This is a genomic window from Bradyrhizobium sp. SZCCHNR1002 (assembly GCF_032381435.1).
GTDB lineage: Bacteria > Pseudomonadota > Alphaproteobacteria > Rhizobiales > Xanthobacteraceae > Bradyrhizobium > Bradyrhizobium aeschynomenes.
In genome coordinates this window covers 171,694-228,643 of the sequence record NZ_JAUHIS010000007.1, presented here as the reverse complement: position 1 = coordinate 228,643, position 56,950 = coordinate 171,694, and the positions used below count along the sequence as shown (strand labels likewise).

Annotated in this window: 53 protein-coding genes (2 of these 53 running past the window's edge); 24 read left to right on the top strand and 29 right to left on the bottom strand. The window is 65.3% G+C overall.

What is annotated here, in order from left to right; genetic code table 11:
* The 4 genes from pimC to QX108_RS28455 form a co-directional block, all read right to left on the bottom strand.
* Nucleotides 1-700: the 5' portion of a pimeloyl-CoA dehydrogenase large subunit gene (gene pimC / locus QX108_RS28470; RefSeq protein ID WP_315783845.1), read on the bottom strand. The gene continues 491 nt to the left of window position 1, outside the view; 700 of the gene's 1,191 nt are visible here — the first part of the coding sequence; it begins with the start codon at nt 698-700; the stop codon falls past the left edge of the window.
* Between the two features lie 230 nt (nt 701-930).
* Nucleotides 931-2,118, bottom strand: a complete 1,188-nt coding sequence (locus tag QX108_RS28465; RefSeq protein ID WP_315722135.1) for an acetyl-CoA C-acyltransferase — start codon at nt 2,116-2,118, stop codon at nt 931-933.
* Nucleotides 2,119-2,137: 19 nt separating this feature from the next.
* Nucleotides 2,138-3,802 carry a dicarboxylate--CoA ligase PimA gene (gene pimA, locus QX108_RS28460; protein WP_315783843.1) on the bottom strand — a complete coding sequence of 555 codons (1,665 nt, stop codon included), beginning with the start codon at nt 3,800-3,802 and terminating at the stop codon, nt 2,138-2,140.
* Nucleotides 3,803-3,950: 148 nt separating this feature from the next.
* On the bottom strand, nt 3,951-6,044 hold the full coding sequence (locus tag QX108_RS28455; RefSeq protein WP_315783841.1) for a 3-hydroxyacyl-CoA dehydrogenase NAD-binding domain-containing protein: 2,094 nt from the start codon (nt 6,042-6,044) through the stop codon (nt 3,951-3,953).
* 212 nt (nt 6,045-6,256) lie between these two features.
* On the opposite strand from QX108_RS28455, the gene QX108_RS28450 reads away from it, so the two are divergent.
* The 9 genes from QX108_RS28450 to QX108_RS28410 all read left to right on the top strand — a co-directional run bounded on the left by QX108_RS28450 (nt 6,257) and on the right by QX108_RS28410 (nt 16,219).
* Nucleotides 6,257-7,153: an IclR family transcriptional regulator gene (locus QX108_RS28450; protein ID WP_172183469.1), complete on the top strand. Its 897-nt coding sequence runs from the start codon at nt 6,257-6,259 to the stop codon at nt 7,151-7,153.
* Between the two features lie 66 nt (nt 7,154-7,219).
* Nucleotides 7,220-8,017 carry an ABC transporter ATP-binding protein gene (locus QX108_RS28445; protein ID WP_315722138.1) on the top strand — a complete coding sequence of 266 codons (798 nt, stop codon included), beginning with the start codon at nt 7,220-7,222 and terminating at the stop codon, nt 8,015-8,017.
* Complete coding sequence (locus QX108_RS28440; RefSeq protein ID WP_315783838.1) at nt 8,014-8,727, top strand: ABC transporter ATP-binding protein; 714 nt, start codon at nt 8,014-8,016, stop codon at nt 8,725-8,727. Before QX108_RS28445 ends, QX108_RS28440 begins: the two co-directional genes overlap by 4 nt.
* Nucleotides 8,728-8,740: 13 nt before the next feature.
* Nucleotides 8,741-9,619, top strand: a complete 879-nt coding sequence (locus QX108_RS28435; protein WP_172111499.1) for a branched-chain amino acid ABC transporter permease — start codon at nt 8,741-8,743, stop codon at nt 9,617-9,619.
* Between the two features lie 2 nt (nt 9,620-9,621).
* Nucleotides 9,622-10,638 (top strand): branched-chain amino acid ABC transporter permease, encoded by a 1,017-nt coding sequence (locus QX108_RS28430; RefSeq protein ID WP_315722140.1) that lies wholly within the window; start codon nt 9,622-9,624, stop codon nt 10,636-10,638.
* Between the two features lie 10 nt (nt 10,639-10,648).
* Nucleotides 10,649-11,872, top strand: a complete 1,224-nt coding sequence (locus QX108_RS28425; protein WP_315783835.1) for an ABC transporter substrate-binding protein — start codon at nt 10,649-10,651, stop codon at nt 11,870-11,872.
* 339 nt (nt 11,873-12,211) lie between these two features.
* Entirely contained in the window at nt 12,212-13,435 is a 1,224-nt protein-coding gene (locus tag QX108_RS28420) for an ABC transporter substrate-binding protein (protein ID WP_172111502.1), read from the top strand.
* A 251-nt stretch (nt 13,436-13,686) separates the two neighbouring features.
* Nucleotides 13,687-14,910, top strand: a complete 1,224-nt coding sequence (locus QX108_RS28415; RefSeq protein ID WP_315722142.1) for an ABC transporter substrate-binding protein — start codon at nt 13,687-13,689, stop codon at nt 14,908-14,910.
* Nucleotides 14,911-14,938: 28 nt separating this feature from the next.
* Nucleotides 14,939-16,219: a glycerate kinase gene (locus QX108_RS28410; RefSeq protein WP_315722143.1), complete on the top strand. Its 1,281-nt coding sequence runs from the start codon at nt 14,939-14,941 to the stop codon at nt 16,217-16,219.
* 13 nt (nt 16,220-16,232) lie between these two features.
* Here the strand turns inward: QX108_RS28410 and QX108_RS28405 are convergent, their stop codons facing one another.
* The gene (locus QX108_RS28405; protein ID WP_315722144.1) at nt 16,233-16,739 is read right to left on the bottom strand and encodes a MarR family winged helix-turn-helix transcriptional regulator; all 507 of its coding nucleotides are present in this window, start codon (nt 16,737-16,739) and stop codon (nt 16,233-16,235) included.
* Nucleotides 16,740-16,935: 196 nt separating this feature from the next.
* Here QX108_RS28405 and QX108_RS28400 point away from each other — a divergent pair, with 196 nt between their 5' ends.
* The 3 genes from QX108_RS28400 to QX108_RS28390 are packed head-to-tail and all read left to right on the top strand — an operon-like array spanning nt 16,936 to nt 20,471.
* Nucleotides 16,936-17,976 (top strand): branched-chain amino acid ABC transporter permease, encoded by a 1,041-nt coding sequence (locus QX108_RS28400; RefSeq protein WP_315722145.1) that lies wholly within the window; start codon nt 16,936-16,938, stop codon nt 17,974-17,976.
* A gap of 3 nt (nt 17,977-17,979) precedes the next feature.
* Nucleotides 17,980-19,749 (top strand): branched-chain amino acid ABC transporter ATP-binding protein/permease, encoded by a 1,770-nt coding sequence (locus QX108_RS28395; protein WP_315783832.1) that lies wholly within the window; start codon nt 17,980-17,982, stop codon nt 19,747-19,749.
* The gene (locus QX108_RS28390; protein WP_315783830.1) at nt 19,746-20,471 is read left to right on the top strand and encodes an ABC transporter ATP-binding protein; all 726 of its coding nucleotides are present in this window, start codon (nt 19,746-19,748) and stop codon (nt 20,469-20,471) included. The genes QX108_RS28395 and QX108_RS28390 overlap by 4 nt, the downstream gene beginning before the upstream one ends.
* 29 nt (nt 20,472-20,500) lie before the next feature.
* On the opposite strand, the gene QX108_RS28385 is transcribed toward QX108_RS28390, so the two are convergent.
* The 6 genes from QX108_RS28385 to QX108_RS28360 all read right to left on the bottom strand — a co-directional run bounded on the left by QX108_RS28385 (nt 20,501) and on the right by QX108_RS28360 (nt 27,125).
* A complete protein-coding gene (locus QX108_RS28385) occupies nt 20,501-21,307 on the bottom strand; it encodes a shikimate dehydrogenase (protein ID WP_315783828.1) in 807 nt (268 codons plus the stop codon).
* Between the two features lie 98 nt (nt 21,308-21,405).
* On the bottom strand, nt 21,406-22,551 hold the full coding sequence (locus QX108_RS28380; RefSeq protein ID WP_315783826.1) for an ABC transporter substrate-binding protein: 1,146 nt from the start codon (nt 22,549-22,551) through the stop codon (nt 21,406-21,408).
* Between the two features lie 212 nt (nt 22,552-22,763).
* Nucleotides 22,764-23,183, bottom strand: a complete 420-nt coding sequence (locus QX108_RS28375) for a thioesterase family protein (protein ID WP_315783824.1) — start codon at nt 23,181-23,183, stop codon at nt 22,764-22,766.
* A 445-nt stretch (nt 23,184-23,628) separates the two neighbouring features.
* Nucleotides 23,629-24,393: an SDR family NAD(P)-dependent oxidoreductase gene (locus QX108_RS28370; protein ID WP_172183461.1), complete on the bottom strand. Its 765-nt coding sequence runs from the start codon at nt 24,391-24,393 to the stop codon at nt 23,629-23,631.
* Nucleotides 24,394-24,418: 25 nt separating this feature from the next.
* Nucleotides 24,419-26,320 carry a feruloyl-CoA synthase gene (locus QX108_RS28365; protein WP_315783822.1) on the bottom strand — a complete coding sequence of 634 codons (1,902 nt, stop codon included), beginning with the start codon at nt 26,318-26,320 and terminating at the stop codon, nt 24,419-24,421.
* A 1-nt stretch (nt 26,321) separates the two neighbouring features.
* Complete coding sequence (locus QX108_RS28360) at nt 26,322-27,125, bottom strand: crotonase/enoyl-CoA hydratase family protein (RefSeq protein WP_315722152.1); 804 nt, start codon at nt 27,123-27,125, stop codon at nt 26,322-26,324.
* A 1,015-nt stretch (nt 27,126-28,140) separates the two neighbouring features.
* Here QX108_RS28360 and QX108_RS28355 point away from each other — a divergent pair.
* Nucleotides 28,141-28,479, top strand: a complete 339-nt coding sequence (locus QX108_RS28355) for a hypothetical protein (RefSeq protein WP_315783820.1) — start codon at nt 28,141-28,143, stop codon at nt 28,477-28,479.
* A gap of 156 nt (nt 28,480-28,635) precedes the next feature.
* Here the strand turns inward: QX108_RS28355 and QX108_RS28350 are convergent, their stop codons facing one another.
* From QX108_RS28350 to QX108_RS28335, 4 genes are all read right to left on the bottom strand, one after another.
* Nucleotides 28,636-29,115, bottom strand: a complete 480-nt coding sequence (locus QX108_RS28350) for a DUF3237 domain-containing protein (RefSeq protein ID WP_315783818.1) — start codon at nt 29,113-29,115, stop codon at nt 28,636-28,638.
* On the bottom strand, nt 29,115-30,431 hold the full coding sequence (locus tag QX108_RS28345) for a TRAP transporter large permease (RefSeq protein ID WP_172111516.1): 1,317 nt from the start codon (nt 30,429-30,431) through the stop codon (nt 29,115-29,117). The genes QX108_RS28350 and QX108_RS28345 overlap by 1 nt, the downstream gene beginning before the upstream one ends.
* Nucleotides 30,432-30,437: 6 nt before the next feature.
* On the bottom strand, nt 30,438-30,947 hold the full coding sequence (locus QX108_RS28340; protein WP_315722155.1) for a TRAP transporter small permease: 510 nt from the start codon (nt 30,945-30,947) through the stop codon (nt 30,438-30,440).
* 262 nt (nt 30,948-31,209) lie between these two features.
* Nucleotides 31,210-32,226 carry a TRAP transporter substrate-binding protein gene (locus QX108_RS28335; RefSeq protein ID WP_172111518.1) on the bottom strand — a complete coding sequence of 339 codons (1,017 nt, stop codon included), beginning with the start codon at nt 32,224-32,226 and terminating at the stop codon, nt 31,210-31,212.
* 417 nt (nt 32,227-32,643) lie between these two features.
* Here QX108_RS28335 and QX108_RS28330 point away from each other — a divergent pair, with 417 nt between their 5' ends.
* A complete protein-coding gene (locus tag QX108_RS28330) occupies nt 32,644-33,069 on the top strand; it encodes a PaaI family thioesterase (RefSeq protein WP_315783815.1) in 426 nt (141 codons plus the stop codon).
* A gap of 5 nt (nt 33,070-33,074) precedes the next feature.
* Here QX108_RS28330 and QX108_RS28325 read toward each other — a convergent pair whose 3' ends face one another.
* A complete protein-coding gene (locus QX108_RS28325; RefSeq protein WP_315783813.1) occupies nt 33,075-33,959 on the bottom strand; it encodes a LysR family transcriptional regulator in 885 nt (294 codons plus the stop codon).
* Nucleotides 33,960-34,078: 119 nt separating this feature from the next.
* Here QX108_RS28325 and QX108_RS28320 point away from each other — a divergent pair, with 119 nt between their 5' ends.
* Entirely contained in the window at nt 34,079-34,708 is a 630-nt protein-coding gene (locus tag QX108_RS28320; protein WP_315783811.1) for a pyridoxamine 5'-phosphate oxidase family protein, read from the top strand.
* Between the two features lie 89 nt (nt 34,709-34,797).
* Here the strand turns inward: QX108_RS28320 and QX108_RS28315 are convergent, their stop codons facing one another.
* On the bottom strand, nt 34,798-35,526 hold the full coding sequence (locus QX108_RS28315; RefSeq protein ID WP_315722159.1) for a glutathione S-transferase family protein: 729 nt from the start codon (nt 35,524-35,526) through the stop codon (nt 34,798-34,800).
* Between the two features lie 218 nt (nt 35,527-35,744).
* Here QX108_RS28315 and QX108_RS28310 point away from each other — a divergent pair, with 218 nt between their 5' ends.
* Complete coding sequence (locus QX108_RS28310; protein WP_172111523.1) at nt 35,745-36,443, top strand: helix-turn-helix transcriptional regulator; 699 nt, start codon at nt 35,745-35,747, stop codon at nt 36,441-36,443.
* Nucleotides 36,444-36,447: 4 nt separating this feature from the next.
* Complete coding sequence (locus tag QX108_RS28305; RefSeq protein WP_315783807.1) at nt 36,448-36,756, top strand: YkgJ family cysteine cluster protein; 309 nt, start codon at nt 36,448-36,450, stop codon at nt 36,754-36,756.
* A gap of 13 nt (nt 36,757-36,769) precedes the next feature.
* Here the strand turns inward: QX108_RS28305 and QX108_RS28300 are convergent, their stop codons facing one another.
* From QX108_RS28300 to QX108_RS28285, 4 genes are all read right to left on the bottom strand, one after another.
* A complete protein-coding gene (locus tag QX108_RS28300; RefSeq protein ID WP_172111525.1) occupies nt 36,770-37,162 on the bottom strand; it encodes a hypothetical protein in 393 nt (130 codons plus the stop codon).
* 95 nt (nt 37,163-37,257) lie between these two features.
* Complete coding sequence (locus tag QX108_RS28295; RefSeq protein WP_172111753.1) at nt 37,258-37,608, bottom strand: DUF3307 domain-containing protein; 351 nt, start codon at nt 37,606-37,608, stop codon at nt 37,258-37,260.
* 293 nt (nt 37,609-37,901) lie between these two features.
* A complete protein-coding gene (locus QX108_RS28290) occupies nt 37,902-38,786 on the bottom strand; it encodes a DUF6537 domain-containing protein (protein ID WP_315783804.1) in 885 nt (294 codons plus the stop codon).
* Between the two features lie 19 nt (nt 38,787-38,805).
* Complete coding sequence (locus QX108_RS28285; RefSeq protein ID WP_315722162.1) at nt 38,806-39,474, bottom strand: cyclic nucleotide-binding domain-containing protein; 669 nt, start codon at nt 39,472-39,474, stop codon at nt 38,806-38,808.
* Nucleotides 39,475-40,101: 627 nt separating this feature from the next.
* Between QX108_RS28285 and QX108_RS28280 the strand changes: the two genes are divergently transcribed.
* From QX108_RS28280 to QX108_RS28265, 4 genes are all read left to right on the top strand, one after another.
* Nucleotides 40,102-40,233, top strand: coding sequence for a hypothetical protein (locus QX108_RS28280; RefSeq protein WP_315722163.1), 132 nt, complete (start codon nt 40,102-40,104; stop codon nt 40,231-40,233).
* 62 nt (nt 40,234-40,295) lie between these two features.
* Nucleotides 40,296-41,093: an enoyl-CoA hydratase/isomerase family protein gene (locus QX108_RS28275; protein ID WP_315783802.1), complete on the top strand. Its 798-nt coding sequence runs from the start codon at nt 40,296-40,298 to the stop codon at nt 41,091-41,093.
* A gap of 157 nt (nt 41,094-41,250) precedes the next feature.
* Nucleotides 41,251-41,985, top strand: a complete 735-nt coding sequence (locus tag QX108_RS28270) for a LuxR family transcriptional regulator (protein ID WP_315722165.1) — start codon at nt 41,251-41,253, stop codon at nt 41,983-41,985.
* An 82-nt stretch (nt 41,986-42,067) separates the two neighbouring features.
* On the top strand, nt 42,068-42,751 hold the full coding sequence (locus tag QX108_RS28265; RefSeq protein WP_315722166.1) for an acyl-homoserine-lactone synthase: 684 nt from the start codon (nt 42,068-42,070) through the stop codon (nt 42,749-42,751).
* A gap of 648 nt (nt 42,752-43,399) precedes the next feature.
* On the opposite strand, the gene QX108_RS28260 is transcribed toward QX108_RS28265, so the two are convergent.
* The 8 genes from QX108_RS28260 to QX108_RS28225 form a co-directional block, all read right to left on the bottom strand.
* Nucleotides 43,400-44,047: a nitroreductase gene (locus QX108_RS28260; protein ID WP_315784155.1), complete on the bottom strand. Its 648-nt coding sequence runs from the start codon at nt 44,045-44,047 to the stop codon at nt 43,400-43,402.
* Nucleotides 44,048-44,235: 188 nt separating this feature from the next.
* On the bottom strand, nt 44,236-45,483 hold the full coding sequence (locus tag QX108_RS28255) for an acyl-CoA dehydrogenase (RefSeq protein ID WP_315722167.1): 1,248 nt from the start codon (nt 45,481-45,483) through the stop codon (nt 44,236-44,238).
* 119 nt (nt 45,484-45,602) lie between these two features.
* Nucleotides 45,603-46,847 (bottom strand): acyl-CoA dehydrogenase, encoded by a 1,245-nt coding sequence (locus QX108_RS28250; protein ID WP_315783799.1) that lies wholly within the window; start codon nt 46,845-46,847, stop codon nt 45,603-45,605.
* Between the two features lie 154 nt (nt 46,848-47,001).
* Nucleotides 47,002-48,129 (bottom strand): acyl-CoA dehydrogenase family protein, encoded by a 1,128-nt coding sequence (locus QX108_RS28245; RefSeq protein WP_315783797.1) that lies wholly within the window; start codon nt 48,127-48,129, stop codon nt 47,002-47,004.
* 136 nt (nt 48,130-48,265) lie between these two features.
* On the bottom strand, nt 48,266-50,134 hold the full coding sequence (locus tag QX108_RS28240; RefSeq protein WP_315783795.1) for an AMP-binding protein: 1,869 nt from the start codon (nt 50,132-50,134) through the stop codon (nt 48,266-48,268).
* Between the two features lie 41 nt (nt 50,135-50,175).
* A complete protein-coding gene (locus QX108_RS28235) occupies nt 50,176-50,982 on the bottom strand; it encodes an enoyl-CoA hydratase/isomerase family protein (protein ID WP_315783793.1) in 807 nt (268 codons plus the stop codon).
* A 151-nt stretch (nt 50,983-51,133) separates the two neighbouring features.
* Entirely contained in the window at nt 51,134-51,892 is a 759-nt protein-coding gene (locus tag QX108_RS28230; RefSeq protein ID WP_315783791.1) for an SDR family NAD(P)-dependent oxidoreductase, read from the bottom strand.
* A gap of 90 nt (nt 51,893-51,982) precedes the next feature.
* The gene (locus tag QX108_RS28225; RefSeq protein ID WP_315722173.1) at nt 51,983-52,642 is read right to left on the bottom strand and encodes a TetR family transcriptional regulator; all 660 of its coding nucleotides are present in this window, start codon (nt 52,640-52,642) and stop codon (nt 51,983-51,985) included.
* Between the two features lie 138 nt (nt 52,643-52,780).
* Between QX108_RS28225 and QX108_RS28220 the strand changes: the two genes are divergently transcribed.
* The 3 genes from QX108_RS28220 to QX108_RS28210 form a co-directional block, all read left to right on the top strand.
* A complete protein-coding gene (locus tag QX108_RS28220; RefSeq protein WP_315783789.1) occupies nt 52,781-53,953 on the top strand; it encodes an acetyl-CoA C-acetyltransferase in 1,173 nt (390 codons plus the stop codon).
* A gap of 173 nt (nt 53,954-54,126) precedes the next feature.
* Nucleotides 54,127-55,662, top strand: coding sequence for an acyl-CoA synthetase (locus QX108_RS28215; RefSeq protein ID WP_315783787.1), 1,536 nt, complete (start codon nt 54,127-54,129; stop codon nt 55,660-55,662).
* 243 nt (nt 55,663-55,905) lie between these two features.
* A protein-coding gene (locus QX108_RS28210; RefSeq protein WP_315784153.1) for an alpha/beta fold hydrolase crosses the window boundary here: on the top strand, nt 55,906-56,950 show its 5' portion. It continues 26 nt past the right edge of the window; the window shows 1,045 of its 1,071 coding nt (coding positions 1-1,045); its start codon is at nt 55,906-55,908; its stop codon lies beyond the right edge, outside the window.

Here is a 56,950-nt window from a genome sequence, read left to right as displayed (position 1 = left end):
AGCCCTTGTTCTCCTCGCCGATCAGGTTCTCGATGGGCACCTCGACGTCGTCGAAGAACACCTCGTTGACCTCGTGGCCGCCGTCGATGGTCTGGATCGGCCGCACCGTGACGCCCTTCGACTTCATGCTGAAGACGATGAAGGAGATGCCCATCTGCTTCTTGGCGGAGGGATCGGTGCGGCACAGGCAGAAGATCATGTCGGCGTGCTGGGCCAAGGTGGTCCAGGTCTTCTGGCCGTTGATGATCCACTTGTCGCCGCGGCGCTCGGCCTTGGTCTTCAGCGAGGCGAGGTCGGAGCCCGAACCCGGCTCGGAGAAGCCCTGGCACCACCAATCGTCGACATTGGCGATGCGCGGCAGGTACTTCTTCTTCTGCTCCTCATTGCCGAAGGTGTAGATGACCGGGCCGACCATGCTGACGCCGAAGGCGAGCGGCTGCGGCGCCGGATAGGCCTGCAGCTCCTCGTTGAAGATGTAGTGCTGCACCGAGGTCCAGCCGGTGCCGCCATATTCCGTCGGCCAATGCGAGACGCCCCAGCCCTTCTTGTTGAGTATGCGCCACCAGGTCACCATCTCGTCCTTCGACAGATGCCGGCCCTCGATCATCTTCCGGCGCGTCTCCGCGGGCACGTTGTCCCTGAAGAACTGCCGGACCTCCTCGCGGAACGCCTGCTCTTCCTTCGTGAATGCAAGATCCATTGGATCCTCCCGTTAGTATCTCGATCGTTCGTTTCGTCGTCGTCCCGGCGAACGCCGGGACCCATAACCACCGGCTGTCGTTGGGAGCACAGGCATCTGCCACCGTGCCTCAAGCGACATCACGCGGTATGGGTCCCGGATCTGCGCCCGCAAGCGCGTTGCGCTTGCGGGCTTGTCCGGGACGACACCTGTTTGAAATGCCGCGCGAGGTTCGCGCGGCATTTCAAGTATTACTGCAACACCTCGAACAGGCCGGCGGCGCCCATGCCGCCGCCGACGCACATGGTGACGACGGCGTACTTGGCCTTGCGGCGGCGGCCTTCGATCAGCGCGTGGCCGGTGAGGCGCGCGCCCGACATGCCGTAGGGATGGCCGACCGAGATCGCGCCGCCATTGACGTTGATCTTGTCGGGGTCGATGCCCAGCTTGTCGCGGCAGTACAGCACCTGCACCGCAAACGCTTCGTTGAGCTCCCACAGGCCGATGTCGTCGACCGTGAGGCCATGGCGCTTGAGCAGACGCGGCACGGCAAAGACCGGGCCGATGCCCATCTCGTCCGGCTCGCAGCCATGCGCGACGAAGCCGCGGAAGATGCCGAGCGGCTGCAGGCCGCGCTTGGCGGCGGTGGCGTCGCTCATGATCACGCAGGCCGAGGCGCCGTCTGACAACTGGCTGGCATTGCCGGCGGTGATCGAGAAGCCGTCGCCGCGCACGGCCTTGAGGCCGGCAAGACCTTCGGCCGTCGTCTCGGGACGCGGACCCTCGTCCTGCGACAGGGTGATGTCCTTGAACGAGATGTTGCCGGTCGCCTTGTCGGTGACGGCCATCTTGGTCGAGATCGGCGCCAGCTCATCGTTGAACTTGCCGCCCTGCTGCGCGGCAGCGGTCCGGCGCTGGCTTTCCAGCGCATATTCGTCCTGGCGCTCGCGCGAGATGCCGTAGCGCTTGGCGACGATTTCGGCGGTGTCGATCATCGGCATGTAGACGTCGCCCTTGATCTCGAGCAGCGCCGGGTCCGTCGCCTGGAACGCGTTCATCTTGTCGTTCTGGACCAGCGAGATCGACTCGCCGCCGCCGCCGACCGCGATCTCGACGCCGTCAAAGATCACCGAACGCGCCGCGAGCGCGATCGCCTGCAGGCCCGAGGCGCACTGGCGGTCGATGGTGGTGCCGCCGACCGACACCGGCAGGCCGGCGCGAAGGAGCGCCTTGCGCGCGATGTTGCCGCCGGTCGAGCCCTGCTGCAGGGCCGCGCCCATCACGACGTCCTCGACCTCGGCCGGATCAACCTTGGCGCGCTTGACGGCCTCGCCGATGGCGTGGCCGAGCAGCGTGGCGCCGCCGGTGGCGTTGAGCGCGCCGCGATAGGCCTTGCCGATCGGCGTACGGGCGGTGGAAACGATGACGGCATCGGTCATGGGCGACCTCCTGTTGTTGTTAGTGGTGTTGGCTGTGAGATGTGGATGATTGCTGCTGGCGCAATTCGTGGCGCGACAATTTACCGACCGGCGTGCGCGGCAGTTCGTCGACGAACTCGACCGCCGCCGGAAGTTCGTGCTTGCCGAGCTTGCCGGTGAGGAAGGTGCGGAGCTCCTCGACCGGGAACGGCGCGAAACCGTCGCGCAGCTTGATGAAGGCTTTCGCGGCCTCGCCACGATAGGCGTCGGGAATACCGATCACGATCACCTCCTGCACCGCCGGATGGGTGTAGATCGCCTGCTCGATCATCTGCGGATAGACGTTGAAGCCGCCGGAGATGATCATGTCCTTCTTGCGATCGACCAGGAAGTAGAAGCCGTCGGCATCGACATAGCCGATGTCGCCGGTGAGGAAGTGATCGCCGACGAAGGATTGCGCCGATTCCTCGGGCCGGTTCCAATAGCCCCTGGTGACGTTCGGTCCCTTGACGCGGATCTCGCCGACCTCGTTGATGCCGAGCACCCTCGAGGGATCTTCCAGCGACACCACGTCCATCTCGATGCCGGGCAGCGCGATACCGATCGAGCCCGGCTTCTCCGGTCCCTCCTTGGGATGGCTGGTGCCGGGCGAGCAGGTCTCGGTCATGCCCCAGCCGCTCTTCAGCTTCATGCCGACGCGGCGCTCCAGGATGCGTGCGACCTCGACGGGCAGCGGCGCGCCGCCCGAGCCGACGCTGGTGAGCGACGACAGATCGCGCTTGTCGAGATCGGGCAGGTTGGCGATCGCGATCCACATCGTCGGCACGCCCGGGAAATAGGTCGCGCGCTTGACCTCGATGTCGCGCATCACGGCCTCGAGATCGAAGCGCTGATGCAGCGAGACCAGGCTGCCGATGCGCAGCGCGGTCAGCAGCACGACGGTCAGTGCGTAGATGTGGAACAGCGGCAGCACGCAGATGACGCGGTCGCCGCCGTCATGCTGGGTCCGCGTGGCGCGGCTCCAGATCTCGATGATCGAGACGGCGGAGGTGAGATTGCCGTGCGTCAGCATCGCGCCCTTGGGGAGGCCGGTGGTGCCGCCGGTGTATTGCAGGAGCGCGATGTCGTCGGGCGAAATTGCAGGCCACGCTGCGGGGGGCACGGCGCCTTCGACGAAGGCGCGATGCGTGATCACCGCCGGATGATCCGGCAGCGCCGTCTGTGGCGTGCCGGCCTTGCCCCAATGATCATCCTCGCAGACGATCAGACGGTCGAGCAGCCCCTTCGCCAAAAACTTCAGCGCCATCGGCAGCAGCGCCGACAGGTTCGACGTCACCAGGATGCGCGCGCCGGAGTCGCTGAGCTTGTGCGACAGCGCGATCTCGCCGTCGAGCGGCGACAGATGCACGACACGGGCGCCGGCCTTGAGCGCGCCGAAGAAATTGATCGGATGGTCCGGCGAGTTGCCGAGGAACAGCGCGATCGAGGACCCCTTGCCGAAACCGGCGCGCAGGAACGCGGCGGCGGCCTGGTCAACGTGGCCGGCGAGCTGATTGAAGCTGATCGGACGATCACGGAATTCCAGCGCATGGCGATCGCCGAAGTCGCTCACGGACTTCGCCAGCAGATCCGGCAAGGTGCCGCGCGCGATCGGCGCGTCCCAGCGGACGCCTTCGGGATAGAACTGTTCGCCGGGATGGGTCATGCGCCGACCTGCTTACCTCAAATGATGCTGTCATTCCGGGATGCGCCGCAAGGCGCAGGCCCGGAATCCATACTCCCGGTCGTGGTTATGGATTCCGGGCTCGCGCTCCGCGCGCCCCGGAATGACCATGTGGAGAGAGCAGGCCGCTTCAAGCGGCCTTCCCTTGCGCCAGCGAAGCGAAGGTCTTGCCTTCATCCGCGAGCTGCTTCAGCAGCGGGGCCGGCTCCAGCGACGGGTCGTTGGTCTCCTTCGCGTAGAACGCCAGCCGCTCGGCGATGTGCTTCAGGCCGACGCTGTCGGCCCAGTACATCGGGCCACCGCGATAGATCGGCCAGCCATAGCCATACAGCCAGACCACGTCGATGTCGGACGGCCGCGCTGCGATGCCCTCGGCGAGGATCTTCGCGCCCTCGTTGATCATCGGATACATCATGCGCTCGAGAATCTCCTCGTCGCTGACGGCGCGGCGCTTGAGGCCGAGCTTGGCGAGCGTCTCGTCGATCAGCTTCTCGACATCCGGATCCGGCAACGGCGCGCGCGAGCCGGCCTCGTATTTGTAGTAGCCCTTGCCGGTCTTCTGGCCGAAGCGGCCGGCCTCGCACAGCGCATCCGCGATCTCGCTCTTGATGCCGCGGTCCTTGCGCGAGCGCCAGCCGATGTCGAGGCCGGCGAGGTCGCCCATCGCGAACGGGCCCATCGGCATGCCGAACTTGGTGACGACGGCGTCGACCTGCTGCGGCAGCGCGCCTTCGAACAGCAGCTTCTCGGCCTGCTTGCCGCGCTGCGCCAGCATGCGGTTGCCGACGAAGCCGTCGCAGACGCCGACCACGGCCGGCACCTTGGCGATCTTGCGCGCGATCGACACCGCCGTGACGAGCGCGTCCGGCGCGGTCTTGTCGGCGCGCACGATCTCGCACAGCTTCATGACGTTGGCCGGCGAGAAGAAGTGCATGCCGAGCACGTCCTGCGGACGGCTGGTCTCGGCGGCGATGGAGTCGATGTTCAGATAAGAGGTGTTGGAGGCCAGCACCGCGCCCGGCTTGGCGTACTGATCGAGCTTGCCGAACACTTCCTTCTTCACCGCCATGGTCTCGAACACGGCCTCGATCACGAGGTCGGCGTCCTTGACGTTCTCCAGGCCGACCTTGCCGTCGATCAGGGCCATGCGCTTGGCCGGCGCATCCGCCGGGATGCCGCCGCGCGCAGCAGTGGCCTCCCAGTTCTTCTGCATGATGCCCATGCCGCGCTTGAGCTGCTCCTCGGCGGTCTCGATCAGCGTGACCGGGATGCCGGCATTGGCGAACGACATCGCGATGCCGCCGCCCATGGTGCCGGCGCCGATGATGGCGACACGCTCAACCTTGCGGCCCTTGGTGCCCTCGGGCACGCCGGCAATCTTCGCCGCCTCGCGCTCGGCGAAGAACGCATAGCGCTGCGCCTTCGACTGGTCGCTGGCGACGAGCTTGAGGAATCCTTCGCGCTCGCGCTTGAGGCCTTCGTCGAACGGCAGATCGACCGCGTAGCCGACCGCATCAGCCGCCGCGAACGGCGCCTCGAGTCCGCGCGACTTCTTGGTGATCGCGGCCACAGCATTGGTGAAGATCGAGCGATCGGCCTTGGCGGCGGCGATCTTCGAATCGTCATCCCGCAGCTTGCGCAGCGGACGGTTCTCCGCCACCACCTTGCGCGCAAAATCGACACCGCCGGACGCCGGCCCCTCGACGATCTCCTCGATCAGTCCCGACTTGAGCGCCTCCGCAGCGCCGATCGGGTCGCCGCCGACGATCATCTTGACCGCGAGCTCCGGACCGACCGCACGCGGCAGGCGCTGCGTGCCGCCGGCGCCCGGCAGCAGGCCGAGCTTGACCTCGGGCAGGCCGAGCTTCGAGTCCTTGGTGGCGACACGGTAATGACAGGCCAGCGCCACTTCGAGGCCACCACCGAGCGCGGTACCATGGATCGCCGCGATCACCGGCTTGGGGCTGTTCTCGATCGTGCTCAGCACGTCGTTGAGCGCCGGCGGCTTCGGCGGCTTGCCGAACTCGGTGATATCGGCACCGGCGATGAAGGTCCGCCCGCCGCAGGTCAGCACGATCGCCTTGATTGCGGGGTCGTCGATCGCCGCCTTGACGTTGTCCAGGATGCCGCCACGGACTGCGGCACTCAGCGCATTGACCGGCGGACTGTCGATGGTGACGATGCCGATAATGTCTTGGCGATCAAGCTTTGCCACTTCGCTCACGCTAGGCTCCTTGGGATGTCGTTTCTTTGCGGCCGGTTAACGCCCCGGCCCATTCTTCGCTCTTCATTTGCGCAGAGTATCAGCCTTGCTTGCGTCTACCCGCTGCCGAACGTCAATTCCGCAGTGCGAAATCTAATTCCACATCTTGACAGCCAGGGTTATTTTGAAGCACGAGCGTTGTCAACGAGGCTCATCAATCAACAGCCGATGACATGAAACGCCCAGGGAAGAAAGCTGCGACCGATCGCAACTTCGTCGTTGCGTTGTCGCGCGGCCTCGAAGTGCTCAGGGCTTTCAGGCCCAATGACGGCCTGCTGGGCAACCAGGAGATCGCCGCGCGCACCAACCTGCCCAAGCCGACCGTGTCGCGCCTGACATACACACTGACCAAGCTCGGCTACCTCACCCCCGTTCCCCGCTTCGAGAAATATCAGCTCGCACCGTCCGCGCTGCTGCTCGGCTATGCCGCGCTCGCCAATCTCGGCGTGCGCCAGCTGTCGGAGCCGTTCCGCGAGCAGCTGATGCGCGAAACCGGCGGCGCGGTGGCGATCGGCGGCCGCGACCGGCTCAGCATGATCTATATCGGCCAGAGCCGGCACGGCGTGGTCAATGTCGAGCTCGATGTCGGCTCGCGCATTCCGATTGCGACCACCGCGATGGGCCGGGCATACCTCTGGGCGCTGCCCGAGGAGGAACGCACGGTCCTGATGCGCGAGATGCGCGAGCATTACGGCAACCGCTGGCCCAGGATTCGCGACGGCATCGAGCGCGCCGGTGAAACCGTCGCCAGGCACGGCTTCACGATCTCGGCCGGCGAGTGGCAGGACGACGTCCACGCTGTCGGCGTTGCGCTCAGGCTCAACGATGGAACAGGTCCCTACGCGATCAATTGCGGCGCGCCTGCATTCCGCTTCACGGAAGAGCGTCTGCTGACCGACATTGGACCTCGTCTCGTCGCGATGGTAAGGAAAATCGAAGCAGCGCTTGGCGGACTCGCGCCGCAAACTAATCAGACGAATACTCAGACGAGCCAATCGTCTCACAAAGAACCCAATAAAAAGCCGAAGCCAGGAGGAAAAGTTGCCCGTGTTGCCGAGGGTATCAGATAGCCTGCATCATCGCGGTCGGCTGGCGCCGCGTCCGTCCCTGAATGATTTCGGGAGGGGCGAGACGAGATGACGCAGGCACAACTCGCCCAGACTGACGCCCCGCTGCTCGCGGTTCGCGACGTCAGCGTCGTGTTCGGCGGCATCGTCGCGCTGAACGGCGTGTCCTTCGACATGCAGAAGGGCCAGATCCTCGGCCTCATCGGCCCGAACGGCGCCGGCAAGACCACGCTGTTCAACTGCCTCAGCCGGCTCTATCAGCCGAGCTCGGGCGACATCCTGATGGAAGGCCACAGCATCCTGAAGCGGCCGCCGCACCGCATCGCCGAGATCGGCATCGGCCGCACGTTCCAGAACGTCGCGCTGTTTCCCAATCTGTCGGTGCTCGACAACGTTCGCGTCGGCACGCATGCGCGCACCTCCAGCGACATCATCTCGGATTCGCTGCGGCTGGCCTGGATCCGGCGCAGCGAGACCTCGGTGAACACCAAGGTTCACGAGATCCTCGCCTATCTCAATCTCGAGGAGGTCGCGCACAAGACCGTGTCCGGCCTGCCGTTCGGCACGCAGAAGCGCGTCGAGCTGGCGCGCGCGCTCGCCGCCGATCCGAAGATCCTACTGCTCGACGAGCCCGCCGGCGGCCTCAATCACGAGGAAGTCTATGTGCTCGGTGACCTGATCCGCCGCATCCGCGACGATCGTCACGTCACTGTGCTGCTGGTCGAGCATCACATGGGTCTCGTGATGTCGATCGCAGACCATGTCGTGGCGCTGAACTTCGGCCGCAAGCTCGCCGAGGGCACGCCGGCCCAGGTGCAGGCCGATCCCGACGTCATCAAGGCCTATCTCGGGAGCAAGGATCAATGACGGCGCTTCTCAACGTCAAGGACCTGCGCGCCTATTACGGCCAGGTCCAGGCCCTGCACGGCCTCTCCTTCTCGCTCAACGAGGGCTCGCTGACGACGCTGCTCGGCGCCAACGGCGCCGGCAAGACCACCACCTTGCGTGCGATCTGCAACATGGTGCGCTCGACCGGCGCGATCGAGTTCGAGGGCAAGCCGCTCAACAACAAATCCACCGAGAGCATCGTCCGCTTCGGCATCGCGCATGTGCCGCAGGGCCGCGGCACCTTCACCAACATGACGGTGGAGGAGAACCTGCAGCTCGGCGCCATCACCCGCGGCGACAAGGCGGCCATCGTCGCCGACATCGAGCGGATGTACTCCTACTTCCCGAAGCTCAAGGAGCGTCACACCCAGCAGGCCGGCACGTTGTCCGGCGGCGAGCAGCAGATGCTGGCTGTGGCCCGCGCCCTGATGCTGCGTCCGCGGTTGATGCTGCTCGACGAGCCGTCGTTCGGCCTGGCGCCGCTGGTGGTCCGCGATCTCTTCGGCATTCTCGGCAAGATCAATCGTGACGAGAAGGTGTCAATCCTCGTCGTCGAGCAGAACGCGCAGCTCGCGCTGGAGCTCGCCGACCAGGCCTATGTGATCGAGACCGGACGAATCGTCATGTCGGGCGCGGCCGCAGACATCGCGAACGACGAGAACGTCCGCAAATCATATCTGGGCTACTAACGGAGGCGGGACGATGGAACTCTTCACCAACCAGGTCCTGGCCGGCATTGCGACGGGCGCGATCTACGCCTGCATGGCGCTCGCCGTCGTGATGATCTACCAGGCCATCGACCATCTCAACTTCGCGCAAGGCGAGATGGCGATGTTCTCCACCTTCATCTCGTGGCAGCTGATGCAATGGGGCCTGCCCTATTGGGTCGCCTTCGTGGTGACGCTGGCCTTCTCCTTCGCCGGCGGCATCGCCATCGAGCGCGTGCTGTTCAAGCCGCTGACCAAGGCGCCGATCCTGACCCAGGTCGCGGGCTTCATCGCGTTGTACTCGATCATCAACTCGTTTGCCGGACTGACCTGGGACTTCACTATCAAGCAATATCCGACGCCGTTCGGCTCCTCGCCCTTCCTCGGCAGCCAACTGATCTCGACGCACCAGGCGGGCATGATCGGCATCACTCTGCTGCTGCTGACCGGCCTGTACTTCTTCTTCCAGTACACGAGGGTCGGGCTCGCCATGCGCGCGGCGGCCGCGGTGCCCGAATCGGCCCGGCTGGTCGGCATCAACACATCCTGGATGATCGCGCTCGGCTGGGGCATGGCGGCGGCAATCGGCTCGATCGCCGGCATGCTGATCGCACCCGTCGTGTTCCTCGAGCCCAACATGATGGGCGGCGTGCTGATCTACGGCTTCGCCGCGGCCGTGCTCGGCGGCCTCACCAGCCCGTTCGGCGCGGTGCTCGGCGGCTTCCTGGTCGGCATCTTCGAGAACCTCGCCGGCACCTACATCCCGCATGTGGGCAACGAGATGAAGCTGCCGATCGCACTGGCGCTGATCATCTCCGTCCTGGTCATCAAGCCCGCCGGCCTGTTCGGCCGCAACATCGTGAAGCGAGTCTGATCATGAGCGCAGTCGAGGAAATCGCGTCCCAGACGCCTGCGGTCCAGGCCGTGCCGAAGCGGGCCATGACACTGAATGCCGGAACGGCCTTCGTGATCGTGCTGCTGCTGCTGGTCGTGCCGCTGTTCGTCAAGAACTTCATCATCTTCCAGATGACGATGCTCCTGATCTACGGGCTTGCCGTGCTGGCGCTCAACATCCTGACCGGCGGATCCGGCCAGTTCTCGCTCGGCAACAGCGCGTTCTACGCCATCGGCGCCTATACGTCGGCGATCCTGATGGAGCAGTACAACGTCAACTACGCGCTGACCCTGCCGGTCGCGGGCGTGATCTGCTTCGGCGCCGGCTTCCTGTTCGGCCAGCCGGCGCTGCGGCTGTCGGGCGTCTATCTGGCGCTCGCCACCTTCGCGCTCGCCACTGCCATGCCGCAGATCCTCAAGCTCGGCTTCTTCGAGCACTGGACCGGCGGCGTGCAGGGCCTGGTCGTCACCAAGCCGGACGCGCCGTTCGGCCTGCCGATGTCGCAGGACATGTGGCTGTACTACTTCACGCTGGCGATCACGATCGCGATCTACGTGTTCTCGGTGAACCTGTTGCGCTCGCGCTCCGGCCGGGCCTTCATGGCGATCCGCGACAACGAGATCGCAGCCTCCGCCATGGGCATCGACGTCGCCACCTACAAGACGCTGGCGTTCGGCGTCAGCGCCGGCATCACCGGCGTCGCCGGCGGTCTGGGCGCGATCGCGGTGCAGTTCGTGGCGCCGGACAGCTATACGATCACGCTGGCGATCTCGCTGTTCCTCGGGATGGTGGTCGGCGGCGTCGGCTGGCTGCCCGGCTCGTTCGTCGGCTCCGCCTTCATCATCTTCGTTCCCAACATCGCCGAAGGCATCTCCAAGGGCCTGTCCGGCGCGGTGTTCGGCGTGCTGCTGTTCCTCGTCATCTTCCTCGTGCCGCACGGGTCGCGGCAGGTGGCGATGGTGGCCCAGCAGCTGCTCGGCAAACTCAGAAAGAACTAAGGAGGAAATCTTGCAGGTCGTACAACAACTACGAATCGCCGCGCTCGCCACGGCGGTCATCGCCCTCACCTCGAGCGGAGCACTGGCCCAGAAGAAATACGACACCGGCGCATCGGATACGGAGATCAAGATCGGCAACATCATGCCCTATAGCGGCCCTGCGTCCGCTTACGGCGTGATCGGCAAGACCGAGGAAGCCTATTTCAAGAAGATCAACGCCGAGGGCGGCATCAACGGCCGCAAGATCACCTTTGTGACCTATGACGATGCCTACTCGCCGCCCAAGGCCGTCGAGCAGGTGCGCAAGCTGGTCGAGAGCGACGAGGTGCTGTTCGTCTTCAACCCGCTCGGCACGCCCTCGAACTCGGCGATTCAGAAATATCTCAACGGCAAGAAGATTCCCCAGCTGTTCGTCGCCACCGGCGCCACCAAGTGGAACGATCCGAAGAACTTCCCGTGGACCATGGGCTGGCAGCCGAGCTACCAGAGCGAGGGCCGCATCTATGCGAAGTACCTCCTCAAGGACAAGCCGGGCGCCAAGATCGGCGTGCTGTTCCAGAACGACGATTTCGGCAAGGACTACCTCAAGGGGCTGAAGGACGGCCTCGGCGACAAGGCCGCGTCGATGATCGTGCTGGAGGAGAGCTATGAGACCTCCGAGCCCTCGATCGACGGCCACATCGTCAAGCTGAAGGCCTCCGGCGCCGACACCTTCTTCAGCGTCACGACGCCGAAGTTTGCGGCGCAGGCGATCAAGAAGCTCGCCGAGATCGACTGGCATCCGCTGCACATTGTCGTCAACGTCTCGGCTTCGGTCGGCAGCGTCATCAAGCCGGCCGGGTTCGAGAACTCGCAAGGAATCCTGTCCGCCGCCTACGCCAAGGACGCTGCTGACGCGCAGTGGGCGAACGATCCCGGCATGAAGAAGTTCACCGAGTTCCTCGCGCAGTACTATCCCGATGCCAACAAGCTCGACAGCTCGACCGTGTATGGCTACGGCGCGGCGCAGACCCTGGTGAAGGTGCTGCAGATGTGCGGCGACGACCTGACCCGCGCCAACGTGATGAAGCAGGCCGCGAGCCTGAAGGACTTCACGCCCGATACGTTGCTGCCGGGCGTGAAGATCAACACCTCGGCCACCGACTTCGCGCCCATCGAGCAGCTCCAGATGCAGCGCTTCAAGGGCGAGAAGTGGGAGCTGTTCGGCGAGGCGATCAGCGGCGCCATCGAGTAATCGCGCATCGCCGCAGAAAGCGGTGCCGATCTTCGACTGGCCCTCCGTGCTATCGGCACGGAGGGCCTTTTCATTGGCTGCGCCGTCATGGCCGCGAGCGGTGAGCCAGCACCGCCTTGTTCATCTCAAGCTGTTCTTGCAAAGCACGCACTCGCTGAGATTGCGCCGCTCTCTCGCATGCGCACATGCATAAGGCCCCGCAACGTACCGCGAAAACACGGAGCGTGCCGTGATGTCGCAACCACGCCGCACCAGCTCTGCTATAGTTCCCGGACAATGAGAGCTTCCAACAAGGAAGCCGCAGCACGCCATCAACAAGGACACGGGAGAGAACGCACCATGATGATCACGCGAAGAGCCGCCCTCGCCTCTGCAGCCGCCATCGTCCTCGCTTCGAGCGGCGCAATCGCAGCCGACAAGAAGTACGACACCGGCGCCTCCGATACCGAGATCAAGATCGGCAACATCATGCCTTATAGCGGGCCGGCCTCGGCCTACGGCATCATCGGCAAGACAGAGGCGGCCTACTTCAAGAAGATCAACGCCGAAGGCGGCGTCAACGGCCGCAAGATCAACTTCATCTCCTATGACGACGCCTACTCGCCGCCGAAGACGGTCGAACAGGCGCGCAAGCTCGTCGAGAGCGATGAGGTGCTGTTCATCTTCAACTCGCTGGGCACGCCGCCGAACTCGGCGATCCAAAAGTACATGAACTCGAAGAAGGTCCCGCAGCTGTTCGTCGCCACCGGCGCCACCAAGTGGAACGACCCGAAGGACTTCCCGTGGACCATGGGCTGGCAGCCGAACTATCAGAGTGAATCGCGGATCTACGCCAAATACCTGCTGAAGGAGAAGCCGGACGCCAAGATCGCGGTGCTGTATCAGAATGACGATTACGGCAAGGACTATCTGAAGGGGCTGAAGGACGGGCTTGGCGCCAAGGCCGCGTCGATGATCGTCATGGAGGAGAGCTACGAGACGGCCGAGCCCTCGATCGACAGCCACATCGTCAAGCTGAAGTCCACCGGCGCCGACGTCTTCATGAACATCACCACGCCCAAGTTTGCGGCGCAGGCGATCAAGAAGATCAAGGAGATCGATTGGAAGGCACTGCACCTGCTCAACAACGTGTCCGCCTCGGTGGGCAGCGTGCTGAAGCCCGCAGGCTTCGAGAACTCGCAGGACATCATCTCGGCCGCCTATCTGAAGGACGTCTCCGATCCCCAGTGGAAGGACGATCCCGGGATGAAGCAGTTCCTCGACTTCATGGCCAAGGAGTTCCCGGAGGGTGACAAGCTCGACGGCGGTACCGTCGTCGGCTACGCCGTCGCGCAGACCCTCGTACAGGTTCTCAAGCAGTGCGGTGACGATCTGACCCGCGCCAATGTGATGAAGCAGGCAGCATCCTTGCGCAACTTCCGCACCGAGATGCTGCTGCCGGGAATTACGATCAACACCTCGGCGACCGATTTTGCGCCCGTCAGCCAACTGCAGCTGATGCGATTCAAGGGCGAGAAGTGGGAGCTGTTCGGCGACGTGATCTCGGCCGACGTCGGCGGCTGACGGTCCGACGAATTCGAACCGGATCTCCTGCGGCGTCACGCCGCAGGAGATCGCCTCCGCACAGCTCGATCGTCTTTGCCAAGCATTTCTTAAGCTAGGAGCTCAAAGGACGGCGGTCATGCATTCGCTGCAGTTACGTGTCGCGTGCTGCTGCGCTATTGGGACTCGTCTGGAGTGAAACGAGTCGCCCGTCTCACGGGCGGATCCAACAACAAGGCCAATCTCCAAGGCCGAGAAGGAACCCCATTGCGATGACCACCATCCTCACCCGCCGCACCGTGTCCGGCCTGCTCGGCCTCGCACTGGCCGGCGCCGCTGCCGGCAGCGCCTATGCCGACAAGAAATACGACACCGGCGCCAGCGACACCGAGATCAAGATCGGCAACATCGTGCCCTATAGCGGCCCGGCCTCGGCCTACGGCTCGGTCGGCAAGGCGATGACGGCCGTGTTCAAGAAGGTCAATGACGAGGGCGGCATCAACGGCCGCAAGATCAACTTCATCTCCTATGACGACGCCTATTCGCCGCCCAAGACCGTCGAGCAGGCGCGCAAGCTGGTCGAGAGCGACGAGGTGCTGTTCCTGTTCGGCGTGCTCGGCACCGCGCCCAATACGGCGATCCAGAAATATCTCAACGCCAAGAAGGTGCCGCAACTGTTCGTCGCGACGGGCGCGACCAAATGGAACGAGCCCAAGACCAATCCGTGGACCATGGGCTGGCTGCCGAGCTACCAGTCGGAGGCGAGGATCTACGCCAAATATCTCACCGCGCAGCAGCCGACCGGCAAGATTGCGGTGCTCTACCAGAACGACGACATGGGGAAGGACTATCTCAAGGGCCTCAAGGACGGCCTCGGCGATTCCTCCCGTCTGGTGCTGGAGGAGAGCTACGAGATCGCCGAGCCGACGGTGGAGTCGCACATCGTCAAGATGAAGTCGGCGAATCCCGACATCGTCGTGCTGTTCACGACGCCGAAGTCCGGCGCCCAGGCGATCAAGAAGCTCGGCGAGATGAGCTGGAAGCCGCTCACGATCATCTCCAACGTCAGCGCCTCGACGGCGGCCGTGATGCGCCCGGCCGGCGTCGAGAATTCGCAGGGCGTGATTTCCGCCGCCTACGCCAAGGATGCCTCCGATCCGCAATGGGCCAATGACCCAGGCCTCGGCGCGTTCCGCGAGCTGCTCGCCAAATATCTGCCGGAGATCAACCCCGTGGATTCGTCGGCGCTGACCGGCTACAACATCGCCACCACGATGGTCGAGGTGCTGAAGCGATGCGGCGACGAACTGACCCGCGCCAATGTCATGAAGCAGGCGGCAAGCCTGAAGCAGTTTGCGCAGGGCGGGCTGCTGCCCGGCGTCACGCTGACCACAGGTCCCGACGATTTTCAGCCGATCGAGCAGCTGCAGCTGATGCAGTTCAAGGGCGAGCGCTGGCAGCTGTTCGGCGAGGTGATGAGCGGCGAGCTGAAATAGGCTCCGTGCGGCACGCGGGCGGCGCCGCATGACCAGCCGCCGTCCGCTGTTGCGCGCGATCTTCGATGCCGCGGTTGCCGCGGCGCATCCCGACGTCGTGCTGCCGGCATTCCTGCCGGCGGCTCCCAAGGGGCGCATCATTTGTCTTGCTGCGGGCAAGGGAGCGGCGGCGATGGCGGTCGCGGCCGAGCGGCATTATCTGGACACGCTCGGGTTCGATCCCGCGAAGCTGACCGGCATTGCAACCACTCGCCATGGCCATGGCGTGCCGACCCGGCGGGTGAAAGTCATTGAGGCCGGCCATCCGATGCCGGACGAGGCGGGTCTCAAGGCGGCGGACGATACGCTGCAATTGGCCGCGACTGCCGAGGCCGACGATCTGATGCTGGTGCTGATCTCCGGCGGCGGCTCGGCAAACTGGGTGGCACCTGCCAACGGCGTGAGCTTTGCGCAGAAACAGCAGCTGACCCGCGCCCTGCTGCGCTCGGGCGCGCCGATCGGCGAGATGAACATCGTCCGCAAGCATCTGTCGCGCATCAAGGGCGGACGGCTGGCCCGCGCCGGACAGAAGGCCGAGATCGTGACGCTCGCGATATCAGACGTGCCGCACGACGATCCCTCGGCCATTGCCTCCGGTCCCACCGTGCCGGATCCGACCACGCTGGCCGACGCCCGCGCGATCGTTGCCAAATACAGACTTGAGGTTGACCCGGCGATCGCCCGGGCGCTCGAGGATGCCGCCAATGAGAGCTGCAAGCCCGGCGATCCCGCCTTTGCCCGCGCTTCTTTCGAGCTGATCGCGCGTCCTGCCAGCTCGCTCGAGGCGGCGGTCGCGGCCGTCAAGGCGGCGGGCTACGACGTGCTCGATCTCGGCGCCGATCTCGAGGGCGAGGCTCGCGAGGTGGCCGCCGATCATGCCAAGCTGGCGCGCGAGGCCCGCGCGCTCGGCCGCCGCATGGCGATCATCTCCGGCGGCGAGCTGACGGTGACCGTGCGCGGCCAGGGCCGCGGCGGGCCGAACCAGGAATATGCGCTCGCGCTCGCCGACCTGCTCCAGGACATGGACGGCGTCGCGGCGCTGGCCGGCGACACCGACGGCGCCGATGGCGGCGGCGGCAGCGCCTCCGACCCGGCGGGCGCGCTGGTCGACGCCGAGGTCATCGCGGCGATGCGGGCGCAGAACCTCGATCCGCAGGCCTTTCTCGCCAACAACGACGCCACTGCATTCTTCGCCGCCACCGGCGGCCTGCTGCAGACCGGACCGACGCTCACCAACGTCAACGACGTCCGAGTGATCCTGGTGGATTGAGGGCCCCGCGCCTTCAGAACTCCTCCGCGATCTTGGTCAGCATCGCCAGCAGCGCCTCGCGGCCATCAGGGCCGAGCAGCTCGTTCAGCCGCGCCTCGTGCTTCGAGACCACCAGCTTCTTGGCGCGCGCGAGCACGGCATGGCCCTTCTCGGTCAGCATCAGGATGTGAGAGCGTCGGTCATTGGCCGAGCGGACGCGGGTGCAGAGGTCGCGACTCTCCAGGCTGTCGAGCAGGGATACGAAGTTCGGCCGGAGGATGCCGAGCGTATTGGCGATCTCGGTCTGGTTGCGCCCGGGATTGGCATCGAGCAGCAGCAGCACGGAGAACTGGGCCGGCGTCAGCTGCAGCGGCGCGACGCAGTGCAGGAAGTCCTCGAAGACTTTCAGCTGCGCCCGTTTCAGCACATAGCCGAGCAGATCCGACAGCTCACCGAGCTGGACCGCTTGCGTCTCGTCGGCCGCTACGGCAGCTTCCTTGCGGCCTTCCTTCCTGCTGACGGGCTTGGCGCTATCGGCCATCACGGTCCGCCACATTCATCGCATTTGCTTCCATCCCTGGTCCCGAATGCCGCAGCCGGAACAGCGGCCTTGAGATTATAATCGATAATTGTTATCCACTATATCAAACACGGGCAGCCCAATTCAACTGCCCCGACCAGCGGCTGGCGCACGGCGCCGTCCGCACCCGGTCATCACAGAGGGGGAGCGTCCTGTCTTGAACACAACGATCTTGCTGTTCCTGTTGCAGGACGGCATTACCAACGGCGCGATCTACGCCCTGCTCGGGCTGGCGCTGGTGCTGGTATTCGCCGTCACCCGGGTCATCCTGATCCCGCAGGGCGAATTCGTCACCTACGGCGCCCTCACCTACGCCTCGCTTGCGGCCGGTCGCATGCCGGGCACCGCCAAGCTCGCGGTGGTGATGGGCCTCATCGCCTTTGCCTTCGATCTCTATGCGATGCGCAAGACGCTGCACGCGCCGAAGATCGCACGCGCCTTCGGCCTCAACCTCGCCTTTCCGGTGGCCGTGCTGCTCGCAACCATGTGGGTCGCCGACCAGCGCATGCCGGCCGGCGTGAGCCTCGTGCTGTCGCTGCTGATCGTCGCCTCCATCGGCCTGTCGCTCTACCGCATCGTGTTCCAGCCGCTCGCCCACACCTCGGTGCTGGTGCTGCTGATCGCCTCGGTCGGCGTGCATCTTGCGCTGCAGGGCCTCGGCCTGCTGTTCTTCGGCGCCGAGGGCCAGCGCGGCCCGACGCTCTTGACCGCCAGCGCGACGCTCGGCTCGCTGCGCTTCACCGGCCAGGGCATGGCCGTCTACGGCATCACGATCGCCTTCATCGTCGGTCTCTGGCTGTTCTTCGGCCTGACCCTGTACGGCAAGGCGCTGCGCGCCACCGCCGTCAACCGGCTCGGCGCCCGCCTGGTCGGCATCCGCACCACGCTGTCCGGCCAGATCGCGTTCCTGCTGGCCTCCACGATCGGCGCGCTCTCCGGCATCCTGATCGTTCCGATCACCACGCTCTACTACGACACCGGCTTCCTGATCGGCCTGAAGGGCTTCATTGCCGCGATCATCGGCGGCCTGATCAGCTATCCGCTGACGGCAGTCGCTGCGCTGGTCGTCGGCATCGTCGAGGCGTTCTCCTCGTTCTACGCCTCGAACTTCAAGGAAGTCATCGTCTTCACGCTGCTGATCCCGGTCCTGCTGCTGCGTTCGCTCGCCGCGCCCGCGGTCGAAGAAGAGAAGGATTGAGCCGTGCGCGAGCGTTGGCCTCTCATCGTCTTTGCCGTCATCGTTGCGGCGATCCCGTTCATCCCGGGCGTGCCGCCGTTCTGGATCGTGCTGCTCGACAATATCGGCCTGTCCGCGCTGGTCGCGATGGGCCTGGTGCTGCTGACCGGCGTCGGCGGCCTCACCTCGTTCGGCCAGGCGGCCTTCGTCGGCTTCGGCGCCTACACGACCGCGGTGCTGTCGGCGCAATATGGCGTCTCGCCCTGGCTGACCCTGCCGCTGTCGCTGCTGGTGTCCGGCCTCGCCGCCGTGCTGCTCGGCCTCGTCACGGTCAGACTGTCCGGCCACTATCTGCCGCTGGGCACGCTCGCCTGGGGCCTGGGGCTCTACTACCTCTTCAGCAAGCTCGCCTTCCTCGGCCGCAATGACGGCATCTCGGGCATCCCGCCGCTGTCGATCGGCAGCCTCAGGATGCTCGATCCCGGCACGATCTATTTCGCGATCTGGGCCGCCGTGCTGATCTCCGCGCTGCTGACGATGAACCTGCTGGACTCCCGCACCGGCCGCGCGATCCGCGCGCTGCGTCGGGGCCACATCGCCGCGGAAGCGTTCGGCGTGTATTCGCCGCGCGCCAAGCTGCTGGTGTTCATCTACGCCGCCGTCCTCGCCGGCCTGTCCGGCTGGCTCTACGCGCACTTCACCCGCGCGGTGAACCCGACGCCGTTCGGCGCCCAGGCCGGCATCGAATATCTGTTCGTCGCGGTCGTCGGTGGCGCCGGCTACGTCTGGGGCGGCGTGCTCGGCGCTGCGATCGTCGTGGTGCTGAAGGAGGTGCTGCAAAGCTATCTCCCGCTGCTGCTGCATGGCGAGGGCCAGCTCGAGACCATCGTGTTTGGCGTCCTCCTCGTCACCCTGCTGCAGCTCGCGCCGACCGGCCTGTGGCCGTGGCTGACTGCGCGGCTGCCGTTCAAGCCGCTCGCCAAGAAGCCGGACACCTCGCTCAAGCTGCCGGCGCGCGAGCGCGCTGCAAGCACGCCGAACGTGCTGCTGCAGGTCGACAATGCGCGCAAACAGTTCGGCGGCGTGGTGGCGGTCAACAACGTCTCCTTCGACGTCCAGGCCCGCGAGATCGTGGCGCTGATCGGCCCCAACGGCGCCGGCAAGAGCACGACCTTCAATTTGATCACCGGCGTGCTGCCGCCGACCTCCGGCAACATCTCGGTGCTCGGCAAGGCCGTCGGCAATGCGCCGCCGCAGGACGTCGTCAAGCTCGGCATTTCCCGCACCTTCCAGCACGTCAAGCTGGTGCCTGACATGACCGTACTCGAGAACGTCGCGATCGGCGCGCATCTGCGCGGCCATTCCGGCGCGCTCTCCAGCATGTTCCGGCTCGACCGCGGCGACGAGGCCAAGCTGCTCGCCGAAGCGGCGCGGCAGATCGAGCGCGTCGGGCTCGGCGACCAGATGCACCAGCTCGCCGGCTCGCTATCGCTCGGCCAGCAGCGCATCGTCGAGATCGCCCGCGCGCTGTGCGTCGATCCGATGCTGCTGCTGCTCGATGAGCCCGCCGCCGGCTTGCGCCACATGGAGAAGCAGCGCCTCGGCGCGCTGCTCCGCGACCTCAGGGCCGGCGGCATGTCGGTGCTGCTGGTGGAGCACGACATGGGCTTCGTCATGGATCTCGCCGACCGCATCGTGGTGCTCGATTTCGGCACCAAGATCGCCGAGGGCACCCCAGCCGCGATCAAGACCAATCCCGAGGTGATCAAGGCGTATCTCGGAGCCACCGCATGAGCACCCTGCTGGAAGTCAGCGACGCCCACGTCTCCTACGGCAAGGTCGAGGCGGTCCGCTCGGTCTCGCTCACCGTGGCCGAGAACGAGATCGTCACCATCATCGGCGCCAACGGCGCCGGCAAGACGACGCTGCTGAGCGCCATCATGGGCGTGTTTCCGCTCAAGGGCCGCGTCTCCTTCCTGGGCGAGGACCTCGCACGCTACGAGATCGAGGACCGCGTCGCCCGCGGCCTCTGCCTGGTGCCGGAGCATCGCGAGTTGTTCGCGACCATGAACGTCGAGGACAATCTGCAGCTCGGCGCGTTCAGGATGTCGAAGGCGCATGCTGCGCGCGGTTTCGAGCACGTCTATACGCTGTTTCCGAAGCTGAAGGAGCGGCGCAAGCAGCTCGCCGGCACCTTGTCGGGCGGCGAGCAGCAGATGCTGGCGATGGGTCGCGCGCTGATGGGCTCGCCGAAAATGCTGATGCTCGACGAGCCGAGCCTCGGTCTGGCGCCGATCATCGTCGCCGGAATCTTCGAGATCGTCGCCAAGCTGCGCCAGGAAGGCGTCTCGGTGCTGCTGGTCGAGCAGAACGCCAAGGCCGCGCTGAACGTCGCCGACCGTGCCTATGTGATGGAGCTCGGCGAGTTCGTGCTCAATGGCAAGGCGAGCGACATCGCGACCGACCAGCGCGTGGCGGCGAGCTATCTCGGCTTTGCCGAGGCGGCCGCGAGCTGAGCCGGACCTGGAGATGGGACGGCGCTGCTTCAGGATGGCGCCTCCTTCGACAAGAGGAAGTCGACCATCACGCGCTCCAGGGCCCGGTACATGTCGGTGCCGGTCGCCGTCAGGCAGCCGCGTTCACGCGCGGCGGCGATGAAGGGCGAGACCTCCGGCTTGGTGATGACACAGCCGCAATAGGCTGACGGGCTGACGGTCGCCATGTCGACCGGCAGGGGATCGCCGGGCTGCATGCCGGCCGGGGTCGCATTGGCGACCATGTCGAATCCGCCGGCATCGGTGCTGCCGATGACCGCGCGGCCTTTGCCGCGTTCATTGAGACGCGCGATCAGCGCATCGCGACGGCCTGGATCGCTGTCGTGAATGGCGAGCTCGCGCACGCCGGAATCGATCAGCGCCAGCGCGATCGCCGAGCCGGCGCCACCTGCCCCGACCTGCAAGGCGCGAACGCCGGCGGGATCGAATCCCGCGGCCTTCGCTGCACCGACGAAACCGAGGCCGTCGACCATGTCGCCGTACCACTTGCCATGGACGCCGCGTCGCATCAGGTTCACGGCGCCGATGAAGTGCGCGCGCTCGGTCGCGGTCGTGCAGGCCCGGTAGCAAGCGAATTTATGCGGGATGGTCGCCACGATGCCGTCGAGATTTTTGACCCGCGTCATCGTCGCGATGAAGGCAGCGAGATCGGCCGGCGCGACCTGGACCGCAACCAGGATCGCATCGCTCTCGCGATCCGCGAAGGCTTCGCTGACACCGGCCGGCGCACGGACCTGCGCGATGGGATCGCCGATGATGATGTGGAGCCTGGTGGCGCCGGTGGGGGCGAAGATCATCGCGGGCCTCTCGGAAAACGACAAAGATTGTGGTTCAAATAGCCGAAAGGCCGGCTCATCGAGCCGGCCCTTCTCATTCGAAGCGTTGGTCTGTCCGCTCACTTCGCCGGGACGTATTTGCCGTCCTTCACGGTCAGGATGATGCGGGCGCGGTCGTCGAGGCCGGAGCGGTCCTTTTCGGTGAAGTTGTAGACGCCCTGCGAGGCCGCCATGTCCTTCTCGGTCAGGAGCGCTTGGCGGATCGCCTCGCGGAACTCCGGCGTGCCGGGCTTGGCGGTCTTGAGCGCCACCGGGATGACGCGCTTGAGGATCTCGAACGCGTCGAACGAGTGGCCGGCGAACTGGCTGCGGCTGTTCGGGCCGTACTTGCCCTCATAGGCCTTGTTCAGCTCCATACCCGGCTTCTTGGTCAACGCGCTGTCGTCCTGCGTCTCCGGCGACATCACCGGGCCCGAGGCCATGATCACCCCCTCCGCCGCCTTGCCGGCAATGCGGATGAAGTCCATGCTCGCCGCGCCATGGGTCTGATAGATGAGACCCGTGTAGCCGCGCTCGCGCAGCTCGGTCTGCGGCAGCGCCGCGGCGGTGCCGGAGGCGCCGACCAGGATCGCATCCGGATTGGCGGCGACGAGCTTCAGCACCTGGCCGGTGACCGAGGTGTCGGGACGCGCGAAACGCTCCTCGTCGGCAATGGTGATGCCCATCGGCACGGCCTGGTTCTTGAGGTCGTTGAACCAGAGATCGCCGTAGGAGTCGGAATAGCCGATATAGCCGACAGTCTTGATGTTGTGCGCCTTCATGTGCTCGTACAGCACCTTGCCCATGATCGGCACCGGCTGCGGCATCACCACGGACCATTTGGCGCGCTCCGGCGTGACCGGGAACGGCGCCAGGCCGAAATGCGGAATGCCGGCTTCGCTGGCGACGTTGGACACCGCGATGGTCGGCGGCGTCAGCGCCGAGCCCATGATGATGTCGGCCTTGGATTCGGTCACGAAGCGGCGGGCGTTGGTGGTCGCCGTAGTCGGATCGCCGCCGTCGTCGAGCACGATCACCTTCAGCGGCACGCCGCCGATCTCCTTCGGCACGAACTCCAGCGCATTGCGCTCGGGGATGCCGAGCGCCGCACCCGGACCCGTGGTGGTGGTGGTGATGCCGATGGTGATCTCGCTGGTCTGCGCCAGCGCCGGGGCCGACGCGAGCATCGCGATGACGCCAGCCGCCGCCAGATAGGCCTTCCTCATAAAATCCTCCCTCAATCTTTTCGGTTCAGCTCGTGATCCGCCGATCCTGTTTGCATTCCGCCCCTTGTCCGGGGCGCCTTCCAACACGGCCGGCCGATATGCGTCCAAACGTGATCATAGCATTGAACACGAGAAGATCACTTCTCACCATCCGACCAAAGCACGACAGCTGAACATCCTTAAGACGGCCGCATGTCGCACCTATTCCAGCCTCATCCTCCGAGAAACCTGGCTCGCATCTCCTCCGGGAACGGCGCCGATTTCAGTCTGTCCGGGTCCACCGGATCGCGGCCGACCAGCACCCGCGTCTCGAAGCCCTCGATCGCCAGCGCCTCGCCCTTGAGCACCTTGTGGGTGACGTCGAAGGAGGAGCGCTTGATGCTCTCGATCCGGCTCTCGATCGTGATCCAGTCGCCATAGGTCGAGGGGATGTAGAATTTCGCGCGGGTGTCGACCATGGGGATGCCGACCAGTCCATAGCGGCGGACGATGTCCTGCTTGGAAAAGCCGGCCGCCTCGAACATCACCGAGGTCGCATCGTCGAACATCGCGAAATAGCGCGGATAGTAGACGATGTTGGCGGGATCGCAGTCGCCCCACTGGATCTGCACGTCGCGGCGGTTGACGAACATCAGTTGTGTACCTCGCTATCGGCTGCGGAGACGGTGAGCCCCCTCTCCCCGTCCTTCACGGGGAGAGGGTCGGGGTGAGGGGCAGCCACGCGCACCAGACTCGCGGAGAGCCCCCTCACCCGGATGGCATCTGGCGATGCAATCCGGCCTCTCCCCGCATCCGCCTTCGCTCTTCGAGCTACGGCGGACAAGCGCGGGGAGAGGCTGGGAGCGAGCTTGTGGCGAACAGTGGTGTCCATCAATCCAACTACGCTTCACCGTTTTCCTGGGCGGTGGGCACGCTGCGCTTTGCCCACGCTACGGATCTCTCCGTCGTCATTCCGGGGCGCGCGAAGCGCGAGCCCGGAATCCATTCCTCGACTGCGCCAGACGCCAAATGGATTCCGGGCCCGACGCTTTCGCGTCGTCCCGGAATGACAACCATGTGGACGTCGGCGCGCGGCACTTATTTCGGCGCCATGCGCAGCGAGCCGTCGAGGCGGACGACTTCGCCGTTGAGATAGGGGTTCTCGACCATGTGCAAAGCGAGTGCGGCGAATTCGTCGGCGTGGCCGAGCCGGCGCGGGAACGGGATCGCGGCGGCGAGCGAGTCCTGGGCCTCCTGCGGCAGGTTGGCGAGCAGCGGGGTCAGGAACAGGCCGGGCGCGATGGTCAGCACGCGGATGCCGAACTGCGCCAGCTCGCGCGCGATCGGCAGCGTCATGCCGACGATGCCGCCCTTCGAGGCCGAGTAGGCCGACTGCCCGATCTGGCCGTCATAGGCGGCCACCGACGCCGTATTGATGACGACGCCACGCTCGCCGGTCGCCTGTGGCTCCAGCTTGGTCATGCCGTTGGTGACCAGACGCAGCATGTTGAACGAGCCGATCAGGTTGACCTTGATGACCTTCTCGAAATCGGACAGCGCCATCGGACCGTCGCGGCCGACGACGCGCTTGGCGACGCCGATGCCGGCGCAGTTCACCAGCACGCGCGGCTGCTGGCCGAGCGCCTTGACGGCCTCGGCGACGCCGGCTTCCGCGCCCGCGGCGTCGGAGACGTCGCAGACCACGGAGACGCCGTTGATCTCGGCTGCGACCTCGGCCGCCAGCTTGGCGTTGAGATCGAACACGGCGACCTTGGCGCCCTGCGACGCGAGCTTGCGGGCGGTGGCGGCCCCGAGGCCGGAGGCGCCGCCGGTGACGATGGCGGCCTGATCCTTCAACAACATGTCGTTTCTCCCTTGAATGCTCAGGTCAGCGGGCCAGGATGACGTCGTCGTCCGGCGCCGCAGCGTAGATGCGCTCGATCAGGTCCTTGCGGTTCTCCAGCACGGCGCGCTGGTTGATCGAGCCCTTGTCGGTGACCTCGCCCTTGTCGATGGACAACGGCAGGCCGAGCAGCACGGCGCGCGCGATGCGGGTCGACGAGCCGGTCGCGGTGGCCAGGAACTTCGTGAACCGCTCCCGGAACGCTTCCCGGATCAGGGGATCGGCAGCGGTCGCGGCGAGGTCGTCGAACGGCAACGTCGCGTTGATCAGGCGGCAGCCGTCGAGATCGAGCACGACGATGGCCGCGATCTCGTCGCGGTTGATGCCGGCAATGATCACGTCGCGCGCCAGTGGCGCGCAGGCCGCGACGAAGCGCGCCCTGAGAGGACCGACCGAGACCCAGGTGCCGGATGCGAGCTTGAAATCCTCGGCGACGCGGCCGTCGAAATCGAAGCCGGCGTTGAAGTCGTTGGGGTCGACGGGCTTCAGCGCGTCGCCCATCTGATAGTAGCCTTCCGAGTCGAACGCTGCGGCCGACACCTCGGGCAGGCGCCAATAGCCCGGCGTGACGTTCGGGCCCTTGGCGCGCACTTCCATCTTGCCGTTGTTCGGCACCAGCTTGGCCTCGTTGCCCGGCACGGGAAGGCCGACATGGCCGGAGCGGCTGGTGCGCGGATTGACCGACATGAAGAACGGCGCGGTCTCGGTCGAGCCGAGGCCGGTCAGCATCGGCACGCGATATCCCGTCTCGGCCACGGAGAGCTCGTCGAGCTCGTTCCAGACGTGCGGGGCGAGCGCGGCGCCGGAGAAGAACATCGCGTGCAGCCGCTTGAAGAAGGTCTTCCGCAGGCCCGGGTCCTCGCGGAAATACGGCAGTAATGACTCGTAGCCCTTGGGGACGTTGAAGTAGACCGTCGGCGAGATCTCGCGCAGGTTGCGCACCGTCTCCTCGATGCCGCCGGGCACGGGCTTGCCCTGGTCGAGATACATCGAGCCGCCGTTGAACAAGGTCAGGCCGATGTTGTGGTTGCCGCCGAACGTGTGATTCCACGGCAGCCAGTCGATGATGACGGGCGGCTCGTCCTTCAGGAAGGCCAGCGTCTCGCGGATCATCACCTGGTTGGCGCAGATCATGCGCTGGGTGTTGATGACGGCCTTCGGATTGCCGGTCGAGCCCGAGGTGAGCAGGAATTTCGCGATCGTGTCCGGACCGATCTTGTCATTGATAGCGTCGAGGCCGGGGAACAGCGGCGAGGCGATGAGATCGGCGAGCATCGTGACCTTGCGGCCCGGCACCGCGCCGAACGACGCCACGATCTCGGTGCCCTCGGGCACGTTGGCGACCAGCGCGTCAGCGAACTTGTCGGCGTCGTCGACGAAGACGAGGCCCGGCGTCAGCAGCTTCATCAAATAAGCGAGCTTGCCGTAGTCGCGCGACACCAGCGAATAGGCCGGGGAGACCGGGCAGAACGGCACGCCGGCATAGAGCGAGCCGAACGCGACCAGCGCATGGTCGATCGAGTTGCCGGAGAGGATCATCACCGGGCGATCCGGCGACAGGCCGCGGGCGAGCAGGCCGGAGGCGATGTGCCGGCTTGCCGCCAGCAACGTGCCATAGCTCAGCTCGCGCCAGCCCTCGGGGCCGACGCGTTCGGCCATGAAGACGCGCTCCGGCGTTTCCTTGGCGAAGTGGTGCAGCCGGTCGGTGATCCGCTGCGGGAAGTCGCCGAGCGGCCGCGTCGGCCGGAGATAGATGGTGCCGTCGTCACGGCGCTCGACGTTGACGACGGGATCGTTGAAAGAGATCGCGCGCAACGGATGAACACTGGCGCTGCGCGCCGTGTTGTCCGTCCCTCCCTGTGTGCTTGTTCTTGTTTGTGCGGTCATGTCACGTCGGCTTCACTTTTGCGGTCTTGTGATCGAGGAAGGCGCGGATACGACTCTTGGCCTCCTTGTCGCTCTGCGCGACGGTGGCCATCAGCGATTCCATCAGCAGCCCGGTCTGCGGGTTGGCCTCGGCGATCATCGGCAAGGCCTGCAGCACGGCGAAGTTCGTCAGCGGCGCGTTGCCCGCGATCTTGGCCGCCAGCTCCAGCGCCTTGGTCATCGAGGCACCGGCGTCGACGAGATATTGCGCGAAGCCGTAGGACGAGCCTTCGGTGGCCGAGTAGACGCGGCCGGTCAGCATCATGTCCATCATGCGGGCGACGCCGATCAGGCGCGGCAATCGGACCGAGCCGCCGCCGCCGACGAAGATGCCGCGCTGGCCCTCGGGCAGCGCGAAATAGGCCGAGGGCTCGGCGACGCGAATATGCGCGGCGCAGGCCAGCTCGAGGCCGCCGCCGATGACGGCGCCCTTCAGCGCGGCGATGACCGGCACGCGGCAGTATTGGATGCGGTCGAACACGCGATGCCACATCTGCGAATGCTGGAGGCCTTCGGTGGCGTCGCGCTCGCGCAACTCGGACAGATCGAGGCCGGAGGAGAAATTCTCGCCGAGGCCGTGGATCACGACGCAGCGGACGTCGTCGGGCAGGCTCGTGAAGCACTCGCCGATCGCGAGGATGATGCCGTCATTCAGCGCATTGCGCTTGGCGGGACGGTTGAGCCCGATCGTCAGGACGGCGCCCTGCTGTTCGATCTGCAGCAGAGACGGATCGCCCGCTGGCGTGGCGGTGTCGGCGTTTCCCATCGCTTGATTGTGTCCTGTTCAGAATAGTTATGTTTTATAACGATCTCGGCAGGAGTCAATAAGCGGCGCCTGAGATCGTGTTGTGCAATGCAAAATGGACGGTGCCTCGAATGAACTACATGAGGCGTGCGGGCGGCATCGTAAGACGCATCAGCGCAAAGGCAAATGACATGATGCGGCATTCCCGCGGCGAATTCGCGCCCGGGGTTTGCTGATCTCGTTCACCCTCTCATGCAGAGGGCGCAGGGAAGGCCAGGCGCCGACTGACGCCTGCGGCCCGCCTGCGAAAAAAATGCAGGCGGCAGGTACCACAGGTGCAGCCGGAGAACGCCCGGCCTTCCCTGCGCGATGGTCTTCACGCTTATACGCAGTCTGCCTGGTGCGCCGGGCTTGTTGGCCACCATTCGCGACAATGCTTACGCATTGCGCGGGACACCAGCATCGGGGTGCCAGCACGCTGCGACTTCACGTCCGCGTCACGCCGTACGTCCGCGCGAGCTGTCGCCCACGCTGCGGCATAATCGCGGCCACCGCTCCCCGCCCCGCGTGTCGTGACGATCGCGCGCAACGCCCCTCGGCTTGGGGCGGGATGGGGGGAGATAATCACGATTTCCGATAAATCGCAAGATATTTTTATTTTACAGAATGCCCAAACGGCGCCATCGGATCGACTTCACAGTCGCGAGATATCTCCTCTCGTCATTCCGGGGCGCCCGCAGGGCGAGCCCGGAATCCATAACCACCATCGGGAGTATGGATTCCGGGCTCGTGCCGCTTCGCGGCCCGCCCCGGAATGACCCGTGGATGGGTCGACGATCTGGATCATCTAACAGGTTAATTACGCCCGGCCGGGCGTCGAATAATCCGATGCACCGTCGAAGTGATGCATCGGCCCGATGCCAGAGTTCTACCGCCGGCTCCGAAACTGAACGGCCCACAACACCCCATTCAGGGTGCCTTCAAAGCGCGCGCTGTAGAACGTTGACCGTCACCACACTTCCCAATGGAGGGGACCATGGTTTCGCTGAAGAATTCTCTTGTTGGCGGCGTTGCCGCGCTTGCCGTGACCGCCACCCTGCTCGCCGGCGCGGCGCCGGCCCAGGCGCATGACGGCCGCAACGCGGCGCTGATCGGCGGTCTCCTGGTCGGCGCGCTCGTCGGCGGCGCCATCGCGTCGGAAGCGCAAGCCTATGAGCCGGCTCCGGTGTACCGGTCCCACTACCGCGACGCGGCGTATGACGGCTACGGCTACGGCTACGGCTACGAGCGTTACCGCTACGTGCCGGCGCGCCACTACCGCAATTGCGACCACGACGGCTACGGCCGGGCGTCGAGCTGGGACGACGAGGATTAGTCGCCGGCCTTGCCGAATACGAAGCTGTTGCGACGAACGACCCGGTCAGCCAATAACTCCGTCATGGCCGGGCTTGTCCCGGCCGTGACGACGTGGAGACAGGCGACCGCCAAACTCAGGCCGCCTGATGCGATCGCATTACGCAAGCAGCCTGGCCTACAACACCACGTGCACGTCGATGATGACGCGGTCCGCGTGCCGCGCCGCCGAGCCGATGAAGACGTTCTCCATCAGCCAGCGATATCTGTCGTGGCCGGTCTCGAAGCGCGGGTGGGTGCGGAAGTAGATCAGCTTGGGGTCCACCGGCTCGCCGCGCTTGAGCTTCTGCAAGAGGTCGACCGGCCCGAAGCGGATGCCGCGGTTTTCGACATAGATGGTTGCGCCGTCATCGGTCTCAAAAGCGTATTTGGCCTCGAGATCGATCAGCTCGTTCGGGCGGATGACCTGGAAGTCGGCGCCGAAATTGCAGATCCTGCCGCCGACGCCCTCGCCGTTCAGGCCGGGACCCTTCACCTCGCCGCCGTGGATCGGGATGATCCGGCGCACGCCGATGCCGGTTTCGCCGGCCGAGGTCACGGCGCCGATCATCACGGTGAGGGTGAAGACGTAGCGGGTGTCGAGAGCGGGCGTCGTCATCAGCGGGCCATCTGTTGCGGGAGCCAGGTCGCGAGCAGCGGGAAGGCGATCAGGATCACCAGCCGGATCAGGTCGGTGGCGACGAACGGCAGCACGCCCTTGAAGATGGTCGAGAACGACACGTCCTTGACCACGCTCTTGATGACAAAGACGTTCATGCCGACCGGCGGATGGATCAGGCCGAGCTCGACGGTCATCACGATGATGACGCCGAACCAGATCGGATCGAAGCCGAGATGCTGGATGACCGGAAAGATGATCGGCACGGTCAGGATGATCATCGCCATCGCGTCCATCAGGCAGCCGAGGACGAGGTACATCACCATGATCAGCGCCAGCACGCCGTACGGCCCGAGGCCGAGGCCGGTGAGGAACTCCGTCACCTTCTGCGGCGTCTGCGTCACCGTGAGGAAATAGCCGAAGATCAGCGCACCGATCAGCACCGTGAACACGGCAGCCGCCGTGCGCGTCGCCTGCAGCAGCGAGGCCAGGATCTTCTCCTTGTCCAGGCGCCCGGTGAACACCCCGATCAGGAACGCGCCGGTGGCGCCGACGCCGCCGGCCTCGGTCGGCGTGAAGCGCGGCAGGAAGGGCAGACCATAGAGGCCACCGATCACGAACAGGAACAGCAGCATCGGCGCCCAGATGCCTTTCAGGCCCTTGATGCGCTCGGACCACGGCGGCGCCTCGCCCTTCGGCAGGAAGTCCGGCCTGACGCGCCCGATCACCGTGATGGTGATCATGTACATGGTCATCGCCAGCAGGCCCGGGATGATGCCGGCGATGAACAGCTTGCCGATGTCCTGCTCGGTGATGATGCCGTAGACGGCGAGCACCGTCGACGGCGGCAGCATCGCGCCCAGGGTGCCGCCGGCGGCGATGACGCCGGTGGCGAAGGACTGCGGATAGCCGAAGCGGCGCATCTCGGGATAGGCCACCGCCGAGAAGGTCGCGGCCGTCGCGACCGACGAGCCGCAGATCGCGGCGAAGCCGCCGCAGGCCGCCACCGTCGCGATGCCGAGGCCGCCTCTAAGATGACCGACGAAGCCGTTGGCGGCGCGGAACAGCTCGCGGCTCATGCCGGAGTTGGACACGAACGTTCCCATCAGGAGGAACATCGGGATCACGCCGAACGTGTAGTCCGTGACCGTGCGCATCGAGGTCTGGCCGACCAGCTTCAGCGCCGCCGTGCCGTTGACGAGATAGGCGAATCCGGAGACGCCGACGAGCCCCATCGCCATGCCGACGGGCACGCGCAGCAGCATCAGCGCGAACAGCGCAACGAAGCCGATGACGGCAACCGCATCCGTGCTCATGCGGCACTACTCCGTGGGCTTGACGTGAGGGTCATGAATCTCCTCGGGATGGAAGATCAGGCGATAGGTTCGGATGGCGATCAGCAGCACCGCCGAGACGTCGCCGATCCAGGCGATGGCGAAGAACGGCCAGGTCGGCATGTGCAGATCGTAGGTGAGGACGTTGTCCTCATAGGTGCCGCGCACCTTGTCGAACAGGGTCCAGGTCTGCACGGTGACGACGAACAGCAGGACGAGCGTTGCGAAGATGTCGATCCAGCGCTGGTAGCGCGGACCGACATTGCCCCAGATCAGATCGACCGTGATGTGGGTGCCGCGATACGACGTCGCAGCAATGCCCCAGAAGATCAGGATGCCGAGCAGCATGCGCCCGATGTCGAACGAGTCCGGGATCGCGTAGTTCAGCGTGTTGCGCAGCAGCACCGACAGGAAGATGTCGAGCGCGACGATGCCGACGAAGAACGCGGCGATCCACTCGATCCCGTCGATGATCCGATCCATGAAGGCGCGCTGCATGGTGTGTCCGTTTCAGAAAGCCTGGTGCTTATCGCAGAGTGTGGAGCAAGCTGCTGCGCAGCTGTCGGTGAGCCCCCTCTCCCCGCGTGCGGAGAGAGGGTTGGGGTGAGGGGACGCTCCAAGCGCCCGGCTGAAGGAGTGGGTGCAGGTCCAGCCGCGAGGACTGCCCGTGCGGCTGCCCCTCACCCCAGCCCTCTCCCCGTGAAGAACGGGGAGAGGGGGCGCACCGTCTGCCGCGCAATAGCTTGGGTGACAATCAGACTTACTGCGCCAGCGCTTTGTACTTGGCGAGCGAGGCCTTCAGCTCGGTCATGGCGGCGTCGGCGTCGATGCCGGTCTTCTTGACGCCGTCGGCCCAGGTCTTGAACAGCGGCTCGGAGGCCTTCTTCCAGGCAGCGGTCTGCTCCGGCGTCAGCTTGTAGACCTCCTGGCCGGACTCGGCCTTGATCTTGTCCACGCCGGCGTCCTCGAACTTGCCCCAGGGCTCGCCGACCCGGCCGGCCGCTTCCGTGTTGCAGTTGTCGTCGATCGCCTTCTTCTGCATCGCCGACATCTGGTTGTACTTGTCCTTGTTCATGACGAAGACGAAGGTCGTCACGTAGAACGGCGCGTCCATGTGATACTTGGTGACCTTGTCGACGCCGAACAGCACCAGCGACCCGGCCGGGAAGGTGACGCCGTCGGCGACGCCGCGCTCGATGATGTCGCGCACTTCAGGCGCGGACGACTGCACGTTGGTGCCGCCGAGCAGTGTCACGAAATTCGCGATCGTCGCATCCGCCGGGCGGATCTTCATGCCCTTGACGTCCTCGGGCAAGACGACCTTCTTGGTCCTCGTATGGAAGGCGGAGGGGGTATGGACGAAGGCGAGGCAATATTTGACGTCCTTCATCTCCTTCTCGGCGTACTTGCGATACCAGGCATCGAGACCCTCCGAGCCGCCCTTGGCGTCGGAGATCAGGAACGGCAACTCGCCGGCGCCGATGATCGGGAAACGGCCGGGCTGATAGCCGGGGTTCACATAAGTGACATCGGCGATGCCGTCGCGTGCCATGTCGTAATGGTCGAATGCCTTGCCGAGCTGCTGGGCCGGGAACACCTTGCCCTTGATGGTGCCGCCGGAAGCCTTCTCGACCGACGCGGCCCAGTCCTCCAGTGCCTTTTGCAGCGGATGGCTCGCCGGCACCCAGTGGGAAATCTTCAATTCGAACGTCTTGTCCTGCGCAAGAGCGGGAGTCACACCGGCAGCCAGCGCCAACGCCAGAAGCGTCTTCCTCATCGAATCGTCTCCTTCCATCGATTGAGCCTTCGAGGGCCCTTTGCTTCATTGTTATAGCATATAAGCATCATTGCAAGCGTGACGGCAGGCTTGCCATCGCTGCACGCGCCAAGCGGAGCCTGTCGCTGCGGCCGGCGTCAGTATGGCAGACGAAAGTTGCAGGTGCACGATTTTTCCTTAACACGTTAAGGATTTGCGATTCACCCAAAATTGTGTGACCGCATCGACACACCATGAGATTGCTCCACGCGCCTGGCCGCCAAGCTGCGACTGCGACATCGTGCGCGCGGTCCGTCTCCGCGTCGGCGCGCGACGTTTCAAACATCGGCGCAAAAGTCGTTTGAAACTTTGTAGGCGGTGCAAAACGCGCGCAGACATCGTTGACTGTGGACGTCACCAGCAATGAACGAGACGCGCATGAGCAGCATTCCCGCCGGATTCGAACCGCATTTCCGCAAGAGCCCGTTCACCGATCCCTGGGAGCCGCTCTATGCCAGGAAGACCGACAAGGCCGTCATCCTCGGCCTGCGGCTGGCCACACCGCACACCAATTCGCGCGGCTTGATCCATGGCGGCCTGATCGCCTCGCTGGCCGACAATGCGATGGGCTACAGCTGCGCCCAGGCGCTGGGCTGGGAGGTGTCCCTGGTCACGATCAATCTCGCGGTGGACTATATCGGCAGCGCCGGAATCGGGCAGTGGCTCAGCGTCGAGAGCGACGTCATCAAGAGCGGGCGGACGGTCTCGTTCGCCCATTGCCTGGTCCGCGCCGACGACGTCGTGATCGCGCGGGCCAATGCCACCTTCCACGTCACGCCGAAGCGGCATGACGCCCCGACGTGACGCGATCACCCGAAGCGCCAGTTGCAGCTTTCCGTCACCAGATCGATGAAGGCGCGGACCTTGGCCGACAGCAGCCGCGAGCTCGGAAACACGATGTGGATCGGCAGCGGCGGCTGCTCGTATTTCGCAAGCACGCGCTTGAGGCGGCCGCCATGCAGCGCCTCCGCGGCCTGATAGGCGAGCACCCGCGTCACGCCGCCGCCGGCCTCGGCATATTGAATCGCGGTGTCGGCATTGTTGGTGACGAGCCGCGGACTGATCGGGATGCGCAGCTCGCGATCGTCCTTGACGAAGCGCCAGTCCGGCCACGGGCCGAACTGGATGGTCTGGTGCCTGGCCAGCGCCTCCGGGGCCCGCGGCTCGCCATGCGCCTTGAAGTAGGCGGGCGCGCCGACCACGATCCGCCGCATGCTGCCGACCTGGCGGGCGACGAGCGAGGAATCGCCGAGATGGCCGATGCGCACGGCGCAATCGATGCCGTCCTCGACCAGGTTGATGATGCGGTCCTCCAGACGCAACTCCGCGGAGACATCGGCATAACGGCTCAGATAGGCCGACATGACCGGGCCGACATGCAGGCGGCCGAAGCCGACGGGAGCGGAGACGACCAGCCGCCCGGCCGGCTGCAGCCGCTCGCTCTCGGCCGCCAGCTCCGCTTCCGCGAGGTCGGCGAGGATGCGGCTGGCGCGCGCGAGGTAGCGCCGCCCGGAATCGGTGAGCGTCACCGAGCGCGTCGTCCGCTGCAGCAGGCGGACGCCGAGATGCGTCTCGAGCGCGGCAACCAGCCGGGTGACGGCCGACGGCGACAGCTTCAGCCGGCGCGCCGCCGGCGCGAAGCCGTTGAGCTCGGCGACGGTGACGAACGCCTGCATGGCATCGATGCGGTCCATTGGATTATTGCAGCATCCGCAACGATCCAGTGTCAAGCCGCCTGATTATTTCCGGCGGGATTCCGGACCATATTCCGCTGCGGCGGCAGTTGCTGCCGCATCGACAGGGAGTCATTGCCATGACCCAGACAGCCATCCAACCGCCCACCGATGTCGTGTTCTCGCCGGCCGTGAAGGCGGTCCAGGCGCGGAAGGGATCGCGCGAGAGCTATGCCCGGATGGAGAGCCGCGGCTGGCGCCGCGAGGTCGACGCCGATCTCGCCGGCCGCCTCGCCGAGGCCACGAGCTTCTATCTCGCCACCGCCTCGGCCGACGGCCAGCCCTACATCCAGCATCGTGGCGGACCGAAGGGCTTTCTCAAGGTGCTCGACAGCCGCACGCTGGCGTTCGCCGACTACAGCGGCAACCGGCAGTACATCACGCAGGGCAATCTGTCGGAGAATGCGCGGGCGTACATCTTCGTGATGGACTACGCGCACCGGCGGAGGGTGAAGATCTGGGGCACGGCGCGGGTGGTCGAGGATGATGCCGCGCTGACGGCGTCCTTGATGCCCGGGAACTACCGGGCGCGGCCGGAGCAGGTCATCCTGTTCACGATCGAGGCATGGGACACCAACTGCCCGCAGCACATTCCGCAGAAGTTCGACGCGGCTGACGTTGCGGAAGCACTGGCCGTTCGGGACGCGAGGATTGCAGAGCTCGAGGCCGAGGTGGCGCGATTGAAGGGCGGGGGTGCGGCCGCGGTCTAAGTCCTGCGCCTGACAGGGCCACTTCCGTCGTTCCGGGTTCAAGGCCTCACGGCCTCGCCCCGGAACGACGGCGGTGGTGACGGAGTGGCTCAGGCGGCTTCCGCCGCCCGGCCCCAGTCGAACTCCGGAAAATACTGCGTCATCATCCGATCGGCATAGGCCACCAGATTGCCGAAACCCTCGGTGCGCCGGCGCAGCTCGGAGTCGAAGAACGGCGTCAGGATGCCCGCGATGACCGCGAACGCCGTGGCGTCGGTGCCGCAGGGACGATCCCCCATCAGATACGGCCGCTCGCCGAGCTGCACCGACAAGGCGCGCAACGAGCGTGCGGCGAGATCGATGTCCTCGTCGGGCGCATGGCGGCCCAGCCCGGAAATCAGGTAGTTCTCGGCGACGCGGAACTGCGCGTCCTCGCGCAGCTTGTCACGTCGGTCGGCGGGCGCGCCGTCGAAGAAATGCGCCGGGCCCTTGGCGAAGTTGACCGGATCGACCCAGCGCGCGCCGACGAGCGCAAAATACAGATGATGCTCGATCATGCGCTCGAACGCCCAGGCCTGCGCCCGCGCGCGCACGTCGAGCCCGGCATCGAAGTCGAAGCCGTAGCGCCGCTCGATATGGGCGCGGATGAAGGTGGAGTCGGCGATCAGCGCGCCGCCATCGTCGATGAAGGGCAGCTGCCCCTTGGGCGAGGCCGGCGGCATCGCCCGTTGTTTCCGATAGGCGAGCCCCGCCATCTTCAGCTGCACCTCCGTCTTGGTGACGAAGGGACTGATCTCCGGCAGGCCGAAGCCCGCGCCCAAACCAAACAGCGCAATCATGACAGCACTCCCGACTTCCTGAGCAGGCGTCGGAAGCTACGCACATGCTGCTGCCACCATGGTGTCAGCAGCGGCAGTAGCGTGGTGGCAAGGCCCAGGCCATAAAGCATCATCATCGACATCACCCCTTCAATCCTTGTGTTGGCCCGGTATAAGGACAGGCTGCTGCCAGCATCCTGTCAGCAGCGGCGGGGTGATCGCTTCCGCGGGGACCCACCATGAGACGCGCCGACCGGCTGTTCCAGATCATCCAGGTGCTGAGACGCACGCGCCGCCCGCTGACGGCGGATGCGATCGCGGCCGAGCTGGAGACGTCGAAGCGCACGATCTATCGCGACATCGCCACTTTGATCGGCCAGCGCGTGCCGATCCGCGGCGAGGCCGGCATGGGCTACATCCTGGAGAAGGGTTTTGATCTGCCGCCGCTGATGCTGACGCCGGACGAGATCGAGGCGGCCGTGCTCGGCGCGCAATGGGTGGCGGCCAATGCCGATCCGGTGCTGGCGCGCGCGGCGGAGGATCTGATGGCCAAGATCGCCGACACCGTGCCGGAGCGGCTGCGGCCGTTCGTGCTGGAGCCGGCGAGCCGCGCGCCGCGGCCATGGAGCCGCGAGCCCGACCGCATCGACATGTCACGCACGCGCTCGCAGATTCACGAGGGCCGCAAGATCCGCTTACGCTATCGCGACGAGCAGGGCCGCGACAGCGAGCGGGTGATCTGGCCGATCGCGATCGGCTATCATGACGCGGTGCGCATCCTCGCCGCCTGGTGCGAGCTGCGCCGCGACTTCCGCAGCTTCAGGACGGATCGCGTGGTCGAAGCGGCCTATCTGGACGACAAATATCCCGAGCGGCGCGAGGCGCTGCGCGCGAAATGGCGGCGCAGCCTGGTGTGGGAGGTTCCGAAGGATGTCTGAGCCGATGTCTGATCAGCTTGACGCCAGCCCCTGTCAAAGCTGCGGCGCCTGCTGCGCCTATTCGTCGAACTGGCCGCGCTTCACGATCGAGGAGGATGACGCGCTCGACCTGATCCCGCCCGAACTGGTCAACGACAGGCTGTCGGGCATGCGCTGCGAGAACGACCGCTGCTGCGCGCTCGACGGCGAGATCGCACGCGCCGTGTCCTGCAGGATCTACGCAATCCGTCCGGATGTGTGCCGCATTTGCATGCCGGGCGATGCCGAATGCGCGATGGCGCGGCGCAAGTTCGGCCTGCCTGCGCTGCCGTGAGCGAAAGGTCCGCTCAGGCGGTGACAGGCGCGAGATCGTCGTCGAGGTCGTCGTCAAGCGGCGCCACCGCGGAGAGCGGCTTGGTCGACAGCGAGATTGGCTTCTTGCTCGACAGCGGGCTCGCCCGCCCGCCGCTGCTGCCGCGCGACTGCGCGTAGAGAACGGTGCCGACGCGGCCGCCGAACTGCAGCAGATCCTGCTCGGTGCAGGTGGAGGCGATCGCCAGCGCCAATGAATGCAAATGGGTCCGCCGGTAGCAGAACAGCGCGAGCATGGCGCGGACATCGGCCGACACGCTCTCGACCAGTGCAGGCAGTCCGTTTGCATCGGCGCGATAGAGCGCACCGAGAAGTTCCTCGCCGACCGGGCAGGCATCGCTGTCGAAGGCACTACGGCTTGGAAGCATCTGTTGAATCCTCTTCAAGCGAGGATGCAGCGCGAATCGCTAATGCGGGGTTAACCATGTTCGACGGCGGGCATAGCGACCCGCGCAGCCGCGTCTCAGCCGTTCGCCGCCATGAAGATCGACAGCCCGAAGCCGGTGAGGTGATGCAGCGCCTGGTCGACGCCGATCAGGGTCCAGAACCAGGGATGCTCGAGGGTCATGCCGAAACGTGACGAGCAGATGCCCTTGATGCGGTCGATCGTGATGTGGATCGCGAAGTCGATCACCGCGACGAACCAGAACTTCGGCGCGACGATCAGGATCAGCACCATCGCCACGGCGAGATGGATCAGGCAGTGCACCAGCAATGGCAGTGCCCAGCCCTTCCGCTGGTCCTTGCCATAAGCCATCCAGGCATTCTGCAGCACGAAGTCGCCAATGATGTGCTTGAAGGTGAGCAGCAGCATCCAGCCGACCAGCGCACCTACCGGAACCTGCGACGACAAAGCGGGGAAAGACAAAGCTGACGCTCTCGCTACGACCAATCCTTTGACGCACCGGGAACTGGAGGCGTTCAGCGCAATCTGATGAGAATACCCGGCCAATTCGACGCGTATGCGACGCTTATGACATCTCTGGTGGCGAATTGCACGCGAAAGGGAACCTGAAAGCGCACTCTGCTACCCTTCCCACATCTTCGACGAGAGGTAAGGTTACCTTCACCGGCGGTGGCGTGCGACTCCGCGCCGTGCGGCGGCATTCATTCGGCGGCGTTGCTCTTCGGTTCCAGCGTCAGCGCCCGTGCGCGGATCTGGGCGATGGTCCGCTTCAGGGCGCCCTGCCCCGGCTCGGCCAGCGCGACGGCGCGGGCCTCGGCGATGGCGGCGGCGAGATCTTGGATCGGCAGCACGCCATCGAAGGTCGGCTTGGCCAGGCCGTCGATGATGGCATGCCAATCCGCGAGCCCCTGCCGGTAGGCGTCGCCCTGCCCCTGGATCATCGTCGCCGTCGCGATCACCGCGGCAGCCGCGGCGGGCTGCTTGTCGAGCGCACGGGCGATCATGTGCAGCCAGCGCTCGACCCAGGCCCGCTCCTCGCCATAGCGCACCGACTGCAGCCGCCAACGCCGCAGCCCGGCGATCAGCTTGAGCCGGCGCACCGCGAGCCGCGATCGGACCGAGAAGCGGACCTTGATGCGGCGGCGACCGAGCCAGCCGATCTGCTCGAAGCCGGTCAGCATCGAATCGGCGATGGCCTGCGGCAAGGCCCCGAGCAGTTCGTCGAGCCGAAACCGCCTGACATCGTCGGTGTCCCGCCCGCCCGGCCTGCGCCCCCGCTCCAGGCTCATCAATCTCAGCTGCGCGATCCGGATCGGATCCTCATAGGCCATGCGCGCCGCCAGCAATTGCGCGATCTCACACAGCGTGCCGACGTCGAGGTTCGATCGGCGAACGAACCGCTTGATGCGATCGACATAGAGCTGCGCGTAGCTGGCGCCCTGGTACTCCATCAGCAGATGGATCCCTTCGCTCACCGCCAGGGCAGCGGCCTCAGGCAGGCCATCGGGCAGAAAAGGCGGCTCGCCATCGTGGTCGCCGATGAAGTCGGCGAACAGATATCGCAGCGAGGACCGGACGCTTTCCACTGTGGTCAGCCTCCCCGGATCAAGCCGATTTCGACACGGGCGCAGCGGCTGCGGTCTGTTGCGCCAGCCGCCGCTCGAGCGTCTCGATGTTCTGGAACAGGCGGGCGCTGGCCAGGCGCAGGAAATAGAAGGCGAAAGCGGGGTTCTGGACGTAGAGCTGCTCGACCTGGTCGTAGGACACCGACAGGATCAGGCCGCCCTCCACGCATTCCAGCGTCTGCGTGCGCGTATTGGACGGCGAGATCATGCCGAACTCCCCGACGATGGCGCCGATCGGCAGCTCGATGCCCGATTCGACCAGACGGAACCGGCCGCTGACGATGTAGTACATGCTGTCGGCCTTCTCGTCCTTGTAGAACAGGACCTCGCCGGGGCCGCATTTGCGCTCGGTCATGAACGGCTTCAGCCACTCCATGGACAGGTCGCTGTTGACCGACTGCTTCACGTCGCGGACCAGCTGCAGCATCTGATGCAGGCGGTAGCTGTTGAGCGGCAGCAGCACGCCGTGCAGGATGAGCACCGGGTAGTTGTGCGTCGGCACCGCGGTCGCGATCAGGACGATGTTGGTGAGGATGGCGAACACTCGCAGCGGAATCATCGTCCGCATCGACAGCGTGGCGACCACGAAGATCGATGCGAAGAGGCTGCCGGCGGCGCCTGCATGTTCGACCAGGTGTGAGGTATCCATCGGGATCAACCAGACCAGTGGGATTTCAAGGGGGAGCGGACGCCGAGGCCCGACCTCCAGACGGCGAATTTAGCGTGTCCATGCCGACTTCCGATATACGGCGAACAGACGACGATTGAACCGGTATTTGAGCCGGGACGGCAAAATTCCCCGCCCGCGGCGCCGGTCGGGCCGCCCGTCGACGTCGCGCAGCTCCGGCCGGCGTCGTCGACAACCTTCCCTGCTCAACGCACCTTGCCGCGGCCGGACCACGAGCACGACAGGCGCCTGCGTCCGACGACCCAAGCGTTGCTCCACCCTGCCGGCGTTGTCGCCGTGAGGTCGACGAAACATCGCCTGAGCAGTCAAGGAGGCGGCAGCGCGCGGCCCACCCGCCGTAATGTCGTCGATGATGGATGCGGCCCATCCGCTGCGCGGCGCTGGATCGTGCCCCTGTTCTGGGGATGCCTTACCGTTTGGTCGCCGAACGGGCCGCCCGGGTTCAGCAGGCGGCACGAACGGACACCGCCGCGGCCTTCCTGGACGCCACTTCCCCTCCTTTCGGTGCTCAAGGCCTCCCCGCCTTGCCGGGCCAGCGCCCGCGGCACCGCTGCACCGCTGTCCGCCAGGGCTTGCCCCCGCGGTTACATGTGTTTCATTGCTTTGGAGGTCGAGCGTCCCGACATGGTCGGCGACTGGAGCTGTGCGGCGCCGCGCTGGGCCGCGGTCGGCACCACCTCGCTGTCCGAGCTGCTGGCCCTCGACCTCGTCGCGTGCTGATGGCACGTCATCCCGCTCTGGCGCAGCGCATCCATGCCCGGCGCCGCTTTGGAGACCAAGACATGACCGATGGACCGACCGCCGTGGCCGAAGATGCGCCCAGCACGCCCGTTCTGACCATCGCGGGCGCACGCGCCACGATCCGGCTCAACCGGCCCCGTCATCTCAACCGTCTTCAGCCGGAAGATCTCGGCGCCCTGATCGCGCTGTTCGATCGCATCGAGGCCGACGCCAGCCTGCGCGTGCTGATATTGACCGGGACGGGACGCGCCTTCAGCGCCGGCTATGATCTCGGGTCCATCGGCGGCGGGCCCGAGACGAGTCCGGCCGGCGGCACCGGCCCGTCCTTCGAAGAGGTCGCCGACCGGCTCGAGGATCTCGCTCTGCCGACGATCTGCCGGATCAATGGCGGCGTCTATGGCGGCTCGACCGACCTCGCACTGGCCTGCGATTTCCGAATCGGGGTCGACACCGCCGACATGTTCATGCCCGCGGCGCGGCTCGGGCTCCACTACTACCCGAACGGCATCAGGCGCTACGTCTCCCGGCTCGGCATCGATCACGCCAAGCGCCTGTTCCTCACGGCAGAGAGGATCGGCGCGGCCGACATGCTACGCATCGGCTATCTGACCAGCATGGTGGCGGCCGAGGCGCTCGATGCGGAGGTCGAGCGACTGGCCGCGCAGCTGGCCGGCAACGCTCCAGCCGCCATGCGCGGCATGAAGCGCGCGATCAATGAGTTTGCCCGCGGCGCCCTCGACGATGCGGCAGCTCGCCGCAGACATCAGGACAGCCTCAGCGGGACGGAGATCCGAGAAGGCATGAGATCGTTTGCAGAGAAGCGGGCGCCGAGATTTTGAGCGCAATGCGCGCGTCGGCCCCTCGAATATTGCATGCATCTCGCTGTATCCAGCCGGTGTGCCGCCACACGCTCAACGAACTATCGACTTAAAGCTCCAATTTGCGGTTGACAGCCTTTTGTCCGCAGCTAGCTTGGCTTTGGGCGGAGACTTTCACATGCAAGTGATAGACGCGTATTGGGGACGGCGGGCTCTGGACTACGTCGATGCGATCGAAGCGTCGAAGACCAGCGCGAGCGTGCTCTCCCAATTCGAGAAGATGATCGGCGATCTGGGCTTCCATGCCTACATCATGGCCGGAGTACCGGCGCCGGGCCAATCGCTGCAGCAGACCATCCTGGCCAACGGATGGCCGCGGGAATGGTTCGACATGTATGCGCGGGAGCAGTTTCACCGCTTCGATCCGATTCCGCGGCACTGCGTCTCGACACTGAATCCATTCGCCTGGTCGGAGGCGCCCTACGACCGCCAGGACGAGCCGGGTGCGCACGAGGTGATGACGCGCGCAAAGGACTTCCGATTGAACGAAGGGTTCTGCGTGCCCATCCATTACGACGATGCGGTCGGCGCCGTCAGCATCGCCGGAGAGCATCCCAATCTCGCCCCCGATGCCAGAGGCGCACTGCACCTGATCAGCATCTTCACGCATTCGAGGCTGCGAGCACTGGTGCGCGCGACCACGAGCAATCAGGGCCGGCGCCTGTCGCGGATCGAGGCCGAGGTGCTGAGCTGGGCGGCGCGCGGCAAGACCGCTTGGGAGACCGCGCGCATCCTCGGCGTCTCCGAGCGCAACGTTCGTTGGCACCTCGAGGAGGCGCAGCGCAAGCTGGAGACCAAGAACAAGACGGCGACGGTTGCGACCGCTCTTGTCAACGGCGAGATCTCGATCTGATCTGGCGTTTTTTCCACTGGATCAATTCGAGCGCATCAGCAATCTGCAAACCCCAAGTTGCTTCAGACGACCGGGGGTTTCGATGCCTGAGATTCATGTCGTTCGAAAAGATAATCGCTCGCTCTACGAGAAATATTTCGATCCTTATTTCCGGCTGCGCCACGATATTTACGTCAAGCAGCGCAAGTGGATGGACCTCGATCGTCCGGACGGACGCGAGATCGATCAGTTCGATACCGAAGATGCCGTCTATCTGTTCTGCATCGACAACGGCCAGCTGATCGGCGCGATGCGCGCCGTGCCGACGGTGCTGCCGACGCTGATGAGCGACATCTTTCCCTACCTCAATCTGCGCGGGCCGGTTCAACGGCCGGATGTCTACGAGCTGTCACGCATCTTCGTGATCCCGGAGCGGCGCGGCGAGCATGCGGGGCCCCGGGTCGATCTGCTGCTGCTCACCGCGATCATGGAGTACGGCATCTCGATCGGGCTCACCGGCTTCTCGATCGTGCTCGAAACATGGTGGCTGCCGCGCTTCGAGAAATGCGGCTGGAAGGCGCGCCCGCTCGGAGTCCCGCACATGATGGATGGGATGGCGGTGATGGCGGTCCTGGTCGATTGTGACGAGACGACATGGAAGTCGCTGTGCACGCAGATCGGCCTGAAGCGGCCGACGCTGACCTGGCAGGGACTCGAAGAGGTCAGCCGCCAGGCCCTGCCGGATATCTTTCTTCATCTTCCACCAGCCGTTCAGCCAGCGCAATGAGCTGCTCCCGGTTTCGCGTCAGCCTCAGCCTGTGGAACGCCTTCAAGAGGCGGTGACCAAGGAGCGTCGCCTCATCCACCTCGAGGGCGTAAAGGTTGGACGGCGTGTTCATGGAATCCATCGCTGATACTTCAGGTTTTGAGCCGTGACTGAACCTTCAATCGAGAAGATCATCGAGCGTCTGCAATTCTGCATCGTAGACGCTCGGGCAATGCAACTCAAAATGTTAGAGAGGATTTTGTCAATATCATTGCTTGAAGCCCATGAGCTCAAGGAAAGATGCGCGCCCAAGCCGAACGACAGCAACCACTAGCAACACGAGGCGCTGCTTCCGTCACGCTGTTGCGCGTCGGGTCCCGCAGCGCAACCCGGGAGCGCACTCAAGGTCTTGATTTGTAGATATGATTTGCAGAGGCCTTTCATTCACACACGGCACAGCGGCGCCACATTGATCCGCCTGAACGTTGCCGCAAGCCTGCGCCGCACCACGGCCATCGCCTGATTTCGCCGCAACATCCTGAAACAAACATGCGGATCGATGGCGCCTTCCGCCCCGCGGAGCCGACATCGCGCGACGACAGAGTTCTAGAATACGGAACTGAAATTGTCCGCGGTCGCTCTCCGCGATTTGGCTCTCGACGACAGCGCCTAATCGTCCACGAAGCGGACGGTGTCCGCGAGCGCGGCACGGCTGGTGCGATAGGAGTTGGCGTCATGGGCGAGGTCGGGATAACCAAACGAGATGCCGCAGACGATCTTGCGGTCGTCGCCCAGGCCGAAATGGTGCCGCACCACGTCGGAATGAAAAGCCAGCGCGGCCTGCGGCACCGTGGCGACGCCGAGCGCCTGGGCTGCCAGCATGAAGCTCGTGACATAGCCGCCGCAATCGATCGCGCCGTAGGTGCCGAGCGCCTCGTCGCTGTGGATGATCGCGACATGCGGCGCGCCGAAGAAGTTGTAGTTCTCCAGCGCCTGCCGCGCATAGCCGGCCTTGTCGCCGCGCGCGATGCCGAGGGCGTTGTAGAGCTGGAAGCCGCTCTCGCGCCGCCGCTCCAGATAGACGCCCTTGTATTCGCGCGGGAACGGGAAGTCGCCTGAGGGCGGCTTGCCGCTCGAGGCGGCCGTGTACATCACCTTGCGGAAGGCCGCGGTCGCGGCGCCCGAGGTGATCTCGACCCGCCACGGCTGGCTGTTGCACCACGACGCGGTCTTCTGCGCGGCGGTGAGGATGCGCTCGATGGTCGCGCGCGGCACGGGATCGGCGCGAAAGCTGCGGCAGGAGAACCGCGCGGCCATCAGGTCTTCGAGAACGGAAATGGAGTCAGTGTGGGTCGCCATGGCTTTTGCTTCCATGTGATTGTCTCTCGTCTCGACCGATCTCACTCCTCATGGTGAGGAGGCGCGCAGCGCCGTCTCGAACCATGAGGCCACATCACGGGCCTCATCCTTCGAGACGCTGCTGCGCAGCTCCTCAGGATGAGGGTCTAATTGCGTCCCTTGGTCGGGACCTTGTTGAACGGCACATCCTTGTCGACCCGGATGTCGCCGGGCAGGCCGAGCACGCGCTCGGCGATGATGTTGCGCAGGATCTCGTCGGTGCCGCCGGCGATGCGCATCGACGGCGAGGTCAGCAGCATCTGCTGGAACTGGCCCTGCGTCTCCGCCTCGTCCGCGCCGGTGAGCACGCCGGCCGCGCCTTCGAGGTCCATGGCGTAGGTCGCGATGTCCTGCAGCATGACCCCGGCGACCAGCTTGCCGATCGAGTTTTCCGGCCCGGGACGGTCTCCCTTGGACAGCGCCGAGATCGCGCGGTAGCTCGTGTACTTCAAGCCGCTCGCCTTGACGGCCCAGGACGCCAGCTTCGAGCGGGTCGCACGGTCGTCGATCGCCAGACCGTTGTCGGTCATCAGGTTGGCGCAGAACTCGAACATCTCCGGGAAGCCGGTGGCGAGCCGGGCGCCGATCGACATGCGCTCGTTCATCAAGGTCGTCAGCGACACGTTCCAGCCGTCGCCGACCGCGCCGAGGCGCTGCGAGTCAGGGATCACAACGTCCGTGAAATAGACCTCGTTGAACTCCTGCATGCCGTTGGCCTGCTTGATCGGACGGACCTCGACGCCGGGGCTCTTCATGTCCAGGAAGAACATCGTGAGCCCCTTGTGCTTCGGCACATTGGGATCGGTGCGCGTGATCAGCAGGCCGTAGTCCGAATAGTGCGCGCCCGAGGTCCAGATCTTCTGGCCGTTGATGACCCAGTCGTCACCGCGCTTCTCCGCGCGCGTACGCAGGCCTGCGACGTCGGAGCCGCCCGCGGGCTCGGAGAACAGCTGGCACCAGATCTCTTCGCCGGAGGCGAGCTTCGGCAGATAGCGGCGCTTGTGCTCCTCGCTGCCATAGGCCATCACGGTCGGACCGCACATGCCCTCGCCGATCTGGAACGGCTGCGTCAGCTTGCCGTAGACGCCCTCCTCCTGTTGCCAGATCACGCGCTCGATCGGCGTGGCGCCGCGGCCGCCATACTCCTTCGGCCAATGCAGACAGGCCCAGCCGGCGTCGGATTTCTTCTTCTGCCAGGCCTTGCCGACCTCGACGATGTCGGCGTGCTTGAGCCGGATGCGCCCGAGCGAGGAGCTCGCGAGCTCCTCCTCGAGCTCCTTCGGCGCGTTGGCCGCGACCCAGGCGCGCGCGGTCTCGCGAAAGGCGGCTTCCTGCGGGGTGTCGTCGAAATTCATGGTCGTTCTCTTTCCCGTTCGTCATTCCGGGGCGCGCGCAGCGCGAACCCGGAATCTCGACTTGATCAGCTCCAGATTCCGGGTTCGCCGCGTTCCGCGGCGCCCCGGAATGACAGCAACTACGCCCGCCCCTTGGTCGGGACCTGGTTGAACGGCAGGTCCTTGTCGACGCGGATGTCGCCGGGCAGGCCGAGCACGCGCTCGGCGATGATGTTGCGCATGATCTCGTCGGTGCCGCCTTCGACGCGCGTGCCGGGCGCGCGCAGCAGCATCGCCTGGAATTTGCCGGCGACCTCCGCCTCGGGGCCGCTGAGCACGCCAGCGGCGCCCTGCAGATCCAGCGCGTAGGCCGCGACGTCCTGGATCATCGGTCCGGCGACGAGCTTGCCGATCGAGTTCTCCGGCCCCGGGCGCTCGCCTTTCGACAGCGCCGAGATCGCGCGCATGCTGGTGTATTTCAGCCCGCTCGCTTTCACCGCCCAGCTCGCGAGCTTGGAGCGCACGTTGCGGTCCTCGATCGCCGGCCGATCGTCGAGCATGACGTTCGAGCAGAAGTCGAACAGCTCGGGGAAGCCGGTGGAGACGCCGGCGCCGATCGACATGCGCTCGTTCATCAGCGTCGTGAGCGCGACGTTCCAGCCGTCATTGACCGCGCCGAGCCGCTGCGAATCCGGAATCACGACATCGGTGAAATAGACCTCGTTGAAATCCGAGTGGCCGCTGGCCTGCTTGATCGGGCGGACCTCGACGCCGGGGCTCTTCATGTCCAGGAAGAACATCGTGAGGCCCTTGTGCTTCGGCACCGTCGGATCGGTGCGCGTCAGCAGGATGCCGTAGTCGGAGTAGTGCGCGCCCGAGGTCCAGATCTTCTGGCCGTTGATCACCCAGTCGTCGCCGCGCTTCTCGGCGCGGGTGCGCAGGCCGGCGACATCGGAGCCGCCGGCCGGCTCGGAGAACAGCTGGCACCACACCTTCTCGCCGGACGCCAGCGGTGGCAGATATTGCCGCTTATGTTCCTCGGAGGCGTAGGCCATCACAGTCGGGCCGCACATGCCGTGGCCGATGATGAACAGGCCGGAGAGCTTGCCGAACGGCCCCTCCTCCTGCTGCCAGATCACGCGCTCGATCGGCGAGGCGCCGCGGCCGCCATACTCCTTCGGCCAGTGCAGACACGCCCAACCGGCGTCGGCCTTCTTCTTCTGCCAGGCTTTTGCGACCTCGAGAATGTTGGCGTTCTTCAGCGCGGTGCGTCCGAGCGAGGAGGCGCGCAGCTCGTCCTCGTATTGCTTGGGCGCGTTCGCGGCGATCCAGCTACGCGCCTCGGCGCGAAACGCGGCCTCCTGCGGGGTGTCATCGAAGTTCATCGTCTCATCCCTTCTAGGTCGTCATTCCGGGGCGATGCGCAGCATCGAACCCGGAATCTCGAAGTGATAACCTCTGGATTGCGGGTTCGCTCGCTCTGCGCAAAATGGCCTTGCCATTTTGCGCGCGCGAGCGCCCCGGAATGACGGGCTTGGCTCACGCCGCGTTGCGCTTGCGCATGCGGTCGATCAGCTGGTCTTCCCAGTACGACAGGCTGCCGAGGCCGAGCGCGAGCGCGTTGGCGCGGCGGTAGTACATGTGGCAATCGAACTCCCAGGTGAAACCCATGCCGCCATGGACCTGGATGTTGTTCTTGCCGCAATGCTGATAGGCCTGCGTTGCGCTGATGCGCGCCGAGGCCGCAGCCTCCGGCAATTCCGGCGCGTTGGTCGAGAGCGCCCAGGCGCCGTAGTACGCATTCGAGCGTGCCAGGGTCGCCGAGACATACATGTCGGCCAGCATGTGCTTGACCGCCTGGAACGAGCCGATCGGCCGGCCGAAGGCGATGCGGTCGAGCGCGTAGTCGCGGCCCATCTCCAGCGCGCGGTCGGAGCCGCCGACCTGCTCGAACGCCGTCAGCACCGCGGCGCGGTCGAGCACCTGGCTGATGATGCTCCAGCCCTCGCCGGCTGCGCCGAGCGGCTCGGCCTTGCAATTCGTGAAGGTGAGCTCGGCCTGGCCGCGGGTCGGATCGAGATTGGTCAGCGCCTTGGCCTCGACGCCGCCGGCCTTGGCGTCGACCAGGAACAACGAGATGTCGCTGTCGCGGCCGGTCGAGGCCGTGCGCGCGGCGACGATGATGAGATCGGCGATGGCGCCGTCGGCGACCGGCTTCTTGGTGCCGTTGAGCACGCCGTTGCTAGCTTCGAGCTTGATCGCCTTCGGCGACGGATTGCCGGTGCCCTCGAACAGCGCGAGCGTGCCGATCGTCTCGCCGCTCGCGATCTTCGGCAGCCAAGCCTGCTTCTGCGCATCGCTGCCGGCGAGCATCAGCGCTTCCGCCGCGAGATAGACGGTCGAGGAGAACGGCACCGGCGCCAGCGCGCGGCCGACTTCTTCTGCGATCACGCAGAGTTCGAGGTGGCCGGCACCCGCCCCGCCATATTCCTCGGGGATGGCGACGCCGAGAAAGCCCATCTCGGCAAAGCCCTTCCACAACGCGCGGTCATAGGCCTCCTTGCCGTCGAGCACGGCGCGCACGGCTTTCGGCGGACACTTCTCGGCGAGGAATTTCCGCGCCTGGTCCCGCAGCTGTTTCTGGTCGTCGGAGAAATCGAAGTTCATGGCCGTTACTCGCTTCTTGGCGTCATTCCGGGGCGATGCGCAGCATCGAACCCGGAATCTCGATGTGATTAACTTCTGGATTCCGGGTTCACTCGCTTCGCGAGTGCCCCGGAATGACGGAATCAAAAAAATCTCATCACAGCACGATTACGTCGCTGTCGGGCGTCGCGGCATAGAGCCGCTCGACCAGCGCGGCGCGGCGTTCCAGGCCGGCGCGCTGGTTGATGTAGCCCTTGTCGGTCAGCTCATGGCCGTCGATCGACGGCGGCTCGACCATCAGCATGACGCGGCCGATACGCCGGCTGCTGGCGCCCTCGCACTCCTTGTTGTGCGCCTGGAGACCGCGGCGGACGCAATCGATCACGGAGGGATGCTTCACCACGTCCTCGAACGTCGCCTGAGGATTGCCGACCAGTTGCCGGCAGGCATGCAGGTTCGGCCATGCCAATAGACCGATGTAGTCGCGGTCCTGCCCCGCCACCAGCGCGTCGTGGATCGCCGGCGTCGCCGCTGCGATGGCATCGGTGCGCAGCGAACCGACATGCACGAAGGTACCGGTGGTCAGCTTGAAATCCTCGACCACGCGTCCGGCGAAGATGATGCCCTGCACGGGATCGTTGGGATCGACGAACACGCCGGCGTCGCCGATGCAGTAGAAGCCTTCGTCGTCGAACGCCTTCCTGGTCAGCTCGGGCTGGCCGAAATAGCCGGGCATCACGTTGACGCCGCGCAGCCGCAGTTCGTATTTGTCTCCGGTCGGCACCATCTTCAGCTCGACACCGGGGAACGGCAGGCCGATCAGGCCGACGCGCTCGGTGTTCCAATAGGTGCCGGTCGAGGTCGGCGCGGTCTCGGTCGAGCCCCAGCCGGTGTAGAATACGATGCGCTCCCCGGTGGTCTTCACCGCCAGCGCCTGCATGCGCTCATAGAGATCGTCCGGCAGCCGCGCGCCGCCATAGGCCATGATGCCCAGATCCTTGAAGAAGGAGCGGCACAGCGCATCGTCCTTCTCCATCGCCGCGGCGAGCGCGGCGTAGCCGGCGGGAACGTTGGCATAGTAGGTCGGCGACACCTCGCGCAAGTTGCGGAGGCTCTCCTCGAACATCCCGGGCATCGGGCGGCCGTCGTCGATGTACAGCGTGCCGCCATCGATCAGCAGCGGGTTGAACGCCGCATTGCCGCCCATCGTGTGATTCCACGGCATCCAGTCCAGGACCGTGGAGATCGGCGCATCCGGCGCACGCGGCCGCGTCTGCATCATCATCGCCGCATTGGCGCACATCATCCGCTGGGTGTTGATGACCGCCTTGGGCATGCCGGTCGAGCCGGACGTGAACAAGAGCTTGCCGACGGTGTCCGGCGTGATCTGCGCGATCGAGGCGTCGACCTCGGCTGTCACCGGCGTCGCAGCGAGATCGGCGAAGCTGACGCTCGGAATGCCCTCGCAAGGACGCGCGACATGAACGACGGTGACGCCGTCGAGATCGAGCGCCTTGAGCGCCTTCTCGAAGGTCGGCCCGTCCTGCACCATCACCACGCCGGGCTTCACCAGACCGAACAGATATTTCAGCTTGAGGTGATCGTGGCTCATGAGCGAATAGGCCGGTGACACCGGCGCCGCCGGGGAGCGCGCCTGCATCGCAGCGAACGTCATCAGCGCATGCTCGATGGAATTGCCGGAGAGGATCGCGACCGGGCGGCCGTCGAGCTTCAGATTGAGCAGGCCCTGCGTCAGTCCGTCGACCGTCCGTTTGGCCTCCGCATAGGACAGCTTGCGCCATTGCCGCTCCGGGCCGGTGCGCTGCGCGAGCCATGTTCGCGCCGGCGCCTCCTTGGCCCAGCGGGCGAGCGGCGCGGCGAGATGCGGCTCATAGGCCTGCAGCGGAATGCGCGACTTGATGACGATCACGCCGTCCGCGCGACGCTCGACGTCGATATCTCGCGCCAGCCAGTTGACCTTGCGGAATGCCGGCTTCTCCAACACCTTCGCTGCCGTCCCGTCCATTTTGCGTCTCCCGAAATATCGTCCTTTGCGGATCTTGATATCTAGCGGTTGGTATAGACCGGCTTGCGCTTCTGGAGAAAGGCTTCAATGCCTTCCTTGAAATCTTCCGAGCGGCTGCACAGCACCTGGTTGCGGTCTTCCATGGCGATGACGGCTTCGATCGATGAGGCATCGACGCTCATGTTGAGACATTCCTTCGACAGGCGGAGCCCGACCGGCGAGGCGGTCATCATGGCCTCGATGAATGGCACCGCGGCGCTCTCGAGCGTGTCTTCCTCGACGATCTCCGACACCAGTCCGACCATCAGAGCGCGTTCGGCGCCGATGAAACGCCCGGTGAGAATCAGCTCGGAGGCGACGGAGACGCCGACGAGGCGCGGCAAAAAGTAGCTGGTGCCGATGTCGCAGCCCCCTAAGCCGAGCTTGATGAAGGCGCAGTTCATCCGCGCCGAGCGCGCGGCGATGCGAATGTCGGCGGCGAGCGCCAGGGCGAAGCCGCCGCCGGCGGCCGCGCCCTGCACCAGCGCGATGATCGGCTGCGGACAGCGCCGCATCAGCATCACGATGTCGGCGATGCGGCGTTGCGAGTCCAGGGAGTCGGCGACGCTTGGCGGCTCGTTGACGCCGCCGCGGCGCTGCATGGCGGCCTTAAGATCAAGGCCGGCGCAGAAATTCTTGCCGGCGCCCTTGAGCACGACGACGCGCGTCGTGCGATTGCGCTGGAGGCTTTCGAAATAGGCGTTGAGCGCATCGATCAGCGCCGTGTCGAGCGCGTTCAGGTTCTCCGGGCGATTGAGCGTCACCCGGTCGACACCATTGTCATGCTCGATCAGCAGCGGTTGGGACATGGCGCGCTCTCTCCTCACCGTCATCCCGGCGAACGCCGGGATCCATAGCCACCGGCTTGTTTGGTCAGAGCGCGGCGTCTGCCGAGTGCTTCTCACAGACGCCGCGGAGTATGGGTCCCGGCTCAAGGCCGGGACGACGGCGGAATGTGCGTCAGCGCGGGGCCATGCGGATGGCGCCGTCGAGGCGGATGGTTTCGCCGTTCAGCATCGGGTTCTCGACGATGTGGACGGCGAGGTTGCCGTATTCCGAGGCGTCGCCGAGACGGGCCGGATGCGGCACCTGGGCGCCGAGGCTCTTGCGGGCCTCTTCGTTCAGGCCCATCAGCAGCGGCGTCAGGAACAGGCCGGGCGCGATGGTGTTGACGCGGATCTTCTGGCTGGCGAGATCGCGCGCGGCCGGCAAGGTCAGGCCGACGACGCCGCCCTTCGAGGCCGAATAGGCGATCTGGCCGATCTGGCCTTCATAGGCCGCGACACTGGCGGTGTTGATCGCAACGCCGCGCTCCTCGCCGATTGGCTCGGCGGTGACCAGGCGCTCGGCGAACAGGCGCAGCACGTTGAAGGTGCCGATCAGATTGACGTTGATGATGCGCGCGAACTTCGCCAGCGGATAGACGCCGTCCTTGCCGACGATGCGCTGCGAGCCGCCGATGCCGGCGCAGTTCACCAGCACGCGGGCGATGCCATGCGCGGCCTCGGCCTTGGCGATGCCGGCCTTGACCTGCTCCTCATTGGTGACGTCGGCATGCAGGGCGACGCCCTTGAGCTCGGCGGCGACCTTCTCGGCATTCTCCAGGCTCTGATCGAGCACGGCGATCTTGGCGCCCTTGGCCGCCATGGCGCGCGCCGTGGCGGCGCCGAGACCCGAGCCACCGCCGGTGATGAGAACGGCAACGTTGTTGAGTTGCATGGTGCGTTTCCTCCTTTGTCTGTTTTCGGCGAATAGCGAATAGGGAGTAGCGAATAGAGAAGGATGCTCTTCCCCCCTATTCGCTACCCCCTATTCGCCATTCGCCCGTTTCAATATCCCGCCGCAGATCAGCGCCTCCATATGGGCGATGTACTGGCGGCAGACCTCGTCGGTGACCGGGCCGACGCCGATCGCGCGCGACATGGCGTGGCGGCCGAAGAACAGGTGATCGCAGGCGCCGATCAGGCTGGTGTAGAACAGCACGGGATCGACGGCGCGAAACTCGCCCTTGGCGATGCCCTCCTCGATCAGCCGGCGATGGAATTCCAGCAGCGGCGCGACGAAGAATTTCGACACCTCGTCGGCAGCTTCGGCGCTGCTCTCGTGCAGCAGATAATGGATCAGCCGGTTCATATAGGGAAACCGGTGATAGGCGCGGATGATGCCGCTGATGTGCAGCTTCAGCTTGGCCGTCGGCGGCAGCGGCTGCGCCAGCAGATATTCGAGATTGGCGACCTCGGTGGCGGCGTCGCGCGCGAGCAGCGCCAGCAGCAGGCCGTCCTTGTTGCCGAAATGGTATTTCACCAGCGCGGCATTGGAGCCGGACTTCTGGGCGATGTCGCTGAGCGAAATCTCGATCGAGGACCTCGCGATCATCAGCTCGCTGGCGGCGTCCAGCAGCTTTTCCGCGGTGGCATTCCGCCCCACGGCAAGCTTCTCCGGCGCGCTGGTCTGCAGCTGAGGTCCCAAGGCGTTTCCCATCGATTGTTGCGGCCAGATAAGCCGAAGCCGAAGTCGATCTCAAGAGTTAATTGATCGATTGACTAAAGCTCAATCGCGCATTTAAATCCCTCCCAATCAACGAACCAAGTCTAGGGAGGAAACGTCATGGCGGAAGCCTATATCGTCGCGGCTGCGCGCACGGCCGGCGGTCGCAAGGGCGGGCGTCTGTCCGGCTGGCATCCGGCGGATCTGGCGGCGAAGGTGCTGGACGCGCTGGTCGAGCGCTCCGGCGCCGCGCCGGACCAGGTCGAGGATGTGATCATGGGCTGCGTCATGCAGACCGGCGAGCAGTCCACCAACATCGCGCGCAATGCGGTGCTGGCCTCGAAGCTGCCGGAGAGCGTGCCGGGCACCTCGATCGACCGGCAGTGCGGCTCGTCACAGCAGGCGCTGCATTTCGCCGCCCAGGCGGTGATGTCGGGCGCGATGGACGTGGTGATCGCGGCCGGCGTGGAGTCGATGACCCGCGTGCCGATGGGCCTGTCCTCGACCTTGCCGGCGAAGAACGGCTTCGGGCACTACAAGAGCCCGAGCATGGAGAGCCGGTATCCGAACATCCAGTTCAGCCAGTTCACCGGCGCCGAGATGATGGCGGAGAAGTACGGTCTCTCCAAGGATGAGCTCGACGAATACGCCTATCAGAGCCACCAGCGCGCGATCGCCGCAACGCAAGCGGGACACTTCAAGGACGAGATCATCCCGCTGCAGATCACCCGCGCGGATGGATCGACCGACACGCATCATATCGACGAAGGCATCCGCTTCGACGTCAGCCTCGACGGCATCAAGGGCGTCAAGCTGATCGCCGAGAACGGCAAGCTGACCGCGGCCTCCGCCAGCCAGATCTGCGACGGCGCCTCGGGCGTGATGGTCGTCAACGAGCGCGGCCTGAAATCGCTCGGCGTCAAGCCGCTGGCGCGCGTGCACCACATGACCATGATGGGCGGCGATCCCGTGATCATGCTGGAAGCCCCGCTGCCGGCAACGCAGCGCGCGCTGCAGAAGGCCGGCATGTCGATCGACGACATCGATCTCTACGAGGTCAACGAGGCGTTCGCCTCGGTGCCGACCGCCTGGCTGAAGACCACCGGCGCCGATCCCAGCCGTCTCAACGTCAACGGCGGCGCCATCGCGCTCGGCCATCCGCTCGGCGGCTCCGGCACCAAGCTGATGACGACCTTGCTGCATGCGCTGAAGCAGCGCAACAAGCGCTATGGCCTGCAAACCATGTGCGAAGGCGGCGGCATGGCCAACGTGACGATCGTCGAGCGGCTGTAGCTCTCGCAACACCACCGGTGTCGTCCCGGCCTCGAGCCGGGACCCATAGCCACCGAATTGAATGTCGGGCGAGCTGGAAGCCACAGCTCGCTTTCACCACAGGCCCCTGTGGTTATGGGTCCCGGCTCAAGGCCGGGACGACACCATTTTCCTGATTTAGCGGTGAGCCCATCATGACCCACCCGTCCGTCTATGCCCAAAGCCATCCCGACAAGATCGCCTATCAGATGGCCGGCACCGGCAAGGCCATCACCTATCGCGAGCTCGATGAGCTCTCCAATCAGGGCGCCCAGCTGTTTCGATCGCTCGGGCTGAAGGCCGGCGACCACATCGCCTTCCTGATGGAGAACCGGCTCGCCTTCATGGAGATCGCCTGGGCCGCTCAGCGCTCCGGTCTCTACTACACCGCGATCAGCCGCTATCTCACCAAGGACGAGATCGCCTACATCATCAAGGATTGCGGCGCCAAGGTCTTCATCACCTCGCCGAAATGCGCCGAGCAGGTCCGCGACCTCGTCACGGCCGACGGCCCGCTGTTCTTCATGGTCGACGAGCCCGAGCCCGGCTTCCGCTCCTGGGACAAGGAGGCCGGCGCGCAGCCCAAGACGCCGATCGCAGACCAGGTCGCCGGCTACGACATGCTGTACTCGTCGGGCACCACCGGGCGGCCGAAGGGCATCAAGAAGGATTTCGAGGGCAATCCGATCGACCAGCCCAACCAGTTCCTGCGCGTGCTCTGCGCCGACATGTGCGGCATGAATGCCGAGAGCATCTATCTGTCGCCGGCGCCGCTGTATCATGCGGCCCCCCTGCGCTTCAACATGATGGCGATCACGCTCGGCGGCACGTCGATCATCATGGAGCATTTCGACGCCGAGGAGTTCTTGCGGCTGGTCGAGAAGTACAAGGTGACGCAGTCGCAGCTGGTGCCGACGATGTTCGTGCGCATGCTCAAACTGCCGGAAGACGTCCGCAAGCAGTACGACGTCTCGACCCTGAAGGGCGCGATCCATGCCGCGGCGCCCTGCCCTGTCGACGTCAAGGCCAGGATGATCGAGTGGTGGGGACCGATCCTGATCGAGTACTATGCCGGCTCCGAAGGCAACGGCGTCACCGTCTGCAACTCGAAGCAATGGCTTGAGCATCGCGGCAGCGTCGGCCGCGCCGTGGTCGGCAAGATCAAGATCCTCGGCGAGGACGACCAGGAGATGCCGACCGGCGAGATCGGCACGGTCTATTTCGCCGATGCGCCTGTTTTCTCCTATCACAACGATCCGGAGAAGACGAAGCGCGCCTACAACGACAAGGGCTGGTCGACGCTCGGCGACGTCGGCTATCTCGACGCCGACGGCTTCCTCTATCTCACCGACCGCAAGTCCTACATGATCATCTCCGGCGGCGTGAACATCTATCCGCAGGAGACCGAGGACGTGCTCATCACCCATCCTGATGTCGCCGATGTCGCCGTGTTCGGGGTGCCGAACGAGGAGATGGGCGAGGAGGTCAAGGCTGTCGTGCAGCCGCACGACATGACGCGGGCCGGCAAGGCGCTGGAAGAACAGCTGATGCTGTTCTGCCGCCAGCATCTGTCGCCGATCAAATGCCCGCGCTCGATCGACTTCGAGCCGGAGCTGCCGCGCACGCCGACCGGCAAGCTGGTCAAGCGCCACCTGCGCGAGCGCTACTGGCCGAAGAAGGGCGCGGCATAGCTCCGCCCACGGTGTCGTCCGGCCTCGAGCCGGGACCCATAGCCACCGTCGCATGTTTTGCGAAGGCTGGAGCTGCCAGCAAGCCTTACCACGTTATCCTGTGGTGATGGGTCCCGGCTCAAGGCCGGGACGACACTGATGAGGGCCACGATGACCTCTCCTTCTCAACTACCAGCCCTTCCCCCTCTCCCCCTTCCCTCCGCCATCCGCTCGCGCTACGTCGACGGCATCAACGGCTTGCGCATGCATGTGCTCGAAGCCGGGTTCGAAACATCGGACCGGCCATGCATACTGCTGCTGCACGGCTTTCCCGAGCTCGCCTATAGCTGGCGCAAGGTGATGCCGGCGCTGGCGGCCGCGGGCTACCACGTGCTAGCGCCGGACCAGCGCGGCTATGGTCGCACCACCGGCTGGAGCGCCGACTATGACGGCGACCTCGCGCCGTTCCGCCTCACCAATCTGGTGCGCGATGCGCTGGGCGTGGTCTATGCGTTCGGCCATCGCCACGTCGCGGCGGTCGTCGGGCATGATTTCGGCAGCCCGGTCGCAGCATGGTGTGCCCTGATCCGTCCCGACGTGTTCCGATCGGTCGTGATGATGAGCGCGCCGTTCGCGGGTCCACCGGCGGCGCCGTTCGACATCGCCAACCACCCTCTTGCTCCGCCCGACGATCCCGTGCATCGCGATCTCGCGGCGCTGCCGCGGCCGCGCAAGCACTATCAATGGTACTACTCGACGCCAGAGGCGAACGCGGATATGCATCGCGCGCCACAGGGTCTGCATGATTTTCTGCGCGCCTACTATCATCACAAGAGCGCGGATTGGCCTGACAACAAGCCCACTCCGTTGCAGGCATGGACTGCAGACGATCTTGCCAAGCTGCCGACCTACTACGTGATGGATCTCGGCAAGACGATGGCCGAGACCGTCGCGGAGGTGATGCCTGACTCGGCGACGATCGCAGCCAACCGCTGGCTGCCGGATCATGAGCTCGCGGTCTACGCCGCCGAATATGAACGAACAAGCTTCCAGGGCGGCCTGCAATGGTATCGCTGCGGCACGTCAGGCCTGTTCGACGCGGAATTGCAGACCTGGTCGGATCGCACGATCGACGTTCCGTCCGCATTCATCTCCGGCCTGCAAGACTGGGGCATCTACCAACGGCCCGGCGTGGTTGAAGCGATGCAATCCCGAGTCTGCACCAGGATGATCTTGTGCGAGTTGATCGACCGCGCCGGACATTGGGTGCAGCAGGAGCAACATGACAAGGTCAACGAGCTCCTGTTCA

Bases quoted from the DNA above. Each gene is read 5' to 3' on its own strand.
- QX108_RS28435 (WP_172111499.1), top strand. From the start codon at position 8,741: ATGGAACTCTTCACCAACCAGGTCCTGGCCGGCATTGCGACGGGCGCG.
- QX108_RS28450 (WP_172183469.1), top strand. From the start codon at position 6,257: ATGAAACGCCCAGGGAAGAAAGCTGCGACCGATCGCAACTTCGTCGTT.
- QX108_RS28380 (WP_315783826.1), bottom strand. From the start codon at position 22,551: ATGAGGAAGGCCTATCTGGCGGCGGCTGGCGTCATCGCGATGCTCGCG.
- QX108_RS28325 (WP_315783813.1), bottom strand. From the start codon at position 33,959: ATGGACCGCATCGATGCCATGCAGGCGTTCGTCACCGTCGCCGAGCTC.
- QX108_RS28405 (WP_315722144.1), bottom strand. From the start codon at position 16,739: ATGGCCGATAGCGCCAAGCCCGTCAGCAGGAAGGAAGGCCGCAAGGAA.
- QX108_RS28350 (WP_315783818.1), bottom strand. From the start codon at position 29,115: ATGACGACGCCCGCTCTCGACACCCGCTACGTCTTCACCCTCACCGTG.
- QX108_RS28335 (WP_172111518.1), bottom strand. From the start codon at position 32,226: ATGAGGAAGACGCTTCTGGCGTTGGCGCTGGCTGCCGGTGTGACTCCC.
- QX108_RS28220 (WP_315783789.1), top strand. From the start codon at position 52,781: ATGGCGGAAGCCTATATCGTCGCGGCTGCGCGCACGGCCGGCGGTCGC.
- QX108_RS28360 (WP_315722152.1), bottom strand. From the start codon at position 27,125: ATGGGAAACGCCGACACCGCCACGCCAGCGGGCGATCCGTCTCTGCTG.
- QX108_RS28355 (WP_315783820.1), top strand. From the start codon at position 28,141: ATGGTTTCGCTGAAGAATTCTCTTGTTGGCGGCGTTGCCGCGCTTGCC.
- QX108_RS28250 (WP_315783799.1), bottom strand. From the start codon at position 46,847: ATGAACTTCGATGACACCCCGCAGGAGGCCGCGTTTCGCGCCGAGGCG.
- QX108_RS28230 (WP_315783791.1), bottom strand. From the start codon at position 51,892: ATGCAACTCAACAACGTTGCCGTTCTCATCACCGGCGGTGGCTCGGGT.
- QX108_RS28260 (WP_315784155.1), bottom strand. From the start codon at position 44,047: ATGGCCGCGCGGTTCTCCTGCCGCAGCTTTCGCGCCGATCCCGTGCCG.
- QX108_RS28365 (WP_315783822.1), bottom strand. From the start codon at position 26,320: ATGACCGCACAAACAAGAACAAGCACACAGGGAGGGACGGACAACACG.
- QX108_RS28300 (WP_172111525.1), bottom strand. From the start codon at position 37,162: ATGCTTCCAAGCCGTAGTGCCTTCGACAGCGATGCCTGCCCGGTCGGC.
- QX108_RS28410 (WP_315722143.1), top strand. From the start codon at position 14,939: ATGACCAGCCGCCGTCCGCTGTTGCGCGCGATCTTCGATGCCGCGGTT.
- QX108_RS28375 (WP_315783824.1), bottom strand. From the start codon at position 23,183: ATGTTCGTCAACCGCCGCGACGTGCAGATCCAGTGGGGCGACTGCGAT.
- QX108_RS28270 (WP_315722165.1), top strand. From the start codon at position 41,251: ATGCAAGTGATAGACGCGTATTGGGGACGGCGGGCTCTGGACTACGTC.
- QX108_RS28310 (WP_172111523.1), top strand. From the start codon at position 35,745: ATGAGACGCGCCGACCGGCTGTTCCAGATCATCCAGGTGCTGAGACGC.
- QX108_RS28385 (WP_315783828.1), bottom strand. From the start codon at position 21,307: ATGATCTTCGCCCCCACCGGCGCCACCAGGCTCCACATCATCATCGGC.
- QX108_RS28370 (WP_172183461.1), bottom strand. From the start codon at position 24,393: ATGTTGTTGAAGGATCAGGCCGCCATCGTCACCGGCGGCGCCTCCGGC.
- QX108_RS28285 (WP_315722162.1), bottom strand. From the start codon at position 39,474: ATGGATACCTCACACCTGGTCGAACATGCAGGCGCCGCCGGCAGCCTC.
- QX108_RS28430 (WP_315722140.1), top strand. From the start codon at position 9,622: ATGAGCGCAGTCGAGGAAATCGCGTCCCAGACGCCTGCGGTCCAGGCC.
- pimA (WP_315783843.1), bottom strand. From the start codon at position 3,802: ATGACCCATCCCGGCGAACAGTTCTATCCCGAAGGCGTCCGCTGGGAC.
- QX108_RS28320 (WP_315783811.1), top strand. From the start codon at position 34,079: ATGACCCAGACAGCCATCCAACCGCCCACCGATGTCGTGTTCTCGCCG.
- QX108_RS28420 (WP_172111502.1), top strand. From the start codon at position 12,212: ATGATGATCACGCGAAGAGCCGCCCTCGCCTCTGCAGCCGCCATCGTC.
- QX108_RS28215 (WP_315783787.1), top strand. From the start codon at position 54,127: ATGACCCACCCGTCCGTCTATGCCCAAAGCCATCCCGACAAGATCGCC.
- QX108_RS28280 (WP_315722163.1), top strand. From the start codon at position 40,102: ATGTGTTTCATTGCTTTGGAGGTCGAGCGTCCCGACATGGTCGGCGAC.
- QX108_RS28440 (WP_315783838.1), top strand. From the start codon at position 8,014: ATGACGGCGCTTCTCAACGTCAAGGACCTGCGCGCCTATTACGGCCAG.
- QX108_RS28465 (WP_315722135.1), bottom strand. From the start codon at position 2,118: ATGACCGATGCCGTCATCGTTTCCACCGCCCGTACGCCGATCGGCAAG.
- QX108_RS28295 (WP_172111753.1), bottom strand. From the start codon at position 37,608: ATGCTGCTGCTCACCTTCAAGCACATCATTGGCGACTTCGTGCTGCAG.
- QX108_RS28265 (WP_315722166.1), top strand. From the start codon at position 42,068: ATGCCTGAGATTCATGTCGTTCGAAAAGATAATCGCTCGCTCTACGAG.
- QX108_RS28275 (WP_315783802.1), top strand. From the start codon at position 40,296: ATGACCGATGGACCGACCGCCGTGGCCGAAGATGCGCCCAGCACGCCC.
- QX108_RS28240 (WP_315783795.1), bottom strand. From the start codon at position 50,134: ATGGACGGGACGGCAGCGAAGGTGTTGGAGAAGCCGGCATTCCGCAAG.
- QX108_RS28415 (WP_315722142.1), top strand. From the start codon at position 13,687: ATGACCACCATCCTCACCCGCCGCACCGTGTCCGGCCTGCTCGGCCTC.
- QX108_RS28235 (WP_315783793.1), bottom strand. From the start codon at position 50,982: ATGTCCCAACCGCTGCTGATCGAGCATGACAATGGTGTCGACCGGGTG.
- QX108_RS28245 (WP_315783797.1), bottom strand. From the start codon at position 48,129: ATGAACTTCGATTTCTCCGACGACCAGAAACAGCTGCGGGACCAGGCG.
- QX108_RS28345 (WP_172111516.1), bottom strand. From the start codon at position 30,431: ATGAGCACGGATGCGGTTGCCGTCATCGGCTTCGTTGCGCTGTTCGCG.
- QX108_RS28305 (WP_315783807.1), top strand. From the start codon at position 36,448: ATGTCTGATCAGCTTGACGCCAGCCCCTGTCAAAGCTGCGGCGCCTGC.
- QX108_RS28330 (WP_315783815.1), top strand. From the start codon at position 32,644: ATGAGCAGCATTCCCGCCGGATTCGAACCGCATTTCCGCAAGAGCCCG.
- QX108_RS28340 (WP_315722155.1), bottom strand. From the start codon at position 30,947: ATGCAGCGCGCCTTCATGGATCGGATCATCGACGGGATCGAGTGGATC.
- QX108_RS28390 (WP_315783830.1), top strand. From the start codon at position 19,746: ATGAGCACCCTGCTGGAAGTCAGCGACGCCCACGTCTCCTACGGCAAG.
- QX108_RS28315 (WP_315722159.1), bottom strand. From the start codon at position 35,526: ATGATTGCGCTGTTTGGTTTGGGCGCGGGCTTCGGCCTGCCGGAGATC.
- QX108_RS28445 (WP_315722138.1), top strand. From the start codon at position 7,220: ATGACGCAGGCACAACTCGCCCAGACTGACGCCCCGCTGCTCGCGGTT.
- QX108_RS28255 (WP_315722167.1), bottom strand. From the start codon at position 45,483: ATGAATTTCGACGACACCCCGCAGGAAGCCGCCTTTCGCGAGACCGCG.